General features: G+C 41.3%; 40 protein-coding genes. All 40 read left to right on the forward strand.

Annotation, left to right across the window (positions count from 1 at the left end):
• A partial coding sequence (locus G634_RS21995) for a zinc ribbon domain-containing protein (protein WP_155830564.1) occupies positions 1-167 on the forward strand: 167 nt, incomplete at its 5' end.
• 180 nt (positions 168-347) lie between these two features.
• The gene (locus tag G634_RS0110435; protein ID WP_026505250.1) at positions 348-2,510 is read left to right on the forward strand and encodes an RNA degradosome polyphosphate kinase; all 2,163 of its coding nucleotides are present in this window, start codon (positions 348-350) and stop codon (positions 2,508-2,510) included.
• 30 nt (positions 2,511-2,540) lie between these two features.
• Complete coding sequence (locus G634_RS0110440; RefSeq protein ID WP_026505251.1) at positions 2,541-3,155, forward strand: Maf family protein; 615 nt, start codon at positions 2,541-2,543, stop codon at positions 3,153-3,155.
• Positions 3,156-3,170: 15 nt separating this feature from the next.
• On the forward strand, positions 3,171-3,425 hold the full coding sequence (locus tag G634_RS0110445) for a hypothetical protein (protein WP_026505252.1): 255 nt from the start codon (positions 3,171-3,173) through the stop codon (positions 3,423-3,425).
• Positions 3,426-3,484: 59 nt separating this feature from the next.
• Positions 3,485-4,327 (forward strand): PHP domain-containing protein, encoded by an 843-nt coding sequence (locus G634_RS0110450; RefSeq protein ID WP_026505253.1) that lies wholly within the window; start codon positions 3,485-3,487, stop codon positions 4,325-4,327.
• A 3-nt stretch (positions 4,328-4,330) separates the two neighbouring features.
• Positions 4,331-5,155, forward strand: coding sequence for a Cof-type HAD-IIB family hydrolase (locus G634_RS0110455; RefSeq protein ID WP_026505254.1), 825 nt, complete (start codon positions 4,331-4,333; stop codon positions 5,153-5,155).
• Between the two features lie 137 nt (positions 5,156-5,292).
• Positions 5,293-6,933, forward strand: a complete 1,641-nt coding sequence (locus G634_RS0110460) for an ABC-F family ATP-binding cassette domain-containing protein (protein ID WP_026505255.1) — start codon at positions 5,293-5,295, stop codon at positions 6,931-6,933.
• A gap of 139 nt (positions 6,934-7,072) precedes the next feature.
• Positions 7,073-8,032, forward strand: coding sequence for a glycerophosphodiester phosphodiesterase family protein (locus tag G634_RS18800; protein WP_196805343.1), 960 nt, complete (start codon positions 7,073-7,075; stop codon positions 8,030-8,032).
• Positions 8,033-8,169: 137 nt separating this feature from the next.
• Positions 8,170-10,812 (forward strand): pyruvate, phosphate dikinase, encoded by a 2,643-nt coding sequence (ppdK, locus tag G634_RS0110470; protein ID WP_026505256.1) that lies wholly within the window; start codon positions 8,170-8,172, stop codon positions 10,810-10,812.
• Positions 10,813-11,134: 322 nt separating this feature from the next.
• Positions 11,135-11,470, forward strand: a complete 336-nt coding sequence (locus G634_RS18805) for a helix-turn-helix transcriptional regulator (protein ID WP_051233830.1) — start codon at positions 11,135-11,137, stop codon at positions 11,468-11,470.
• Between the two features lie 142 nt (positions 11,471-11,612).
• Entirely contained in the window at positions 11,613-11,885 is a 273-nt protein-coding gene (locus G634_RS0110480) for a helix-turn-helix domain-containing protein (RefSeq protein WP_200796074.1), read from the forward strand.
• Positions 11,885-12,193, forward strand: a complete 309-nt coding sequence (locus G634_RS0110485; RefSeq protein WP_026505257.1) for a hypothetical protein — start codon at positions 11,885-11,887, stop codon at positions 12,191-12,193. Before G634_RS0110480 ends, G634_RS0110485 begins: the two co-directional genes overlap by 1 nt.
• Before the next feature lie 743 nt (positions 12,194-12,936).
• A complete protein-coding gene (locus G634_RS0110490; RefSeq protein WP_026505258.1) occupies positions 12,937-13,350 on the forward strand; it encodes an EamA family transporter in 414 nt (137 codons plus the stop codon).
• Between the two features lie 148 nt (positions 13,351-13,498).
• On the forward strand, positions 13,499-14,014 hold the full coding sequence (locus tag G634_RS0110495) for a helix-turn-helix domain-containing protein (protein ID WP_026505259.1): 516 nt from the start codon (positions 13,499-13,501) through the stop codon (positions 14,012-14,014).
• Between the two features lie 531 nt (positions 14,015-14,545).
• A complete protein-coding gene (locus tag G634_RS0110500) occupies positions 14,546-15,127 on the forward strand; it encodes an MBL fold metallo-hydrolase (protein WP_026505260.1) in 582 nt (193 codons plus the stop codon).
• A 203-nt stretch (positions 15,128-15,330) separates the two neighbouring features.
• The gene (locus G634_RS20365; protein WP_026505261.1) at positions 15,331-16,134 is read left to right on the forward strand and encodes a hypothetical protein; all 804 of its coding nucleotides are present in this window, start codon (positions 15,331-15,333) and stop codon (positions 16,132-16,134) included.
• A gap of 439 nt (positions 16,135-16,573) precedes the next feature.
• Positions 16,574-17,629 carry a DUF5688 family protein gene (locus G634_RS0110510; protein WP_026505262.1) on the forward strand — a complete coding sequence of 352 codons (1,056 nt, stop codon included), beginning with the start codon at positions 16,574-16,576 and terminating at the stop codon, positions 17,627-17,629.
• Positions 17,629-17,922 carry a helix-turn-helix domain-containing protein gene (locus tag G634_RS21610; RefSeq protein WP_242826807.1) on the forward strand — a complete coding sequence of 98 codons (294 nt, stop codon included), beginning with the start codon at positions 17,629-17,631 and terminating at the stop codon, positions 17,920-17,922. Before G634_RS0110510 ends, G634_RS21610 begins: the two co-directional genes overlap by 1 nt.
• Before the next feature lie 61 nt (positions 17,923-17,983).
• Positions 17,984-18,196, forward strand: a complete 213-nt coding sequence (locus G634_RS0110520) for a hypothetical protein (RefSeq protein ID WP_026505263.1) — start codon at positions 17,984-17,986, stop codon at positions 18,194-18,196.
• A gap of 11 nt (positions 18,197-18,207) precedes the next feature.
• On the forward strand, positions 18,208-19,071 hold the full coding sequence (locus G634_RS0110525) for a DUF6017 domain-containing protein (protein ID WP_026505264.1): 864 nt from the start codon (positions 18,208-18,210) through the stop codon (positions 19,069-19,071).
• A 12-nt stretch (positions 19,072-19,083) separates the two neighbouring features.
• Positions 19,084-19,494, forward strand: a complete 411-nt coding sequence (locus G634_RS0110530; protein WP_026505265.1) for a hypothetical protein — start codon at positions 19,084-19,086, stop codon at positions 19,492-19,494.
• Between the two features lie 12 nt (positions 19,495-19,506).
• Positions 19,507-19,836: a DUF7768 domain-containing protein gene (locus tag G634_RS0110535; protein ID WP_004602785.1), complete on the forward strand. Its 330-nt coding sequence runs from the start codon at positions 19,507-19,509 to the stop codon at positions 19,834-19,836.
• A gap of 30 nt (positions 19,837-19,866) precedes the next feature.
• Positions 19,867-20,352 (forward strand): PcfB family protein, encoded by a 486-nt coding sequence (locus G634_RS0110540; protein WP_026505266.1) that lies wholly within the window; start codon positions 19,867-19,869, stop codon positions 20,350-20,352.
• Complete coding sequence (locus tag G634_RS0110545) at positions 20,349-22,118, forward strand: VirD4-like conjugal transfer protein, CD1115 family (RefSeq protein WP_026505267.1); 1,770 nt, start codon at positions 20,349-20,351, stop codon at positions 22,116-22,118. The genes G634_RS0110540 and G634_RS0110545 overlap by 4 nt, the downstream gene beginning before the upstream one ends.
• Positions 22,119-22,329: 211 nt before the next feature.
• Positions 22,330-22,836: a nitroreductase family protein gene (locus G634_RS0110550; protein WP_004602782.1), complete on the forward strand. Its 507-nt coding sequence runs from the start codon at positions 22,330-22,332 to the stop codon at positions 22,834-22,836.
• Between the two features lie 497 nt (positions 22,837-23,333).
• A complete protein-coding gene (locus G634_RS0110555; protein WP_026505268.1) occupies positions 23,334-24,641 on the forward strand; it encodes a site-specific integrase in 1,308 nt (435 codons plus the stop codon).
• On the forward strand, positions 24,631-26,499 hold the full coding sequence (locus G634_RS0110560) for a hypothetical protein (protein ID WP_026505269.1): 1,869 nt from the start codon (positions 24,631-24,633) through the stop codon (positions 26,497-26,499). The genes G634_RS0110555 and G634_RS0110560 overlap by 11 nt, the downstream gene beginning before the upstream one ends.
• Positions 26,477-28,033, forward strand: coding sequence for a site-specific integrase (locus G634_RS0110565; RefSeq protein WP_026505270.1), 1,557 nt, complete (start codon positions 26,477-26,479; stop codon positions 28,031-28,033). The genes G634_RS0110560 and G634_RS0110565 overlap by 23 nt, the downstream gene beginning before the upstream one ends.
• Positions 28,033-28,770, forward strand: coding sequence for a hypothetical protein (locus G634_RS0110570; protein ID WP_026505271.1), 738 nt, complete (start codon positions 28,033-28,035; stop codon positions 28,768-28,770). The genes G634_RS0110565 and G634_RS0110570 overlap by 1 nt, the downstream gene beginning before the upstream one ends.
• The gene (locus G634_RS20370; protein ID WP_051233832.1) at positions 28,763-30,694 is read left to right on the forward strand and encodes a zinc-ribbon domain-containing protein; all 1,932 of its coding nucleotides are present in this window, start codon (positions 28,763-28,765) and stop codon (positions 30,692-30,694) included. Before G634_RS0110570 ends, G634_RS20370 begins: the two co-directional genes overlap by 8 nt.
• A 78-nt stretch (positions 30,695-30,772) precedes the next feature.
• Positions 30,773-31,297, forward strand: coding sequence for a histidine phosphatase family protein (locus G634_RS0110580; RefSeq protein ID WP_026505272.1), 525 nt, complete (start codon positions 30,773-30,775; stop codon positions 31,295-31,297).
• 507 nt (positions 31,298-31,804) lie between these two features.
• Positions 31,805-32,020, forward strand: a complete 216-nt coding sequence (locus tag G634_RS0110585; RefSeq protein ID WP_026505273.1) for a Maff2 family mobile element protein — start codon at positions 31,805-31,807, stop codon at positions 32,018-32,020.
• Between the two features lie 74 nt (positions 32,021-32,094).
• Positions 32,095-32,961, forward strand: coding sequence for a VirB6/TrbL-like conjugal transfer protein, CD1112 family (locus G634_RS0110590; protein WP_026505274.1), 867 nt, complete (start codon positions 32,095-32,097; stop codon positions 32,959-32,961).
• A 12-nt stretch (positions 32,962-32,973) separates the two neighbouring features.
• Positions 32,974-33,432, forward strand: a complete 459-nt coding sequence (locus tag G634_RS0110595) for a PrgI family protein (protein WP_026505275.1) — start codon at positions 32,974-32,976, stop codon at positions 33,430-33,432.
• The gene (locus G634_RS0110600; RefSeq protein WP_026505276.1) at positions 33,362-35,752 is read left to right on the forward strand and encodes a VirB4-like conjugal transfer ATPase, CD1110 family; all 2,391 of its coding nucleotides are present in this window, start codon (positions 33,362-33,364) and stop codon (positions 35,750-35,752) included. The genes G634_RS0110595 and G634_RS0110600 overlap by 71 nt, the downstream gene beginning before the upstream one ends.
• Positions 35,753-37,486 (forward strand): C40 family peptidase, encoded by a 1,734-nt coding sequence (locus G634_RS18825; protein ID WP_051233834.1) that lies wholly within the window; start codon positions 35,753-35,755, stop codon positions 37,484-37,486. It abuts the gene before it with no gap.
• 11 nt (positions 37,487-37,497) lie between these two features.
• A complete protein-coding gene (locus tag G634_RS0110610) occupies positions 37,498-37,824 on the forward strand; it encodes a DUF4315 family protein (protein WP_026505277.1) in 327 nt (108 codons plus the stop codon).
• Positions 37,805-38,662 (forward strand): DUF4366 domain-containing protein, encoded by an 858-nt coding sequence (locus G634_RS18830; protein WP_051233836.1) that lies wholly within the window; start codon positions 37,805-37,807, stop codon positions 38,660-38,662. Before G634_RS0110610 ends, G634_RS18830 begins: the two co-directional genes overlap by 20 nt.
• Before the next feature lie 159 nt (positions 38,663-38,821).
• Positions 38,822-38,968, forward strand: coding sequence for a hypothetical protein (locus G634_RS21200; protein ID WP_155830565.1), 147 nt, complete (start codon positions 38,822-38,824; stop codon positions 38,966-38,968).
• Positions 38,961-40,301: an ArdC-like ssDNA-binding domain-containing protein gene (locus tag G634_RS20375; RefSeq protein ID WP_051233840.1), complete on the forward strand. Its 1,341-nt coding sequence runs from the start codon at positions 38,961-38,963 to the stop codon at positions 40,299-40,301. Before G634_RS21200 ends, G634_RS20375 begins: the two co-directional genes overlap by 8 nt.
• The last annotated feature ends 327 nt before the right edge of the window (positions 40,302-40,628 follow it).

Genomic DNA, 40,628 nt, shown 5'->3' on the forward strand with positions numbered 1-40,628 from the left:
CAGACAGATTTTATCCATCATCAAAACTGTGTAGTTACTGTGGAAATATCAAAAAAGATTTGAAATTATCTGACAGGATTTATAGATGTGAATGTGGAAATGTCATAGACAGAGATTTTCAGGCATCACTAAACTTAAAAGCTTATGGAGAAAAATTTGCAAGCTAACACTTGAACGTTAATGCAAATGTGTACGGATACGTTAATTCGGAATTTACGCCTATGGAGAGTACAAGAACTTGTGAGTAGATTGATGCTTTCATCGTCAAAAGCATACTCGATGAAGTAGGAATGAAACATAAAAGTTTATAACTTTTTATAAGTTTTCAGTAACGGAGTACGAAATATATGGCAGAAAAAGCTGTTGACTTTCAAAATCCTATTTACTATACAAATAGAGAATTATCATGGATTTCGTTTAATAAAAGATGTTTATCAGAAGCAAAAGATTCATCAAATCCTTTGTTTGAAAGGTTAAAGTTTTTGTCTATAACAGCATCAAACCTCGATGAATTCTTTATGGTAAGAGTGGCATCACTTATAGATATGATACATGCTGATTATACAAAGCCTGATATAGCGGGATTATCCCCGATTCAGCAGCTAGACCTTGTAACAAAATCTCTCCACGATTTTGTGAAACAGCAGTATCAGACACTTAATAAACAGCTAATCCCCATGTTAAGCGAAAACGGGCTTATTATGGTGAAAAGCTACAAGGATTTGACAATAGAGGAAAGCGAGTATGTAGATCAGTATTTTCACGAATTTGTATACCCGGTACTAACCCCAATGGCAGTTGATTCCTCTAGGCCATTCCCACTTATTCGTAATAAGACCTTGAATATAGGGGCTCTTATTCGCAGTAAAGAGGCCAAGAAAACAGGCAAAAAAGAAAAAAGAGATTTCGATTTTGCAATGGTACAGGTGCCAAATGTTTTATCACGAATAATCGAGCTTCCAAGTAAAGATTTAGGCATTAGAAAAGTAATACTGCTCGAAGAAATAATACTCAAAAATATGGATAAGCTCTTTTTGAACTACAACATAGAATGTGCCTATCCCTTCAGAGTAGGAAGAAATGCTGATTTATCCATTGACGAAGATGAAGCAGAAGACCTTCTCAAGGAAATTGAAAAACAGCTGAAAAGGCGTCAGTGGGGTGAAGTAATAAGACTTGAAGTATCAAGCGATATGGATAAAAGACTCCTTCAAGTTATAGGAAAAGAACTAGGCGTAACTGAGCAGGAAATCTATAAAATTGACGGACCTATGGATTTAACATTCCTCATGAAAGTCTATAAGCTTGAAGGATTCGATCATTTGAAGGAACACGGATATGTTACACCGCAGCTAGTACCTGAGATTAAGACAGATGAGAGCATTTTTAGCTGTATCAGGAAAAAAGATATTCTGATGCATCATCCATATCAGACCTTCGACCCCGTAGTAAGATTCGTTTCTGATGCAGCAGTTGATGCAAATGTTCTTGCAATCAAGCAAACCTTGTACAGAGTAAGCGGAAACTCTCCGATTATTGCAGCACTTGCAAAGGCAGCAGATAATGGAAAACAGGTAACAGTTCTTGTAGAATTAAAAGCAAGGTTTGATGAAGAAAACAATATAGTATGGGCGAAAAAGCTTGAAAAAGCGGGCTGTCATGTAATATACGGACTGGTAGGTTTGAAGACACACTGTAAGATAACCCTCGTAGTCAGAAAAGAGGAAGATGGAATAAGACGATACGTACACCTTGCAACAGGAAACTATAACGATTCCACAGCAAGACAGTATACCGATGTAGGATTGTTTACATGCAAGGAAGCTTTCGGTGAAGATGCAACAGCCGTATTTAATATGCTCTCAGGTTATTCAGAACCTCTTGCATGGAACAGACTATCTCTGGCACCCTTGTGGCTTAAGGACAGACTCCTTTATATGATAAAAAGAGAAGAAGAAAATGCCAAAAGAGGAGAAGCTGCAAGAATTGTGGCTAAGATGAATTCACTTTGCCATAAAGAAGTTATCGCAGCCTTGTATAAGGCAAGCTGCGCCGGTGTTAAAATCGACCTTATAATCAGAGGAATATGCTGTCTTAGAGCAGGAGTAAAAGGAGTTTCAGAGAACATCACCGTACGCTCTATAGTCGGAAACTTCCTCGAACACAGCAGAATCTTCTACTTTGAAAATGCCGGAAAGCCGGAGTATTATTGCGCAAGTGCCGACTGGATGCCGAGAAACCTTGAGAGACGAGTAGAGATAATGTTCCCTGTCGAAGATCCAAGTCTTCGTGAAAAGCTGTGGAATATTCTGGATACTGAACTAAAAGATAATGAAAAGGCACATATTTTGCAATCAAACGATGAATATGTTAAAGTTTCAAAGAAAGGAGAACTAATAAATTCTCAGATTGTATTTGGTGAAGAGGCAAAGAGACTTGCCAAAACATCCGAAAGCGGATTTGTGAAAGATAGCAGAACCTTTAAACCGGAGATGAATCCGTATGCATAATAAATAAAAATTTTTTGAGGTATTTTTTTAATGAGTAATAAAGACGTAACACTGATTCTTGCATCAGGATCACCTAGACGAAGGGAACTTATGCAGCAGATAGGGCTTTCTTTTGAAGTTATGCCTGCAAAAGGAGAAGAGAAAATTACTTCTGATGAGCCAAGTGAAGTAGTAAAAGAACTCGCATTACAAAAGGCTTTGGAGGTTTTTAACAAAAAAACTTCAGAAAATTTTCCAACAAAAAATGAAAGCATCATTGTCATTGGTGCAGATACCGTTGTATCATATAGACATAAGATACTTGGAAAACCCAAAGACAGAGCAGATGCAATTCGTACTATTTCTAGTCTGCAAGGTGATTGCCACGAAGTATATACAGGAGTGGCAATAGTCTTTCAGGATGAAAATGGACAAATGAAGTGTGACATATTTGCTGAAGAGACGCAGGTTGAAGTTTATCCTATGAGTCAGGAAGAAATCCTGCGCTACTGCGACAGTGGCGAGCCGTATGATAAAGCTGGAAGTTACGGTATTCAGGGTGCGTTTGCTGCTTATGTCAAAGGAATCCGGGGTGATTATAATAATGTTGTTGGTCTACCAATCGCCAGGGTTTATCAGACATTGAAGCAACATGTACTTTTATGAAACAGGAGTTAAACTATGCACGAATTTGATGATGACGTATTAAACTGCTTTTTGGAGAATCAAAGCCAGTTATTTCCAGAGGATGTAGCTTCCTCAATGGAAGAGGCAGAAGCTTTCTTGGAAGACTGCTGTGCAGTCGTTGTTGATTCCGCTAAGGAAGTAGCGGAGTACTTTGATGAAGCAGGTGTTGATTTTGAAGGACAGAATATTTTAGAAGCTTCAGAGGTTTTTGATATCGGCGATGGAAGATATCTTATAGTTGAAGGATAATGATGTTACCTTACTGACACCTTAGAGTGCCGGTAAGGTATTTTTATGGAAAGGGAAATATGAGAGCAGTAGATTTACATACACATTCCACAGCATCTGATGGAACCTATTCTCCAACAGAGCTTATTGATTATGCACATGAAAAGAATCTTGCAGCGATTGCACTTACAGATCACGATACTACCAAAGGTCTTGAAGAAGCAATTAAAGCAGGTGAAAAATATGACGATCTTGAAGTAATACCGGGAATTGAGTTTAGTACAGAATATCAGGGAAAAGATGTACATATCGTAGGTCTGTACATGAATTATACAAATCCTGTTATAAAGAAAAAACTTCAGGAATTTGTTGATTCAAGAGTTGCCAGAAACAGAAAAATGTGCGCATTGTTAACAGAACACGGAATACCCATGGATTTTGATGCACTCCAAGCCTGCTACCCTGATTCTGTGATAACAAGAGCTCATTATGCAGCATATATGCTCGAACACGGACTCGTATCTTCCAGACAGGAAGTATTCGACAGATATATAGGTGATGACTGCCCGTGTTTTGTGGCAAGAGAAAAGATAACACCTGTAAAGGCACTTGAGATGATCAAAGAGGCAGGAGGACTGTCTATCCTTGCACATCCTATTTTATACGGAATGTCAGATGAGAGACTTAGAACACTTGTAAAAGAGTTAAAAGATAACGGACTTGTTGGAATTGAAGCAATTTATTCTATGTATACAGCATCTGATGAAAGATATATCAGAGAGATTGCAGAAGATTTTGATTTGTGTATCAGCGGCGGTTCAGATTTCCATGGTGACAACAAAGATGAAATAGACCTTAGCGTTGGAAGAGGCAACTTGTTCGTACCAGAGGAAGTCCTTAATAATCTTAAGAAAAAGAGATAAGTCATGGGAAAAAAGATTTTTCATTTTGATTTGGATGGAACTTTATTAAATGATGAAAAGATGCTTACAGATAAGACAAGACAGGCTTTGGAAGTTTTTGTAGATAAAGGAAATCACTTTGTGATCAATACAGGTAGAGCCATAGATTCTGCCAAAAAAGTCTATGAAGACTGCAGGATGAATTTCAAAGGAAGTTTCCTTGTAGGTTTTAACGGCTGTCAAATCTATGATGTAGACAAAGATGAACTTGTATACAGAGAAACGATGGAGCTTTCGCTGGTAAAAGAAGTATTTAAAGTTGCATTAAGACACGGAATTCACTGTCATACATTTACAGACGATACCATAATATCTCCGGATAACGGCGAATGTATGCAGTACTACAAAAAAGTAATAAAGACTCCTTTAATAGTAACAGATGATATCTATTCACAACTTACAGTTAACCCTTCAAAATGCATAGCAATCGAGCTTCATGACCATGATAAAATGGAAAATTTTAGAAAAGAAGTGGCAAGTCTTGCACCAGATAAACTCAAGGTAATGTATTCAAATGATTATTATCTTGAGATATTTCCTCAAAATGCAGGAAAAGGAGCAGCTGTAAAAAAGCTATGCCAGATGCTGGAGGTAGATATTAAAGACAGCTACGCAGCCGGAGACCAGCAAAATGATATAGATATGATACAGACAGCAGGATGCGGAATAGCAATGCTTAATGCAGTTGATGCATTAAAACAGGCAGCAGACAGAATTACCAAAAAAGATAATAATAACGACGGACTTTATGATGAAATATTACAGGCATGCCAGATAGAAAATATTTAGACAAAAACAAGCAAATTTTTATATTTTTCCCAGTTTGCATGAACTGTTACTTTACTGTATAATGACGGGTGGCAATTTATATATTTAAAGATTATTCTTATTCGTTGATAATTATGTAGAAAGAGGTTAGAAGTTAAATGATTCAAGCTACAAATGTTACGCTTAGAGTAGGCAAGAAAGCACTTTTCGAGGACGTTAATATCAAATTTACAGAAGGCAACTGTTACGGTATTATAGGCGCCAATGGTGCTGGTAAATCAACATTTTTGAAGATTCTTTCCGGACAGATTGATACAACAAATGGTGAGGTTTCCATTACACCTGGTCAGAGACTTTCATTTTTGGAACAGGATCACTTCAAGTATGATGAAGATCAGGTTCTTTCCTGCGTTATCGGAGGAAATGCAAGACTTGCAGAAGTAATGGCAGAGAAGGATGCAATCTATGCAAAAGAAGATTTCTCTGATGAAGACGGAATAAGAGCTTCAGAACTCGAAGCTGAATTTGCAGAAATGAACGGTTGGGAAGCTGAAGCAGATGCGGAATCACTTCTTAACGGACTTGGAATAGAAACAGAGTACCATACAAAGCTTATGAAAGAGCTTAATGGTGCGCAGAAGGTTAAAGTTCTTCTTGCAAGAGCTTTATTTGGTAACCCTGATATTCTCCTTCTTGATGAGCCTACAAACCATCTTGATCTTGATGCTATTTCATGGCTTGAAGAGTTCCTTATTAACTTCGAGAATACAGTTATTGTAGTATCCCATGACAGATACTTCCTTAATAAGGTATGTACACATATCGCAGATATCGATTATGGAAAGATTACTCTTTCAACAGGTAACTATGATTTCTGGTATGAAGCTTCTCAGATTATGATTCGTCAGAAGAAAGAAGCTAATAAGAGAAAAGAAGAGAAGATTAAAGAATTAAAAGAATTCATTTCACGTTTCTCTGCTAACGCAAGTAAGAGTAAGCAGGCTACATCACGTAAAAAAGCTCTCGAGAAAATCGAGCTCGAAGATATGCGTCCATCAAGCCGTAAGTACCCTTACATTGATTTTAGACCTAACAGAGAAATCGGAAACGAAGTATTGACAGTTGATGGAATCTCCAAGACTGTAAACGGAGTTAAGGTTCTTGATAATATTTCTTTTGTAGTACAGCATGATGATAAGATTGCATTTGTAGGTGGAAATGAACTTGCAAAGACTGTTCTTTTCCAGATTCTTACAGGTGAAATGGAACCTGATGAGGGAACATTCAAGTGGGGTGTAACAACTTCCCAGGCATATTTCCCTAAGGATAATACAAAGGAATTTGATAACGATTATACAATTGCAGACTGGCTTACACAGTATTCTGAAATCAAGGATGCATCCTATGTTCGTGGATTCCTTGGACGTATGCTTTTTGCCGGTGAAGATGGAGTTAAGAAGGTTAAGGTTCTTTCTGGTGGTGAGAAGGTTAGATGTTTATTGTCCAAGATGATGATAAGCGGAGCTAACTGTCTTGTATTCGACGAGCCTACCAACCATCTTGATATGGAATCCATCACAGCTCTTAACGAAGGAATGATTAAGTTCCCTGGAGTTGAGCTTTTTGCATGTCGTGACCACCAGGTAGTTCAGACAACAGCTAACCGTATCATGGAGATTCTTCCAGACGGTTCACTTATAGATAAGCGTACAACATACGACGAATATCTTGAAAGTGATGAAATGGCTCGTAAGAGAACTGTATATCAGACTAATGAAGAAGACGAAGCAGATGATTAATAAATAAAGCTTTTTTGTAAACTTCTATAAAATATGTTCTATAAACATATTTTATAGAAGTTTAGTCTTGTCATGAGATTATTAGTGTATTAAAATAGTAAAGGCGTTTGTGAGTATTTTCACAATGGTGAGGTGAGTAATGCGTTCGAGCAAGGCAGCAGTTAAGCTAGCAATGATTCCCGCAACTCTTGGTGGTCTTTACTTGGCTATACTTATGCCAAGAATGTTTAAAAAACCTTCTAAAGAGCCTTTTGTCGGGAAGTTATATGCACATCGCGGCTTACACGATAATAAGAGCAAGGCACCAGAGAATTCGATGGCCGCTTTTCGAAAAGCAGTCGATGCGGGTTATGGAATTGAATGTGATGTCCAGCTTACCAAGGATGGAATTCCTGTCATATTTCATGACTTTTTACTGATGCGGGTAGCTAGATATGATAGCGGTTATGAGTCACCTTTTGGTATCAAGAACCATGATGGCTCAGTTAGTGTTTTGGGCAAAGTAAGTGATTACACTTACGAACAGCTCACACATTTTCATTTGATGAATTCAGAAGAGAAGATTCCAAAGTTTGAAGATTTTCTTCACATGGTAAATGGAAAAGTTCCGCTTATCGTAGAATTGAAAATTGAAACATTTGATACAAAAGTCTGTGAGAAGGCTGATGCTCTTCTTAGAAAATATAAAGGAGACTATTGTATTGAATCATTTAATCCTCTTGGACTTATATGGTATAGGAAACACCATCCGGGAGTGATGAGGGGACAATTAGCGGAGGAGTTTTTAAAAGACAGTGAGATGGAAATTCGCAGTAAACTTTTCTGGAAGATTCCGTCTAATCTCATGCTGAATTTCCTTACAAAACCGGATTTTGTTGCTTACAATTACAAGCATGCAAATAATTTTTCCAGACGAATTGTACATAAACTTTACAAGAACGTGGCAGCTGCCTGGACTATCAAAGACCAGAAAGCGCTCGATGAAAATCGCGGAAAATTTGACATATTTATATTCGATAGCTTTATTCCTGAAACAAAGGAAAAAGTTGAAAAATTTCGTCAGGAGAAAGGAAGGCATTATACAAGCCTTGACAAGTAAAATGGCGAACTTGTTTTAGACTTTGCTGTCTGCAAAGAGTTTTGTTTATATGGGTAATTATTCATGTTTTCATGAAAAATTATAAAAATGTATAGGGAATTGTCGATTTTTGGTAATTGACAAAGAAAGGGAAGAAAATGGCAAACAAGTGGGTTTATATGTTCACTGAAGGTAACGCTACAATGCGTGAATTGCTTGGAGGTAAGGGTGCTAACCTTGCTGAAATGACAAATATTGGCCTTCCAGTACCACAGGGCTTCACAATTACAACAGAAGCTTGTACACAGTATTATGAAGATGGTCGTAAGATCAACGATGAAATCATGGCTCAGGCTATGGAAGGTGTTAAGAAGATGGAGGAGATTAACGGTAAGAAGTTCGGTGATCTTGAGAATCCTCTTCTTGTTTCTGTTCGTTCAGGTGCTCGTGCATCTATGCCAGGTATGATGGATACAATCCTTAACCTTGGTCTTAATGATGACGTTGTTGCAGCTATGATCAAGGGCAATCCTGATCCTGCATTCGAGCGTTTCGTATATGATTCATATCGTCGTTTCATTCAGATGTTCTCTGATGTTGTTATGGAAGTTGGTAAGAAGTACTTCGAACAGCTCATCGACCAGATGAAGGAGAAGAAGGGTGTTAAGTTCGACGTAGATCTTACAGCTGCTGATCTTAAGGAACTTGCTGAGCAGTTCAAGGCTGAGTACAAGAAACAGCTTGGTAAGGATTTCCCATCTGATCCAGTTGAGCAGTTAAAGCTCGCTATCGAGGCTGTATTCCGTTCATGGGATAACCCTCGTGCTAACGTATATCGTCGTGATAACGATATCCCATATTCATGGGGAACAGCTGTTAACGTAATGCCTATGGTATTCGGTAACCTTAACAACGAGTCCGGTACAGGTGTTGCATTCACACGTGATCCTGCAACAGGTGAGAACAAGCTCATGGGTGAGTTCCTCATCAATGCACAGGGTGAAGACGTAGTTGCTGGTGTTCGTACTCCTATGCCAATCGCACAGATGGAGCAGGAATTCCCAGAAGCATACGCTGAGTTCATCAAGGTTTGTGAGACTCTTGAGAATCACTACCATGACATGCAGGATATGGAGTTTACAGTAGAGAACAAGAAACTCTACATGCTTCAGTGCCGTAACGGTAAGAGAACAGCTCCAGCTGCTCTTAAGATCGCTTGCGACCTCGTTGATGAAGGACACAAGACTCCAGAAGAAGCTGTAGCAATGATCGATCCTCGTAACCTTGATACACTTCTTCACCCACAGTTCGATGCTGCTGCTCTTAAGGCTGCTACTCCTCTTGGAAAGGGTCTTGGTGCATCTCCTGGAGCTGCTTGCGGTAAGGTTGTATTCACAGCTGATGATGCTGTTGAATGGGCTGCAAGAGGTGAGAAGGTAGTTCTTGTTCGTCTTGAGACATCTCCAGAAGATATCACAGGTATGAAGGCTGCTCAGGGTATCCTCACAGTTCGTGGTGGTATGACATCTCACGCTGCTGTAGTTGCTCGTGGTATGGGTGAGTGCTGCGTATCTGGTTGTGGCGATATCAACATGGATGAAGAGAACAAGAAGTTCACACTTGCTGGAAAAGAATTCCACGAAGGAGATTTCATCTCTATCGATGGTACAACAGGTAACATCTATGATGGTCAGATTGCAACAGTTGATGCTAAGATCGCTGGTGAGTTCGGACGTATCATGGCTTGGGCTGATGAGTTCAGAAGACTTAAGGTTCGTACAAACGCTGATACTCCTGCTGATGCTAAGAAGGCTAGAGAGCTTGGTGCTGAAGGTATCGGTCTTTGCCGTACAGAGCACATGTTCTTCGAGGAAGACAGAATTGCTGCATTCCGTGAGATGATCTGCTCTGATACAGTTGAAGAGAGAGAAGCTGCTCTTGAGAAGATTCTTCCTTACCAGCAGAACGATTTCAAGCAGCTCTATGAAGCTCTTGAAGGATGCCCAGTTACAATCAGATTCCTTGATCCACCACTTCACGAGTTCGTTCCTACAACAGAGGAAGAAATCAAGAAGCTTGCTGATGCTCAGCACAAGAGCGTAGAAGAGATTAAGGCTATCATCGCTTCTCTTCACGAGTTCAACCCTATGATGGGTCACAGAGGATGCCGTCTTGCAGTTACATATCCTGAAATTGCTAAGATGCAGACAAAGGCTGTTATCCGTGCAGCACTTGAAGTACAGAAGGCTCATCCAGATTGGAACGTTAAGCCTGAAATCATGATCCCTCTTGTATGTGAGGTCAAAGAGCTTAAGTTCGTTAAGAAGGTTGTTGTAGAGACAGCTGACGCTGAAATCGCAGCAGCTGGTGCTAACCTTGAGTACGAAGTTGGTACAATGATCGAGATCCCAAGAGCTGCTCTTACAGCTGATGAGATCGCTTCTGAAGCTGACTTCTTCTGCTTCGGTACAAACGACCTTACACAGATGACATTCGGTTTCTCCCGTGATGACGCTGGTAAGTTCCTTGGTGCTTACTATGATGAGAAGATCTTCGAGAGCGATCCATTTGCTAAGCTTGACCAGACAGGTGTTGGTAAGCTTATGGAGATGTCCCTCAAGCTCGGCAAGCCAGTTAACCCTAAGCTTCACGTAGGTATCTGCGGCGAGCACGGTGGAGATCCTTCATCTGTTGAGTTCTGCCACAAGATCGGTCTTGACTATGTATCTTGCTCACCATTCCGTGTACCAGTTGCACGTCTTGCAGCAGCACAGGCAGCTATCGCCGAGTCACGTCAGTAAAAGATGCAAGCTGTTTTTTGGGAACTTTTGAAATCTCCAAAGATTTCATGAAGCAAAGTATGAGGATTTATCATCCGGAAAATACTTTCCATTACCCAGAAAAGCTTGAAATAAAGCTATTCCTAGTATAGGGTGTCTGCTTAGACACCCTATATTTTTTTACTAAAGAATAATTTCAACCAGGCTGTAATGAGAGCTAGACACAAGAAATTTCCCGTTGCATTCAACAAAAAATGATGTGGGATTTCCGAAAATCGGAAATCGAAAAAAGGGTCATTTTGAAAAAATTTCCGAAAATCGGAAATTAGAAGGAGGTTCAAAAATGTCGGAATTTACAGCTAAAAAGCTAAAAGAAGCACGTATGAAAGCAGAAATCACTCAGGATGATGCTGCAGCTTTAATGAAAATTACAAGAAGAGCTATCAGTGAAATGGAAGCAGGTAAGAGAAGTATATCTGCAGATGAGCTCGCACAGTTCTCCAGAATTTATGATGTCGATGTAAGAGAATTGCTCTTTGTTGACTTTACAGAAGCTGGTGAAGAGAAGAGGCTTGCTGCCAAGTACAGTTCCTTCTTTAAGTTACTCGAAAAACTATCAGATCGTGATGTAGAAGATATTTATTGGGTAATGAAGCGTAAGGTTGAAGGATTGCTTTAAAAACTGAATAAGACTCAGGATGCCCGCATTGCAGATTACACCTGCTTTGCGGGTATTTTTATATATTGACATGTAGTCAATGACTACATATAATGAAGATAAGAATACACGCATTGACTACATTAATATAGGAGGTAGTGCCATGGATAAGGAAATATATAGCATTGAAGGTATAGATATTGAGGTGGAAAAAATAGATAAAACAGATGCTGATGCTGTACGCCGGAAGATGGCATATGCGTTTAAGATGATTAGAGCGCAGTCAGGAATGAATAGAAAAGATTTTTCTGCCTGGCTTGGTATTCCATATAGAACTATGCAGGAATGGGAACTTGGTCGTAGGGCAATGCCAGAATATGTACTTCGTTTGATTGCTTATAAGGTTCAGATGGAGAAGGAAAGGGGGAACCTATAATGACAGTATTGTATGGTATTGGAACAGTTTTAAGAGTTATCCTTAGAATAGCATTATTACCTGTACAAGCAGTTCTTACATTGCTGATGCTTGCAATTGGTTTTATCGGTGGCCTGGCAAATCTTGTATGCTGGTTGCTGGGTGTTTTCTTTGTGATTGGTGGTATTTGTTCATTTATTAATGGATCTGCTTCTCTTGGATGGCAAGGACTTATTGTAGGTATCCTTGTTGCAGTGGTTCCTCAGGCCTTAACCATTTGGGGTGCTGAAGGAATTGGTTGCATAAAGGAATTATTAGCAAGAATATAAAGCTATAGTGTGTTAAGATAAGAAGCAGCACGAAAGTGCTTATTTTGATAAATCGGAGTTTGTAAGGCTCTTTTGTTAGAGAAAGAGCTCGATAACTTCAGATTTGTCGAGCGGTGACTGTATTCGCATTCCGCTACGCTTCATGCTCATGTCGCGCTGTCGCACTATAAGTCTGCACACGAATATGTCTGTTCGTGAGCAAGCTCCCGACAGCCAATTCGGTGCATCCTTGCACCGCTCGTAGAAACGCGCAACTTCAAATTTGTCTATAATGACTTCAAGCTCAAAACAAAGAGTAAGAAAACAAATTGAAAATAAGAGAGGAAAAGATAAATGATTATGTAAAAGAGATTATAGAGATTCATGGTTGCCCATATAAAGGAAAAATTTCCATGTAGGGCAACGAATCTCAAGATTTCTTCTGCGTTTTTCATCTTTTTTATCCTTATTTTATGTATATAGGCAATTTTAGTTTTATAAAACCCCGAAAAGGCAAGAATTTGTTGCCTTTTTGGGGCTTTTTTGTGTGATTTGGATTAGTTGTAAATTTATTGAACTTTTCCAAGAACGGAAATCTAATCTTTTTGCAGACTTTTTCCTTGATTTGGGTAATCCGGCCAGTAACTCAGAGGCTTAGGAAATGAATTGTAAAATTTATAAATATAATATATAATTATTGTTGTTTTTTTAACATTAATAGATAATAGTGAAATTAACAAATCGGAGTTTAAAGGAGTATCACTATGTGGTTTTTATTAGCACTTAGTTCGGCAATCTTTGCCGCACTGACATCAATATTGGCAAAGATAGGAATTGAAGGTGTCGGATCGAATCTGGCTACTGCAATCCGTACGATGGTAGTTGTTATAATGGCTTGGGGAATGGTATTTATTACGCATCAGCAAGGCGGTATCAGAGCAATCAGTCAGAAGAGCTGGATTTTCCTGATCCTGTCCGGGTTGGCAACGGGAGCTTCATGGCTATGCTATTACAAGGCATTGCAGATGGGAGATGCTTCCAAGGTAGTGCCGATAGATAAACTGTCCGTAGTTATTACTCTGGTGTTGGCATTTGTTTTCCTTCATGAAGAGTTTACTGCAAAGTCGATGATTGGATGCATATTGATCGGGGCAGGAACATTGTTGATGGTTTTATAAATAAACAACTTCAAGTTTTTGTGGCTAAAGCCAATATAAATAATACTAGACAGATTTGTCCAATAGCGTAAATACGGCATTTTCTCGCTTTGTGTCGTGTTATGTTTAGTAGAATAATATTACTCTGTCAATGAAAGGAGGAAACAGTATGGATCAGAAAAAGATTGGACGTTTTTTAAAAGAACTTAGGAAAGAAAAGAATATTACACAGGAACAGCTTGCCGAAAAGATAAAAGTTTCAGGACGAACGGTTTCTAGATGGGAAACAGGTTCTAATATGCCTGATATTAGTTTGTTGGCTGAATTGGCTGATTTTTATGATGTTAGTATACCTGAAATCATTGATGGAGAAAGGAAAAGCGAGAATATGAATGAAGAAGTAAAAGAAACAGTATTGAAATTATCTGATTATACAGAGACAATTAATCAGAAAAACAAAGGAAGGTTATTTGTACTTACGGTTATTGCAATAATAGGAATGATTGCGTTCGTGATTATTGAATTTACAGGACTAGATACACCTGGAAGTGTCTATGAAAGAGTAGCTGGTGCAGGTCTTGGGTTAGATTGTGGTATATTAATAGTCCTTGCAGTGTATCTTTCTGGACTTTTAGGAAAGATTAAGGCAAGACGAGAAATGAAACGAAAGTACAACTGTAAATAAAAAGTCTAATAGACCATAAACTTCAAATTTGTCTATAATGACTTCAAGCTCAAAACAAAGAGTAAGAAAACAAATTGAAAATAAGAGAGGAAAAGATAAATGATCATGTACAAGAGATTATAGAGATTCATGGTTGCCCATATGAAGAAAAATTTCTCCTGTAGGGCATTTAATCTTGAAATTTCCTCTGTGCTTTTCATCTTTTTGACCTTTATTTTACTTATATGGGCAAATCAAATTTTTTAAAACCACTAAAAGGCAAGAATTTGTTGCCTTTTTGGGACTTTTTTGTATGATTTGGATTAGTTGTAAAAATATTGAACTTTTCCAAAACTGGAAATCTAATCTTTTTCCAGACTTTTTTCTTGATTTGGGCAATCCGGCCAGTAACTTAGAGGCTCAGGAAATGAACCTAGTGAGTTTTTTATTTTGCGTCCTCTGTGGACAAATTTAATTGACATTTAACAGGATTCTGTATAATTGATAATAGTGAAATAAAAAATCGGGATTTATGAAGGAGTATGAGCGGTAATGATAAAACTACGATATGGAAATACGAACACATTTTATATCGCTGGAGCAAAAGGCGGTCTGCTTATCGATACTGATTATGCAGGAACCTTACCTCAGTTTTTCAAAGCGATAAAAACAGCTTGCATTGATATAAGCGATATTTCTTATATGTTAGCCACTCACTATCACCCTGATCACATCGGAATCGTCAGTGAGTTACAGAAGCTTGGGGTTACGCTTTTGATTGTAGATGTTCAGCACAGTTCAGTTCATTTCGCCGATGACATATTTTTCAGAGACAAGCGATTGAATTACAAGCCGATAGATGAAAACGTGGCAAAGGTGATTAGTTGTGCAGAGAGCAGAAGCTTCTTGTGCAGTATTGGAATTAGCGGAGAGATCATTTACACACCAAGTCACAGTGAAGACAGTGTATCCATTATTCTTGACGATGGAAATTGTATTGTTGGCGATCTGGAGCCTGTTGAATATCTGGCTGCTTATGACCATAATCCCAGGCTAAAAAGTGACTGGGAGCAAATTATGAGCTATCATCCAAAACGAATCCTTTCTGCCCATGCAAATGAAAAAGAATTCTAAATGACAAATTCAAGTTTATTGAAAGCTTAATTATGCGGTGATTTGGCATCAAGATATGATTTATTTAATTGCAAGTATTTAGAAATGTGTAGTACTGACCGATAAAATAAATATAACTGATAAAGCTAGGAAGAGCATCTGTAATCAAGGATTGATAAATACCTGTTTATAGGTGCTTTTTATATAGTATTGGAGGTGTTTTAATGAGTAATACGATCAATGTAAATGGGATGACAAGTTATTATAGCAGCTTTATCAAATCGGTTACGTCTCAGACATCGGTGGATAAAGGTTCGAAGGTTAATAGCGGGACTGTGAATGGTGAAAAAGATTCTTTTATTTCTACACTAAGCTCAAAGGTGGAAACAGCTGGTACATTAGAGGAAACAGCAGCTGTTTCCACAAAGGATATGACATTGGAAGAATATAAGCAATATATTAATGACACGATTTCTAAATATAACATACATTCATCCCATTCTTGCGACAGCTATGCTATTTCAATTTCTGATGAGGGCTTCAAGGCAATGCAGGCAGATCCTGAGTATGAGAAATGGGTTATGGATAGCATTAAGGGGATGCTTGGCAATGAGTATTCAAGTGGCAACCGAGCATTAACAGGTCCTCTTTGTTGTGTCTGTAGTTTTGGGGCATCTAAAGCGGAATGTCGGTGTTTAAGTTGGTCGAATGGTTATCAGAATGGAAACGGCGAAAAGGTATGGGAAGAAAAGTCGAGGAATAGCTTTTGGACTAAACGAGGCGAACAGAAAAAAATTCAAAATCGTGTTAATCAGAGGGCTGCTGAGAAGAAGGAATTGGAAAAGAAATGGCTACGGGAGGCGGCTGAGAAGCGTCAGGCATATACAGATTTTCTAAATGGAAAAGCTATGTTAAAGACCAACAGCTTGTTTGAATTCAATGATTTCTTTTCTATGCCGACAGATCCCAAAGTTGCAGGAGTTTTATCGGCGTATGAAGCAGGAACATATGTCGTTGGGGAAATGTAGTTAATAAATTATTACCGCTCGGACTTTTCCGATGAGCGGTGTGGCTCTGACTGAAAGATGGGCTGCGGGAAGGAGAACGTAATGAGTAATACGATTAATGTGAATGGAATGACAAGTTATTATAACAGCTTTATCAAATCTATTTCCTGTTTGTTGAGTTCTTGACCGACATTGTCTCGTTTTGACTCGTTTTGACTCGTCTCGACCGACATTAGCACTTTTCTTATAGATTTAACGGTGCTATTATTATCATAGACAAGTGAGAGGTAAACAAAAGCCACTCACTTGTTTTTCTTTTGCAGAAGAATAGGAAGCAGATTTAAGCGTCCACATGACCAAACCCTCAAGGTCGTGTGTGGCGCTTTTTTTGTTATCCGAAACCGGTAAGCGCGCGCCGGTGTTTCTATTAAAACTGTCAAAGAAAAGGAGAAAATTGAATATGGATTATGAACGTTTCAAAGAAGGTTTCCAGGATGCTTTAAAGGCTGAACTTGCTGTTAGAGGAGCTGATGTTGATCTTACTGCTCGTAGAGTAGATAAGATGAATGACAGTTATGATGCTATCACAGTAAGACCTGTGGACAGTTCCATTGGAGTGAACATCAGCGTTGAGAAAGCATTTGCTGCTTATGAGAATGGTACACCAATCCCTGAGATTGCAGAGCATTTTGCTGATGCAGTGGAGAAAGGATTCCGCGAATCACCTCAGGTGGATCTGGAGTCGCTCTCTGATTATGAGCAGATGAAGAACAAGCTTTCTATGGAAGTGGTTTCTGCAGAGAAGAATGCGGAACTTCTTGAGAGCGTACCTCATGAAAGAATGGAGGATATGGCTGTTGTTTATCGCTTTGTGCTTGATCAGACAGATTCTGGTAATGGAACAATCCTTGTTACCAATCAGTTGCTTGATCAGTATGGCATTACTAAAGAGCAGCTTCGCGCTGATGCCATGGAGAATGCACCTGAAATCAGACCATCTGAGATCAGAGGTATGTCTGAAGTGATGAGTGAGCTTGCGCCTGGCATGATTCCTGAGGTCGCACCGGAAGATGAGCAGATGTTTGTTGCTACAGTTCCGGATAAGATTCATGGAGCCGGTGTTATCGCATATCCGAATTTCATGGAAGATGCAGCTCAGAAGATGGGCGGTGACTTCTTCGTTCTCCCAAGCAGTATCCATGAGGTGTTGCTTGTAAAGGACAATGGCCAGATGACAGCCAAGGAGCTGGAAAACATGGTCAAAGAGGTCAATGCTACTCAGGTTGAGCCTGCAGATCAGCTTACGGATCATGTTTATCATTACGACAGCCAGAATCATATTTTTGAGCTGGCTGATAAGTATGAGGAACGTCAGCGTGAGGCTGAACATGATGCACCTGATAAGGATTCCGTCCTTGGAGATCTGAAAGAAAAGAAACAGGAGATTGCAAAGAAAGATCCGGCAAAGGATGCAGCTACAAAAGCTGCAACCAAGAAGCATGAGGCTTCTTTATAATGCCTGGTAAATCATCTGTTAGAAGCAATCTCCAAAAGAAAAAATCCGGACTGGAAGATGTACAAAAGTCAGCTGCTTCTGAGAATTTTGTATCTCTTAGGAAAGAGACTGGCATGAACAGAAAAGAGTTCGCTGAATGGATGGGGATACCATATAGAACCATGCAGGATTGGGAACTCGGTATATCCAAAGCTCCGGATTATGTTTATGACTTGGCTAGGTACAAAGTCAAGAATGAGCTTGAAAAAGGCAATTTAATAAGAAAACAGCACTTACAAAAAGAGTGCAGGTAATGATAGGGCTTCGAAGCTTAGGCTTCGGGGCCTTTTCTTATGGCGAAAGGAGATATCTAAGATGAGTAAGAAATATATGAGAGTTCAGAAGAACTTTGACAAAAATGGCATTTCAAGGGTGCCACACAGTGTTGCACCTAAGCTTGGCCCAGTTACACCTTGCAATTGCAGTAATCCTTGCCCTTACGGTAATGGAAGGTCATTTTGCTTTCCTTGCTATCAGAAGCTTGTTGCTGACAGCAGAAGTAACAGTGTTGCTACAGGTAATGCCTAAAGAGGTGTGGTATGGACTTTGGCTATTTTCATGAAGAAGAGTCTGAGCAGTTTGCCTTCTATAGGATTCCCCAGGTGCTCTTTAAGGATGAAAAGTTCGCAAAGCTTTCTACGGATGCCAAGGTTTTGTATGGATTATTTCTGAATCGGGTATCCCTTTCCAAGAAAAATCATTGGATTGATGAAGAGGGCAGAGTGTATGTCTATTACACCCTTGTCAGTATCCAGGAGGATTTGCATTGTGCAAGTCAGAAGGCATTAAAGCTTTTAAAGGAGCTTGAGAGCTATGGACTTATTGAAAGAGTTAAGCAGGGACTTTGTAAACCTGACAGGATCTATGTGAAGAACTTTATCCTGCTTCAGGAATCACCAGTCCGGAGTGGTGAAAATCACCATGCCGGTGTAGTGAAAATCACCAGCCCGGAATGTCGAGAATCACCACCTAATAATACTGAGTCAAATAATACTGAGTGTAGTAATACTAATCTAATCTTATCTAAGAGCAGAGAAGATGAGAGGGAGCTATACAGACAATATTTATACCAGTCACTGGATATAGAGATACTCAAAGAGCGCTATCCCTATGGAGTAGAAGAGATAGAAGAGATTTTTGACATAATCCTGGATGTGCTGTGCAGCAATCAGAAGTTTATCACTATATCCGGGGATAAAAAGCCTATTAACGTAGTGAAAAGCAGATTCATGAAGCTGGATAGCAGCCATATCCAGTTTGTAATGGACAGTATGAAGGACAAGACTACAAAGGTTCGCAATGTAAAGAAATACATAGTGGCAGCACTTTATAATGCGCCAATTACGATTAACAACTATTATCAGTCGCTGGTCCAGCATGACATGGCGACAGGAAAAATCTAAGGAGGAATGACAATGGAACAGATTACAATTGATATTCAGCTTGATCCTATTAAGGATGGAATTAAAGTACCGGAGACGGATTTATCCAGGCCAGATGCTCATGCTGTGATTCTTGGAACCAACGGTAAAATCAGACAGATTTCTATGAAGGAAGCAGAGCATATTCTTGATCAGATGGCTACTTGTGGGGCAGGGACTCACCTTGGAAAGTCAGATTATATTGCTGTTTACAACAAAGATAAGCTTTTTAAGGCAGAGGGTGAAGAGTATTTAGTTGGCAGCGTGCTTATTTTTCAAAGAGCTGGGAACGTGCTTAAGGCTATCCCTGATGATGAGATTGGTGATCTCTTAGAGGTTGCTATGGCACAGATGGATACTTTGAAGGCAGGAGACGCCTGCTTTTCTGCAATGCGTGTTGATTAAGGGAGGAAAATCATGAGTAGAACAATACCGAGAGCCTATGTTACTGCAGCATGGAATAAGAATCCGGTTGTGGCAAAAGAAGATGCCAAGAAATACTGTCAGGAACTGGTAAAGGAAGGATATCTTCCCCTTTGCCCTATCCTTGCTTTTGATGGAATCTTTTCAGCTGAGGATACAGAAGCGCATAAGAGATTCAAGGAGATGTCAGAGGATCTGCTTCGTAGAGCAAGATTCCTTGTTATCTGTGGTAATAAGCAGAATGAGGAAGTGAAGGATGATATCGCAATAGCCAGAAAGTCCAAGGTTATTGTTACAACCTTAGATGGAGTTATTGGACTATGACTGGCCCAGATAGAAGGGAGGCGATAATTCGTGGTTAATGAAGAACTATCAGCCAAGTCGCTCCATTTCATGGTGGAAAAAGGTGCAAAGCCAACAGTGCGTATGTTTATGAATATCCTGAAAGCATATTTGCGTCACCGGCATGATAAAAAATATTTTGGTAAGGAGAAAGAACCTACAGGTAAGATGCCTGTGAAAAAACTCATTAAGCAGGGCAAAGGTGCTCAGAAAATTGAGCTGGATGGTGAAGATATCCATTTGTTTAATCGCCTTGCCAGGAAGTACGGTGTAGATTATGCCGTGGTGAAAGATAAGGAGGCTGGTACTTATAAGATTTTTTTCAAGGCTCAGGATGCAGATGCTATCTCTGATCTGGTAGCTGATTATACCAAGAGAACCCTTGGAAAAGAAAAAGGTGCAAAGGAGAGCGTACTTGGTAAGCTTAAGAAACTAAAGGAGAAGGTTGCTTCTATACCTCGCAAGGTAGTTGAGAAGAGGAAGGAGCAGACACGATGAATCAGAAATTAAAAAAGAAGATTATCCTGAATATCCCTTATGTTGCAATAGGTCTGTTTGCTACCAACTTAGGTGAGGCCTGGAGAATAGCAGAAGGGATGAATGCTTCGGAAAAGCTTCAGGGGCTTATTATTGGAGGTGGATTTCAAACTGCATTTACGAATCCGCTTCCTAGCTTACATCCCTTTGATTTGCTTATTGGTGCAGCCTGTGGCGCAGCACTACGACTTGCAGTTTATCTGAAGGGAAAGAATGCAAAGAAGTTTCGGCATGGACAAGAATATGGTTCAGCCAGATGGGGGAAGCCCTCCGACATAGAACCTTTCAAAGATCCTGATCCGAAGAATAATGTGATTCTGTCCCAGACGGAGCAGATTACACTAAGTTCCAGACCATCACAGCCAAAGTACGCAAGAAATAAGAATGTGCTGGTTGTAGGTGGTTCCGGCTCAGGTAAAACACGCTTTTTTATTAAACCAAACTTGCTGCAGTGCGATAGTAAGGATTACCCTTGTTCGTTTGTAGTAACTGATCCAAAGGGAAGCGTGGTTCTTGAATGTGGCAATGCCCTTTTGAAGAAGGGGTATCGAATTAAAATCTTCAATACAATCAATTTTAACAAGAGTATGCATTACAATCCTTTCGCTTATATTCATAGTGAGAAGGATATACTAAAGCTTGTAACTACGTTAATAGCAAACACTAAAGGTGAAGGAAAAGGCGGAGAAGAGTTTTGGGAGAAGGCCGAAAAGCTGCTGTATTCAGCGCTTATCGGTTACATCCATTATGAGGCTCCGATAGAGGAACAGAACTTCACAACACTTCTTGAAATGATCAACGCAATGGAGGTCAGAGAAGATGATGAGGAGTTCAAAAACGCAGTAGATATGCTCTTTGATGAGCTGGAAGAAAAAGATCCAAATCATTTTGCAGTTCGTCAATATAAGAAATACAAATTGGCAGCTGGAAAGACAGCTAAGTCAATCCTTGTAAGCTGTGGTGCCAGACTGGCTCCATTCGATATCAAGGAGCTTCGAGAGATTACAGCTTATGATGAATTACAACTGGATACTATCGGTGATAAGAAAACGGCGTTGTTTCTGATTATGTCAGATACGGATGCCACTTTTAATTTCCTGATATCTATGGTGTACACGCAGTTGTTCAATCTCTTATGCGAGAAAGCTGATGATGTTTACGGTGGAAGGCTTCCGGTCCATGTAAGGTGCCTCGTAGATGAGTGCGCCAATATCGGACAGATTCCTAATCTGGAAAAACTTGTGGCAACTATCAGATCCCGTGAGATTAGTGCCTGCCTGGTTTTGCAGGCAAAGTCACAGCTTAAGGCAATCTACAAAGATAATGCGGATACCATTATCGGCAACATGGATTCACAGATCTTCCTTGGTGGAACTGAGAAGACAACGCTTAAGGATCTTACAGAGATTCTTGGCAAGGAAACCATTGATATGTACACCACAGGAAATACTAAGGGTTCTCAGGAGTCCTACAATATGAACTATCAGAAGCTTGGCAAAGAGCTGATGAGTATGGATGAACTTGCTGTTATGGATGGCAGTAAATGTATCGTGCAGGTGAGAGGCGTGAGACCTTTTCTCTCAGATAAGTATGACCTGACAAAGCATCCAAACTATCCGCTGACAGCAGACTATGACAAGAAGAACTGGTTTGATATTGAGAAGTATCTAAACAGAAAGCTTGTCCTTCATCCAAATGATGAATACGAAGTATTTAACGATGCCTAGGCTAATGGAGTATAAGAGAAGAAATTTTTCACTGACATTTTTAAAATTCATCCCGTATAATTGAGGATGAGTTATTTAACTTATATTTAATATATTCGCTGGAGGAATGAGATTCATGAAATTTGCTATGTTACTGTGGAGTTTTGGATTTTTTGAGTAACTACCATATCTTTTAAATAACAGAATCAATGTATCAAAGGAGATTATAGATATGGAATTTAATAAAGTTATTCAGAAGAGAGAGTCTGTTCGTAAGTATAGCGATACAAAGCCAACAGAAGATCAAGTGAAATATATTCTGGAAGCAGGGCGCTTAGCACCAACAGCTTTTAATAAACAACCACAACGAGTGTATATACTAAAAAGTGGAGAAGCTCTTCAGAAGATGGACAGTGTTCATCCATGCCGTTATGGAGCACCGATGGTAATTCTAGTATGTTCCGATAAAAATGCTGCAAGTAATTTTCAGGGTGGAAATAGCTATTTGACAGATGGTGTTATTGCAGCAACACATATGATGCTGGCAGCAACAGATATAGGATTGGATACATGTTGGGCTGGAGTGAATGATGTTCTTAAAACACAGAATGTTTTTGATTTGCCAGAAAACATCTATCCTATTTGTTTCCTGGATTTGGGATTTCGCGCTAGCGATTTCAAAGGTGTATCTAGCGATAAAAAAAGAAATCCAATTGATTCAATGGTAACTATTTTATAAAAAATTGCGGCGTAGCCCAAGGGCGATTGTAAAGCAGGAGTCATAACCTGCCGCCGTATTTACTCCTGTAGAGGAGTATAGCGGAAGATTCCGCGTTAATTAATGCAGCGCTGTGCCGGAAAAGTCACTGCAGAAGACATCCGGCTTACAACTGAATATGGAACTTTTTTTAAGGGTAATTAACGAGAGTCACGGCCTGATCAGCCATGGCTCTTTTTTAATGCCTGCAACTACAAACAATCAATTTTTTTAATCACAAGGAGGATTTATAAAACCAACTTCCGCGAGACAAAATCCCAAACAAGCCTTTAAACCGCATAAATACTGGAATGAATGAGTTTTGTTGCAGGAGATATTTTTGCGACAAAACATGTGAGAGACAAAACTGTTCAGAGTAAGAAAAAGACGAAATAGTTTTGTCTTTTTTTGTGTCTCCTTACCATATAATACTCCCTTGGGTCATAGAAGACTATGGCCGGAAAGGAGAAAAAATATATATGGATAAGGAACAGAATTATCTGGCTCCGGAAAGGATGATGCGGTATGCGGTATTCAGCATAAGGAACAGCCTCGAGAATGGTATCAGTTACAGAAGATCATTCATAGTGCTTAAGAATGGCTATGGGATGATTGTAAGATTCACAAGGCTTGAAGATTATGCAGGTATTTACTCAGGGAGGACTTATAAGCCATTGCAGGCTGACCCTGAGCCGAAATTACACTTCATCTGTGGAATGCTCAACTACGTGATTGTTGAGAATGGAAAGAGGCTTGGGGTAAAGCATGTCTTTGATATCACAAAGCCGATGTTGGAGGAATACTTTAACAGCTATGCAATGACAGAGAAGCCTGAAGGTGGGTATCACAAAGAAAGCACTGTGGTGACATGCATTGCAGATGTTACTGCATTTATGGCAAATCTATCCAGGAAGTTTGGTGGTTTTGTAAAAGTGACCCGTGATGAACTCTATGTTGAAAAGACTATAAGACTTCACACTGGAAAGCTCGAAGTCAGGCATATTCCTGATTTTCAGGCAACAGGAATCTTTGAAGAGAACGATGGACCTTTTAGGGATATGCCATCAAGAGTTATGGAGATACTGATCCCAATGGCAAAAAAGTATGCTCCGGATATAGCTTTTGGTATAGCACTCCAGGCATTTGCCGGACTGCGAGCCGGTGAAGTCTGTAACGTCAGGCAGGAAGGAAGCAAGTATGGTCCCGGACTTAGGTTTGTTGAGGTGGGAGGTCAGGTAAGAAGAGTTGAGATTGACCTCACAAGAGAATACAAGCTAAGAAGTGATGATTCGGATACAGGAAACATCAAGAAACACAGGAAACAGGGCGTGTATCCTGATTTCATAAAAGTGTTTATGGAAATGTATGAGTTTCACAAGGCATATCTGAAGTCGGCTGATTATGAAGAAGAGTTTGCACCTATGTTTGTAAATGCCAACGGACTTGCCATGTCATATGAGACATACAGAAGAAAGTTTAAGACACTGATAAACGATCATCTGCGTCCGTGGCTCATAAACAGCACCGATCCGGAATTCAGGCTTTATGGACAGATGCTTTATGAGAACAACCTGGGAACTCATGCCATGAGGCATTGGTTCACGGTACAGCTCGTGCTTCGCGGAGAAGATATTGCAAATATCCAGTTCTGGAGAGGTGACAAGAGCCCTGATAGTGCCTTCCACTATCTCCAGAACAAGGGCGACCTTGTACGTGAACTTCAGATTACAGCAGACAGGCTGATCTCTGCACTTCTTGATATAGGAGGAGATGCGGATGATGAATGAGGTTTCGCTGTATAAGGAAGCACTGTCAGTGGCGCAAAGCATTGATTCACGCTACAGAGATACTCTTCCCGGAAGAGATGCATTGCTGGTATTCATGGACATGAATGATTGGTTTGGCCTGACACCTGAATTCAGGAATAAAGATGTCTTCATCAGTTCTGTTGAGCCTTTCAGAGAAAGACTGAAGCTGTGGCTCAGGGCATATAAGAGGACTGGTGAGGAAAAGATAGATCTTATGCTGGAAGCTTATCATGAGATATTTCCCGATACCTGTGACAGGATATCGTCATTTATGATGGATGAAAGCATAAAGAGGCAGCCTGCGGCATATAAGATGACGGACTTCGTTCTGGCATCATTAACAAAAGAAATAGCTTTTTATACGCAGGATGAAATTGATGCACTTATAGAAGAAGGAAATAAAGAAATGGAAATAGTAGTCATGAAGCTTTTTTGCAGCTTCATGAACTATGAATATAACGGAAGCAGGCTAAGTAACTGGAATTACAGGTTTGCTTCACGCCAGCTTGTAAAACAGGACAGGGGTGCATATTCACTGGATGAGTATGCCGCTATGGCCTGCGCAGCCTTTGATACGGATTATTGGAAAGAGCATGATCTTATCAGAAAGGCATGTGGACGCAGACGATATGCAGACCTCTGGCTTTATACTGCAATGCATTTTATGGGAGCGGTAAGAAAGAGTGATTTTAAAAGGCTCCCTGTACCATCTCTCCCGTACAAAGGGGAAGACTTAAGGAACAGGATATGTGATGGATTTTTTTCTGATGATGAAGCGCGTTCAGTTACAGAGGAATTCATTTTCCGGCTGGGCATGAAGCCAAAGAATCCACATAAGAGCAGACGTTATTCTGGGATAGGTTCTTTAAAGATTCAGATTCCTGAGAGCATTAAGGTTCCTCTTGGGATAATCATGTCGATCTCGTTATCGTTCAGGGAAGACGGAGATCCGTTCGTAGGGACGGAAAGTGACCCGCTAGATGTAAAGGAATTCTTTGGAGAGGATTTCTCTAAGAAAGTAACAGGAAAGATACATTCAAGGAGAGCCAACAAATCATATATGCAGGGAATAGCTGCAGAGGGTGATGATGAAGTTGGAAGGCCCAAAGGATATATGCTGGCATCACTGGCAAGAAGCCATAAATGCAGCCTTGGAGGACTTTCAGATGTTACGGATGTATATCTTCAGGATGCTTCGTTTACCGGATACACACCTGAGTTCATCCTCATGGAAATGTTTGAAAGAGGGATATTCGGATTTATACCGGCACTGCTTCTTGAGATGTATTCAGGAAAGGATTTTCGCAGGATTGGAGTTGCAGCCCAGACAAAACTCATAAAGCAGATTGGACTCAATGCACTTCAGCTGGAGGAGATAACGGAAACAGTAACAGATTCATTCTATAAAGCTGGCGAAGTTGTTGAGACCGCCATGAATGGAATGGATCGTCAAAATATAGGAATGGTAATGCAGAGGATAGCGGCAGGTGCAGCTCCTGCCAAATCAGATAGGTTCCTCTGCCTTATGACGGCTGCAGATCATGGCTGTGTGGAACCTTCAAGAAGTGGGTGCATGGGATGCAGGTATGAAATATATACCAAATCATCAGTACAGATACTGATAAGGGAATACAGAGCGCTTTGTACCAGGCTTGAATCAGCCGAAGGGACAGAACGTGACAGGGTAAGGAAACTTCTGAAAAATGGAGTTATTCCCTGTTTGTCAGAGGTTATATCGAGTATAGAGATGATGTATCCCGATGCGGATATGGAGACCATAATGGAAATCACGGAAAGGGGGCGCAGGATCACAGATGCTGATGCAGGAAGAAATTAAAGACGGGTATTCGAGATTCCAGACTATAACTGTTCTGGATGATGAAACTATAAAAGCAGCAAGGGCAAACTTTGGCAGATTCAGAATGAAGGGGGTTATTTTTGGAGGCAGATACGATGATGATGCATGGCATCTTACAGATGATCTGCGTAACAGCACTCTTATATTTAGCATCGATGAAACGGCATATGTGGAGCATGCAGAGAAATGGACAGACTGCACTTTTGAGTGTTACAGGGATTCAATAAAGGCTTATGTAGCACTGAACCTTGGAACATATGCAAGAGCCACACTTATGATCATTACAAGGCTTTTCAGGGATGTGGCCGGAATGGATTATGAAGATGTTCTGGAGTTTGATGAGGATGGAAAGGCACATGTCCTGAATCTTTTGAAGCTCCTGCCGGAGGGAGGTGTTACACGTGATTCAGTCATAGATGATCTGGAAGAGTTCAGCTATCAGAAGAATTATTCGGCAACCCGGACACTTGCCGATTTCAAATACTACCTTCGTTTCGACAAGGCTATAAGGGAGTTCTGGGAAAACTGCAGCATGCAGGACAAAGTATTCTACTTTCCCATATATATGTGGTGGGATGTCACTTCTATACTGCCTCTCAGGGTTACGGAGTTTTTGCTTACACCACATGACTGTCTTGCTGAAGAGGGCGGAAAATACTTTCTTACAATCCGCAGGACGAAGTTGAAGAAAGGCAGACGTAAACTGGCATACAGGGTAGAGACTGACTATGAGCTGTTCAGATATGAGATACCCGAACACCTTTATAAAGAGGTATCGTGGTATCAGAACCTTAAGGTGGAGAATACAGGATATGCCAGGGCTGGCCTCGGGACACTGTTTCTGATATCTGATGATGTACGCTGTGCGGATTACCTTAATTACGGACATGCCCGTGAGAGACTCCGTAGCCTGTGCAAGGAGATAATGGGCGATGCTGATTATCCCGTTCACCTTGGAGATACAAGGCATCTTGCTATGATAAATCTCATACTGTCAGGAGGATCTCCAGTTATCTGTAAGGAACTTGCAGGTCACGAGAACATAGCGTCAAGCGCCCACTATTATGGGAATCTTTCAGGTATAGTTGAGAGCATTGTATATGAAAAATATCATGGCTGGGGCAATGGAGCCGAGCTTGAAGGTTCACAGAATTACTGGGTTGATCTTCCCAAGGATTGCATCCGTGTTCAGGATGGCTGGTGTGATTCCTGTTGTATGGCTGCGGGAAGTATAGATGACTGCCTTAAGGATTTTAACGGCACACATGCTCTTGGTGAATGCACCACCTGCAGGCACTTCTATCCTGATAATCCGGGGCTGGTGCTGAGCCTTAGCAGTGAGCGTAAGAAGGCTGTGGACGGGGACGGAGAGTACCTGATGCAGATGATAGAACTGGTCCGTAAGGGCATGGGATATCAGGAGGATATAGCATCGGCTATCTTAAAACTTCATGCAGACGCAGGCTCATATGCAGAACTTTTGAAAAGAAAATATCGTGGAGGTGGCAACTGATGGGGAGACCAAGAAAGGCAGATTCATCGCAGCTTATAAGCATAGTCGATGAGTATTTTAAGGAAGAAGTTGGTGGAGATCCTGGAAAGCTCATGTTTAACCGCATTGCACAGTATGCCACCAGAAATGGTTATGACTTTGAAGGCTACCATTTCCGGAGGGATGAAGAGGTAAGGAAACATATAGATGAGCTTAAAGAAAGCCTGCATGATTCCCTAAAAGACAAGGGTATTGTAGCTTATAAAAGTCTTGATGTGGAGGGAATTATAAAACAGTGCCATTCATTGGATGAGCTGATAAAGCACCTTTATGAAATTGATGCTTACTGGAAAAAGGCATACCTTGAACTTGCTGATGTGTCTGACAAGTATAACAGGCTTCTGCAGGAAAGAGAGAAAGACCGTGCTGAGGTCAGAAAGTACAGGAATCTTGCCCAGGAAAAAGAAGTCGGGCTTGTTGAAACAAAGAAGGAGCTTAATGCCGAAAAGCGTCAGAATGTATATCTTCGCAGCTATATCAGGGAAAATGTCTATCCCGAAATAGCCCACCAGATTCTCAGGGAGCATCATATACAGACGGATGACAACAAGATTGTCAGACCCGAGGCATTTAATAAGCTTGTTGAAGGAAAACGTCCGCAGCCATTTGATGGGGAACAGGTAAAGACAGAGACGAGAAAGTCTGCCACGGATAGATTGATTGAGGAGCTGGAGAGGCAGGTGGATTCGTATGAGTAAGCTTATAAAGGGCGTTAATGACCTTGGGACGCTAAAACCTGAACTTGCCATGGAATGGGATACAGAGAAAAATGCAGGACGTAATCCGGAAGATGTAATGCCTGGTTCCGGTATAAGAGCATGGTGGAAATGCAGTGAAGGGCACAGCTGGGATGCCATCATAAATACCAGGGCAGTACGTGGTTGTGGCTGTCCATATTGTGAAGGCAGGAAGGCATGGCCAGGATATAATGACCTTGCTACTACCATGCCGGAAGTCGCTGCCCAGTGGGATTATGAAAGGAATGGTGATCTTAAGCCGACAGAAATCCTTAGCGGATGTGATAAGAAAGTATGGTGGATATGTAGCAGGGGACACAGTTGGAAAACGGCTGTTTATCACAGGAAGGCAGGACATGGCTGTCCGAAATGCGAGGCACTGTCTGCAAATGTAAGGCAGGGTGAAAATGATTTTGCAAGTTATAATCCTGAAATCGCTTCAGAATGGGATTATGAGAAAAATCAGTTTACACCTGAGGAACTCTCTTATGCATCAAAAGAACCGGTATGGTGGAAATGTAAACATGGACATTCATGGCAGACTACTATAAACGCCCGCGTTTACAGGGAAAGAGGTTGTCCGTATTGCTCGGGACAGAAGGTGTGGGTTGGCTTTAATGACCTTGCAACCACTAACCCTGAGCTTGCTTTAGAATGGGATTATGAAAAGAATGGGGAATGGACTCCAGAGAATGTCACTGCCGGAAAGGATATGAAGGTATGGTGGAGATGCTCTAAAGGACACAGCTGGGAAGCTGTCATATACTCAAGAAAAAGTGGAAATGGCTGCCCTTATTGTGCAGGAACTATGGTTCTTACAGGCTTCAATGATCTTGCTACTGTTAAAGCTGAACTGCTGGACGAGTGGGACTACTCCAAAAATAAAGATGAGTCTCCTCAGACAGTTTCTGCCGGGACAAGCAGACTTGTATGGTGGAAGTGTGATAAAGGACATAGCTGGAAGGCTTCTGTTGCATCACGTGTGAGTGGGAGAAAATGTCCGGGTTGCACAGGCAGAAAGGTTGTCAAGGGTTTTAATGATCTTACAACTATCAACCCGCTTCTCGCAGAAGAATGGGACACTGAAAAGAACAGTGAAAATCCTGATTCAGTTACTTCAGGAAGCTCCAGGAAATTCTGGTGGAAGTGCAGCAAAGGTCATAACTGGAAAGCTACTGTTGCGGGGAGAATGAGTGGGACAGGCTGTCCATACTGCGTTGGAAAAGATATACTGCCTGGGTTCAATGACCTGAAGACCAAGCATCCTGATGTTATAGCGAAAAGCTGGGATTACGAAAAGAATAGGGATATAGATCCTAATTCCATAGCTTCTACTTCAAGGATATCTGCATGGTGGAAGTGTGATAAAGGACATAGCTGGCAATCCAAAGTAAGTGATGCTGTAAGAAATGGATGTCCCATATGCAGCAACAGGAGGGTTCTTGTTGGATATAATGATCTTAAGAGTATCCACCCTGATATAGCAAGGGATTGGGATTATGAGTCTAACGGAAGCCTCACTCCGGAGGATGTTACTTTCATGACTGGGAGAACAGTTCACTGGATGTGCAGCGTTGGTCATAGGTACAAGCTCAGTGTTTATTCCAGACATCAGGGTGTTAGCTGCCCATACTGTGCTGGCAGATTGGCTTTAAAAGGATTCAACTCGCTTGCTGATCAGACCCGTGATTATACCAAAGAGTGGGATTACGAGAGAAATGTTGATCTCAGCCCGGATGAAATCCTTCCTCACAGTAACCGAAAGGTGTGGTGGAAATGCCCTAATGGCCATAGTTACAGGAGTAATCTCAATGCACATAATAAAGGCCATGGTTGCCCATGCTGTTCGGGACAGCTACCTTCAAGGACGAGGATAGTACCATAATGATATCTGTTTTACATCTTTTCTATCATTTCGTACAATAGAGAAAAGGCAGTTAAGGGGAATGGAGGAACTTTATAAATGGCAAAATACTACTTTATCCGTCATGGGGAAGCAGATTTTTCTGAGGCAAATACTAAAGTATATCAGGGCTGGGGATTTAACATGCAGCCGTTGTCAGAGAAAGGAATAGAGCAAATAAAAGTTGCTTCTAAGGATTCGAGACTTAAAAAAGCTAAAATAATAGTAACTTCGCCATATGGAAGAACAATGCATACAGCATCAATCCTCGCAAAAGAGTTGGGATTGGATGTGGTTGTAGAATCAGATCTCCATGAATGGGTTGCAGATGCGAATTATAAGTATCTTTCGGACGAAGATGCTATGAACAGTTTCAGGGAATTTACTGAATTCAAAGGAATAAAAGATGAAAGTGCAAATTATGACTGGGAAACAGCAGAGAGTATTGCCAATCGAACCAGAGGTGTGTTGGAAAAATATAGCAAATACGATGAGACCATTGTTGTTTGTCATGGCACTGTAATGCAATATTTCCTTGGAATTGTGCATCCTGATAATGGGCAGATTGAGGAGTATGTTTTATAAAAGGCTGATGGTTGAGCCAAATGAATTCAATTAACAAATTTTGAAAGTTAAACAAGTGAAAATGTGAGCTTAATATAATAGCTATGATAATAGCTATTAAAATAGCTGGTTTAAAAGGACTGCAGAACATCGCGGTCCTTTTTTCGTGGAGGTAAGGATGGTTAGGATAAGATCACCTGATTACAGGAATTAGAGCATTACAACTGAATATTGGATTGAGTTTCAGTCAAAGAGCACCCGGCGCAGATGGTCGGCAAACTATGAGCACCGGATGCAGGTAAGCCCTTAGGCTCATGCAAATTATAGCATGAGAAAGGGGTAATGACATGAAAACTCAAATAAACTGCGGAACCCAAATAAATTCAATTTATAAGGAGGATACCAAAAACGCAGTTAGAAAGAGCCGTATTTTTAAGACAAAAAACGGCTCTTTTTATATTTGGGTTTTGCACAAAAATACAAAAAACGACAAAAAAACAATCATCTGCGTTTTTGGTTTTTATCAGTATGGCATTTTTCAACTCAGCAGTAGGCGTACTTCAGACACTCGTTATCGCACTTGGTGCAGGTCTTGGAATTTGGGGTGTTGTAAACCTCATGGAGGGATATGGCAATGACAACCCTGGAGCTAAGTCACAGGGCATGAAGCAGCTCATGGCCGGTGGAGGAGTTGCCCTCATCGGAACCACACTTGTTCCACTTCTTAAGGGTTTGTTCCACTGATCGTTTTTTTCCGGACATGGGAGAAAATAAAAAACAGGGAGCCGTTCTACGGCTCTCTGGAAAGGAGGTAACCATTGGAGAGTTTGTTGGAGAAACTGACGGACTGGCTCAAAGGGATACTGGTGAGTGGAATCATGGATAATCTCACAACGACATTTGCAACTTTAAATCAAAAGGTTGGAGAGGTAGCAACACAGGTAGCGCAGAAGCCGGATCAGTTTCAGCCTACAGTTTATAACCTGATCAAAAACCTGTCGGAAAATGTGATCCTGCCCATAGCAGGAATCATTCTTACTTTTATTGCATGTTATGAGTTGATCCAGTTGGTTATTTCACATAATAACCTGGCAAATTTCGAGACGTGGATCTTTTTTAAATGGGTATTCAAGACCTTTGTGGCGGTAACACTGATCACCAATACCTTTAATATCACTATGGCAGTCTTTGATGTAGCCCAGCATGTGGTCAATCAGTCGGGTGCACTGATAGCAGACAGCACAGCGGTGGATGGTTCAACCCTGGCAACCATGAAATCAACGCTGGAGGCTATGGAAGTTGGACCGTTGTTTGGCATATACCTACAGTCCTTTTTTGTGAAGTCTTTATTTTCGATTTTATCAGTTCTAATCTGGGCTATCGTATATGGACGAATGATTGAAATCTACCTGACGATCAGTCTTGCTCCGATCCCTTTTGCAACCTTTGGTAACAGAGAGCAGAGCATGATTGGACAGAATTACCTTAGATCCCTTTTTGCCCTTGGCTTTCAGGGATTTTTGATTATGGTATGCATAGCAATCTATGCGGCTTTGGTCAAGACGGTTTCATTTTCAACAGATATCATGGGCTCTTTGTGGAATGTTCTGGGTATTACATTACTTCTTGCATTTACGCTGTTTAAGACAGGTTCCATCGCAAGATCTGTATTCCACGCACACTAAGGAGGAAAGAAAATGGCATCTTATATTCCAGTGCCTCGTGATCTCACGAAGGTTAAGAGTAAAGTGGCATTCAACCTCACAAAGCGTCAACTCATCTGTTTTGTGATAGCTGCAGCAATCGGTATTCCGACTTTTTTTCTTTTGAAAAAGCTTGGAAATGCAACCTTTGCGGCTATGGGAATGATGATCGTTATGATGCCGCTGTTCTTCTTTGCGATGTATGAAAAGAACGGACAGCCTCTTGAGGTATATATGCATCACTTTATCCAGGCAACATTTATCAGGCCGAAGATCAGGCCATATCAAACAGACAATTATTACGCTGCCCTGATGAGGCAGGAAAAAGCAGAAAAGGAGGTGGCTAAAATTGTTTCTGAAAGCAAAAAGAAGAGACATCACAATGCCGCAGGGCTTGTCGAGAGCCGATCAGAAAAGAGTAAGAAAGATCATAAAAGGCGCGCAAAGAAATGACGGGATCCCGAGAACCAGTCAGCAGAGCATTCCCTTTGAGCGAATGTTTAAGGATGGCATTTGCAGAATTGGAAGTGACTATTATACAAAGACGATTCAGTTTCAGGATATCAATTATCAGCTTGCTCAGCAGGAGGATCAGACGGAAATCTTTGAAGAGTGGTGTAGCTTTTTAAACTTCTTTGATAGCTCCGTTCACTTTGAACTCAGTTTCATGAACATGGCAACGGATGCAGAGAAATTTGAAAAATCCATTGCGATCCCTCATCAGAAGGATGGTTTCAATGAAGTCAGAGATGAGTATACCGGCATGTTAAAACGTCAGATGGAAGCCGGGAATAACGGTCTCACCAAGACCAAGTATTTATCCTTTGGAATTCATGCAGAATCTATGAAGGCTGCGAAACCAAGACTCATTCATATCGAGATCGATATCTTAAATAATTTCAAGCGCCTGGGAGTACAGGCAAAGACTTTGAATGGGGAAGAACGTCTGGAGCTGATGCATCAGCAGTTTCATCTGGGAGATGATGAGAGGTTTTTCTTTGACTGGAAGTGGCTTGTTGGAAGCGGACTTTCCGTAAAGGATTTTATCGCACCGGCAGGTCTGTATTTTAAGAATGGAAGAGTCTTTCAGATGGGGAATATATTCGGAGCAATGAGTTTCTTAAGCATTACAGCCTCCGATATTTCAGACAGGATGCTTGCAGATTTTCTGGGGATGGAATCCAGCCAGATCGTAACCATGCATATACAGTCGGTGGATCAGACAGAAGCCATCAAGACGGTCAAGCATACCATCACAGAGCTTGACAGAAGCAAGATCGAGGAGCAGAAGAAGGCAGTGAGAGCCGGTTACGATATGGATATTATTCCATCTGATCTTGCCACTTATGGCAAGGATGCAAAAGCACTTTTAAAAGAATTGCAGAGTCAGAATGAGCGTATGTTCCTTCTGACTTTTTTAGTGCTTAATACCGGTAAGACGGAGCAGGAGCTTGAAAATAATGTCTTTCAGGCAAGCTCCATTGCACAGAAGCATAACTGCAATCTGGTAAGGCTCAATTTCCAGCAGGAGCAGGGACTTATGAGTTCCCTTCCGCTTGCTTACAATGAGATCGAGATCCAGCGAGGGATGACCACAAGTTCTACTGCGATCTTTGTTCCATTCACTACGCAGGAACTGTTTCAGTCAGGTGATGAAGCTTTATACTATGGCCTAAATGCTCTTTCCAATAATCTGATCATGGTGGATCGAAAGAAGCTTAAGAACCCCAATGGCCTTATTCTTGGTACACCCGGTGCAGGTAAATCATTCTCGGCAAAAAGAGAGATCGCTAATGCGTTTCTTGTTACGGATGATGATATTATCATCTCGGATCCAGAGTCAGAGTACAGTGCACTGGTAAAAAGATTTGGCGGCCAGGTCATTAAGATCAGTCCTACCAGCAGTCAGTACATCAATCCTATGGATATCAACATGAACTATTCGGATGATGATAACCCGATCGCTCTTAAGGCGGACTTTATCCTGTCACTTTGTGAGCTGATCGTCGGTGGAAAGGAAGGATTAAAACCGGTAGAGAAGACAGTTATTGACCGTTGTATTCATCAGATCTATCAACGGTATTTCCTTGATCCGGTTCCTGAGAATATGCCACTTTTGGAGGATCTCTATAATTCGCTTTTAAAGCAGGATGAACCGGAGGCTAAGAATGTGGCAACAGCTCTTGAAATCTACGTTACAGGTTCTTTGAATGTGTTTAATCACAGAACCAATGTGGATATCACCAACCGGCTTGTTTGCTATGACATAAAGGATCTTGGAAAGCAGCTGAAGAAAATCGGAATGCTGGTCGTTCAGGATCAGGTCTGGGGAAGAGTTACAGAGAATAGAAGTCAGGGAAGATCCACCAGATACTATATGGATGAGATGCACCTTCTTCTTCGTGAGGAACAGACTGCAGCCTATACCGTAGAAATCTGGAAGCGTTTCAGAAAATGGGGCGGTATTCCAACCGGCATCACTCAGAACGTAAAGGACTTGCTTTCATCCAAAGAGGTAGAGAACATCTTTGAGAACTCGGACTTTATCTACATGCTGAATCAGGCGGTAGGGGATCGTTCCATTCTTGCAAAACAGTTAAATATCAGCCCTCATCAGCTTTCGTATGTAACACATTCGGGAGAAGGTGAAGGGCTTTTGTTTTATGGTAATGTGATCCTTCCGTTTGTAGATCGATTCCCTAAGGATCTGGAGCTTTATCGTATCATGACAACGAAGCTTGATGAAGTAGCGCAGCCTGTGGAGGAGAGTTAAATGAATGAAGAGAAAACGTTTACTAAGAGAAGCTATAAGAAGAGGACCGCCGAACAGTTTCAGGAAAGAAAAGAGAATTTGCATTGTGGTGAGAAGCTGAAAAGTGAAACCTCAGCGAAAAAAGCATATGGCAAGAAGTTTCGTCATGGAAAAAGAACTACGGAACTAACAGCGGAAGAGAAGCAAAAGATCAAAAAGCTCCAGGCCCAGGGAAGACATAAGGTGCGAACAGAGGCCATTGAAAACATATCACTGCAGCGTCAGGTCGATCAGGCCAATGAAGATGAGAACGTTGGAACAGAAGCTTTGAATAAGGGAACGGAGACGGCAGAACATATCGGAGCTAGGGTTCGGCATCAGAAATACGGGGCAAAAAGGACTGGTAGCAAAGAGAATGCATCTGATGAAACGGATAAGAGCCGGTATTCGAAGAAGCTTCATAAGAATGCAAAGAAGGGAGTGGAGCCGAAATCAGGCACCCATGAAGTTCAGAAGAACTACATGAAAAAGGAATTTCAGAAGGCTGCCTATAAGAAGTCTCAAAAGGAAGCCGCCAATCAGGTGGGAAGTCTGTCAAAGAAGTTCGCGGATAAAGCAGAAGACCTGGTGGGCAGGTTCGCTGAGTGGATCCGGGAGAAGATCATGGATAATCCCCTAGTCCTTATTCTTGCGGTTGTGTTACTTATTCTTATTGTTATGATCTCGGGAAGTGCGGGACTTACCGGAGGCTTATTTGGTTCCTTTAGTGATACCACAATAGCAACGTCATATACGGCAGATGACGATGATATTAAGGCGGTCGAACAGGACTATAAGGATAAAGAGGCAGACCTGCAGAAACAGATCAAGGATATTCCAAAGACACATCCGGGCTATGACGAGTATCGTTATAACCTGGCAGAGGTCAATCATAATCCTTATCAGCTGGCAGCCCTACTGACTGTACTTTATGAGGATTACACAGAATCTGAGGTGCAGAGCAAGCTGACGGAGATCTTCCATGCCCAGTATAAGCTGAGTACAAAAGCATTGATCGAGAAAAGGAAACGCACCGAGACCAGAACCGGTACAAGAACAGTTCATAATTCTGACGGTACTACATCTTCGGAGGACTACACCTATGAGGTGGAAGTGGAATATGACTGGCATGTTCTTGTAACAACGCTTACAAATGCAACAATGGATGCTGTAGTAAGAAGCATGGGATTGACAGAGGATCAGATGAGTCGATATGAGCTTCTTCTTGAAACAAGAGGAAACAAGGCTTATCTGTTTGAGGGTGATCCGTATTCCAATCCTGATCCGGCAGAGTGTCCGCATTATGAGGTCCCGCCGGAAGCTCTTACCGACACGAAATTTGCAAATATGATCAAGGAGGCTGAAAAGTATCTTGGCTATCCTTATGTTTGGGGCGGAAGTAGCCCAAGCACGAGCTTTGACTGTTCCGGATTTGTAAGCTATGTCATCAATCATTGTGGTAATGGATGGAGTGTTGGAAGGCAGACTGCGAATGGTCTTTTAAACGATTGTTGTACCAGGGTATCAAAGGAAGAGGCAAAACCGGGAGATCTGATCTTTTTCCAGGGAACCTATAATACGGCCGGTGCCAGTCATGTTGGAATCTATGTGGGAAATGGCATGATGATCCATTGCGGCAACCCGATTCAATATACATCCATTAAAACGGCCTATTGGCAGAAACACTTTTATACCTTTGGAAGAATCAAAAAATAGGAGGCGATATCATGTTTGAACGATTGGATAAACTTCGCGAGGAAGTAAGGCATTGCGAAAAACGGAGAGATCTGGCGGAGGAACGTCTGAAAACGGCTCAGGCAAAATTAAAGGAAGCAGAGGCAAGCCAGATCCTTTCTGATGTCGGCGCAATGAAACTTACACCGGAAGAGGTGGCAAGGATTTTACAGCTTGCAGCATCGGATGGGCTGAAAGCTCCGGCTACGAATGGTACATCTGTTTCAAAAGAATCTTCCGGTAATGGAAGCGATACAGAGTCATCGTATGAGAGTGATGTGGATAAGGAGGATACAGAAAATGAAAACTATGAAATTTAATAAGAGACTCATCGGAGCTGTGGCTTGTGCTACAGCTTTTTTTGTTGGCACAACTCCAATAACAGCATTTGCCCATACCGGTCCGGAAGCAGAATGTAACTGTGAAAGCAAGTGTTCTGATGACAGTAAAAATGAGAATTGTCCGGTATGCAAGGAGCATCCGGAACTTTGCCAGGCACAGGATAATGCAGAGAAGGCGGACGAGACAGAAGCAACGCAGGAAGAGCAGCAGCCAAAGGAACAGAAAGAGGAAAAGATGGGACCACTTACTCCGGATGGCAACATGAAGATCGTAGACGATTATGGTTCCACAGAAGCTGGAGGTAAGCAGTTTATTACCGTTGTAACAAAGAGTGGACAATACTTTTATATCATCATTGATCGTGATGATCAGGGCGGAGAAAACGTCCATTTCCTGAATATGGTAGATGAAGCAGATCTGATGGCTCTTATGAATGAAGATGAACAGAAGGCCTTCCAGGATGCAAAGGAAAAGAAACCTGCAGAGGAGACGGAAAAGGTAAAGGTAGAAGAGCCGGTTACAGAAAAGAAGCCTGAGGTGAAAGAAGCGCGAAAAGGCTTTTCCGTCAGTCCGGCAGCCATTCTTACCTTGCTGTTGCTCCTCGGTGCAGGTGGCTTTATGGGGTACAAGTATCTGAAGGGCAGGAAAACAGATAAGCATTCCAGTGAAGTAGATCCGGATGAGGATTATTCAGAAGATGATGAAGAAGATTATCTTGCGGATGCAGAGGATGTGACGGAAGACGATTCCGATGATGAAGAGCAATCAGAAGATACAGAAGCTCCAGATGAAGATGATACTGATTCGGAAGAATAATTGAGTGCCTGCTTCACAGGGGCAGTCCATGATGAACTATGGCGCATGGTTTAATTGATTTTTGGGATGAAACTTGAATTGAATGGTCATATGTATACCTGCCTTTCAAACATCAAACATCATGGATTGCTCCTTTTATGGATTACGAAAGGAGAGTCTATGGCAAGAAGATCACGATACAACGGATACATGGAAGGCTTAGAACAGCTAAAGAAAAAGCATGAGAAGCGAAGCGCAATCAGCAAAGAAAAGTCACTCACCAGAAAGCTGAATCAATACCGGAAGGAGGTGAAAGAGAATGAGTAGCACCTATACCTATGATCTAAAGAGAGCAAATGAGCAACGAAAGGCGGAACTTAAGGATATTACAGAAAAACTGGAGCAGGGAGTGCAGGCTGTATTTAACTCTTCTCAGTATCAGGACCTCTTGAATACCATGGCAAAGTTTCCGCATTATTCGGTAAACAATAACATCCTGATCATGATGCAAAAGCCCGATGCAACGCTGGTTCAATCTTACACCGGATGGAAGAAAATGGGACGTTTTGTAAAGAAGGGAGAGAAGGGCATAAGGATTCTGGCACCGGCACCATTTAAGCTGGAAAAAGAACAGGATAAGCTGGATGAATCCGGCAAAGCTGTTCTTGATAAAGACGGGGAGGCTGTGAAGGAAAAAGTAGAGATCAATCTGACAGCGTTTAAGCCGGTGAGTACTTTTGATATCTCACAGACTGAAGGTGATCCTCTGCCTCAGATCGGAGTGGATGAGCTTACAGGAAATGTGGAAGAATATCAGAATTTTTTTGAAGCAATCAAGGCGGCAAGTCCTGTACCGATTGGATTTGAAGATATTGCTTCCGGAGCTAAGGGCTATTTTCATACAGAAGAGAATCGTATCGCAATCAATACCGGTATGAGTGAGATCCAGACGATAAAGACAGCGATTCATGAAATGGCTCATGCAAAGCTTCATAATACAGAAGCGCAGAAAGACAATAAGCAGTCCAGGAACAGTAAGGAAGTTGAAGCAGAGAGTGTAGCTTACACTGTATGCCAGCACTATGGAATTGATACATCAGATTACAGTTTTGCCTATGTAGCTACCTGGTCACAGGGAAAAGAGATGCCAGAACTGAAAGCGTCTTTGAATACGATTCGTGAGGCTGCAGCAGACCTGATTACAAAGATTGATTCGAGGATGGCGGAACTGACCAAAGAGAAACAGCCAATCAGTTTCTATGTCGCAGAATGTGGAGAGTTTCATTCTTTGGGGGAATTTCATGAGAATCTGACCTTACAGCAGGCTGTGGATATCTATAAGAGCATTCCGGCAGACAGGATGAATGGAGTCAAGACCATAGGGTTCAGTATCAGCGATGATGAACTTATTGCAAATGAATTTGATCTTGTGGTTGGAAACCGACTGAATATGGAGATGATACAGGAGTTCTTCCCGAAGCTGGCGAAGCATCCTCTTGTGGTAAAGGCTGCTGAAGATATAAAGAAGCTTATGCCGGAATTGGAGGATAGTCAGAAGAAAGAATCCGTAACGGAAAAGTTACGTTCGGAAAAGGCGGGTATCCGTTCGCAAAAAAGCAGGACAGCAGGTAAAAAGAAGGTAGTGTCAAGTGACCTATGAAAGAATGAGCTAAAAAGAAAAAGGCTCAAACGAACCTTGAAAATGTAGATATTGATACCGAAAAGCTCTCCGAGGGCTTAGGGCGCCGCCCTAAGAACCTGCAAGGGACCAGTCCCTTGACCCAATCAGCGGGCTCTGCCCGCACCCGTCCTCGCCGGAAGCAGGCCAGCAAGCACACTTGCTGACCAGATGTATAGGATAATCCGTGAACCTTATGTCAAGGGACTTTCGCGGCATATCCTCACCGGCTTTGCCGGTTCCGGTATTCCACGGTTTCCTTGACAACGGTTCCGCTCCGGGGTCAGGCTGATTTTTCTTTCTGCATTT

The sequence above is a fragment of the Butyrivibrio sp. NC3005 genome (assembly GCF_000424545.1).
GTDB lineage: Bacteria > Bacillota > Clostridia > Lachnospirales > Lachnospiraceae > Butyrivibrio.

Coding starts and splice junctions, on each gene's coding strand:
- G634_RS0110545 (WP_026505267.1), top strand. CDS start 20,349: ATGAATCAGAAATTAAAAAAGAAGATTATCCTGAATATCCCTTATGTT.
- G634_RS0110520 (WP_026505263.1), top strand. CDS start 17,984: ATGAGTAAGAAATATATGAGAGTTCAGAAGAACTTTGACAAAAATGGC.
- G634_RS0110485 (WP_026505257.1), top strand. CDS start 11,885: ATGACAGTATTGTATGGTATTGGAACAGTTTTAAGAGTTATCCTTAGA.
- G634_RS20370 (WP_051233832.1), top strand. CDS start 28,763: ATGAGTAAGCTTATAAAGGGCGTTAATGACCTTGGGACGCTAAAACCT.
- G634_RS0110450 (WP_026505253.1), top strand. CDS start 3,485: ATGAGAGCAGTAGATTTACATACACATTCCACAGCATCTGATGGAACC.
- G634_RS21200 (WP_155830565.1), top strand. CDS start 38,822: ATGGCAAGAAGATCACGATACAACGGATACATGGAAGGCTTAGAACAG.
- G634_RS0110480 (WP_200796074.1), top strand. CDS start 11,613: ATGGATAAGGAAATATATAGCATTGAAGGTATAGATATTGAGGTGGAA.
- G634_RS20365 (WP_026505261.1), top strand. CDS start 15,331: ATGAGTAATACGATCAATGTAAATGGGATGACAAGTTATTATAGCAGC.
- G634_RS0110535 (WP_004602785.1), top strand. CDS start 19,507: ATGAGTAGAACAATACCGAGAGCCTATGTTACTGCAGCATGGAATAAG.
- G634_RS0110580 (WP_026505272.1), top strand. CDS start 30,773: ATGGCAAAATACTACTTTATCCGTCATGGGGAAGCAGATTTTTCTGAG.
- G634_RS0110550 (WP_004602782.1), top strand. CDS start 22,330: ATGGAATTTAATAAAGTTATTCAGAAGAGAGAGTCTGTTCGTAAGTAT.
- G634_RS0110435 (WP_026505250.1), top strand. CDS start 348: ATGGCAGAAAAAGCTGTTGACTTTCAAAATCCTATTTACTATACAAAT.
- G634_RS0110510 (WP_026505262.1), top strand. CDS start 16,574: ATGGATTATGAACGTTTCAAAGAAGGTTTCCAGGATGCTTTAAAGGCT.
- G634_RS0110460 (WP_026505255.1), top strand. CDS start 5,293: ATGATTCAAGCTACAAATGTTACGCTTAGAGTAGGCAAGAAAGCACTT.
- G634_RS0110500 (WP_026505260.1), top strand. CDS start 14,546: ATGATAAAACTACGATATGGAAATACGAACACATTTTATATCGCTGGA.
- G634_RS0110570 (WP_026505271.1), top strand. CDS start 28,033: ATGGGGAGACCAAGAAAGGCAGATTCATCGCAGCTTATAAGCATAGTC.
- G634_RS0110440 (WP_026505251.1), top strand. CDS start 2,541: ATGAGTAATAAAGACGTAACACTGATTCTTGCATCAGGATCACCTAGA.
- G634_RS0110610 (WP_026505277.1), top strand. CDS start 37,498: ATGTTTGAACGATTGGATAAACTTCGCGAGGAAGTAAGGCATTGCGAA.
- G634_RS18825 (WP_051233834.1), top strand. CDS start 35,753: ATGAATGAAGAGAAAACGTTTACTAAGAGAAGCTATAAGAAGAGGACC.
- G634_RS0110490 (WP_026505258.1), top strand. CDS start 12,937: ATGTGGTTTTTATTAGCACTTAGTTCGGCAATCTTTGCCGCACTGACA.
- G634_RS0110565 (WP_026505270.1), top strand. CDS start 26,477: ATGCTGATGCAGGAAGAAATTAAAGACGGGTATTCGAGATTCCAGACT.
- G634_RS0110455 (WP_026505254.1), top strand. CDS start 4,331: ATGGGAAAAAAGATTTTTCATTTTGATTTGGATGGAACTTTATTAAAT.
- G634_RS21610 (WP_242826807.1), top strand. CDS start 17,629: ATGCCTGGTAAATCATCTGTTAGAAGCAATCTCCAAAAGAAAAAATCC.
- G634_RS18800 (WP_196805343.1), top strand. CDS start 7,073: ATGCGTTCGAGCAAGGCAGCAGTTAAGCTAGCAATGATTCCCGCAACT.
- G634_RS18830 (WP_051233836.1), top strand. CDS start 37,805: ATGAAAACTATGAAATTTAATAAGAGACTCATCGGAGCTGTGGCTTGT.
- G634_RS0110495 (WP_026505259.1), top strand. CDS start 13,499: ATGGATCAGAAAAAGATTGGACGTTTTTTAAAAGAACTTAGGAAAGAA.
- G634_RS18805 (WP_051233830.1), top strand. CDS start 11,135: ATGTCGGAATTTACAGCTAAAAAGCTAAAAGAAGCACGTATGAAAGCA.
- G634_RS20375 (WP_051233840.1), top strand. CDS start 38,961: ATGAGTAGCACCTATACCTATGATCTAAAGAGAGCAAATGAGCAACGA.
- G634_RS0110445 (WP_026505252.1), top strand. CDS start 3,171: ATGCACGAATTTGATGATGACGTATTAAACTGCTTTTTGGAGAATCAA.
- G634_RS0110525 (WP_026505264.1), top strand. CDS start 18,208: ATGGACTTTGGCTATTTTCATGAAGAAGAGTCTGAGCAGTTTGCCTTC.
- G634_RS0110530 (WP_026505265.1), top strand. CDS start 19,084: ATGGAACAGATTACAATTGATATTCAGCTTGATCCTATTAAGGATGGA.
- ppdK (WP_026505256.1), top strand. CDS start 8,170: ATGGCAAACAAGTGGGTTTATATGTTCACTGAAGGTAACGCTACAATG.
- G634_RS0110560 (WP_026505269.1), top strand. CDS start 24,631: ATGATGAATGAGGTTTCGCTGTATAAGGAAGCACTGTCAGTGGCGCAA.
- G634_RS0110600 (WP_026505276.1), top strand. CDS start 33,362: ATGCCGCAGGGCTTGTCGAGAGCCGATCAGAAAAGAGTAAGAAAGATC.
- G634_RS0110585 (WP_026505273.1), top strand. CDS start 31,805: ATGGCATTTTTCAACTCAGCAGTAGGCGTACTTCAGACACTCGTTATC.
- G634_RS0110555 (WP_026505268.1), top strand. CDS start 23,334: ATGGATAAGGAACAGAATTATCTGGCTCCGGAAAGGATGATGCGGTAT.
- G634_RS0110595 (WP_026505275.1), top strand. CDS start 32,974: ATGGCATCTTATATTCCAGTGCCTCGTGATCTCACGAAGGTTAAGAGT.